We start from the raw sequence: 57,349 nt of genomic DNA on the forward strand, positions 1-57,349 counted from the left end.
GTGCCCGTCCACATCCCGGACGGCCGTCGCCCGCTCAGGTGGCCATTCGCGCGTCCCCTCCCGTACGGTCGGCAGGCGGCGTACGATCGCTCGTCGGGGACGCAGCGGGCGACTCGGGGACGCGTGGTGGGCTGTCTCGCCTCCGAGCCTAAGTGTGGGGATGCTCTGATGTCGCGACGTCTGGTCAGTCTGACCCTCGACACCCTGGAAGACCTGCCCCGGCCGTGCCGGGAGTGCGTCTACTGGGAGTTGGACCCGGTCTCCGCCGAGCGGGCCTGTGCCAACGGCGATCCGGGGCTGGAGAAGGAGGCCTGGGTCTCCCAGACCCTGCTGGAGTGGGGTTCCTGCGGCAAGTTGGCGTACGTCGACGGGATGCCCGCCGGTTTCGTGATGTTCGCGCCACCGGCCTACGTACCCCGGTCGATGGCGTTCCCGACCTCGCCGGTCTCGGCGGACGCGGCGCTGCTGATGACCGCCAGCGTGGTGCCGGCGTTCGCCGGCGGCGGGTTGGGCCGGATGCTGGTGCAGGGCGTCGCCCGGGACCTGACCAAGCGGGGCATCAAGGCCATTGAGGCGTTCGGCGACGCGAAGTTCGGCGACGAGCCGGACGACTCCGTCCGGGCCTGTGTGGCACCGACCGACTTCTTCCTCTCGGTGGGCTTCAAGACGGTGCGTCCGCATCCGCGCTACCCACGCCTGCGACTTGAGCTGCGCACCGCGCTGAGCTGGAAGTCCGACGTCGAGTACGCGCTGGAGAAGCTGCTCGGCTCGATGAGCCCGGAGAGCCTGCTCCGCCCGGTCCGTCCCGCCCCGGCGACCCGCTCCAGCGCCGGCTGAGCCGGCGGTTGCTCAGCGGCGGACCGCGCCGGCGGCCACCACCGCCCGTAGCTCGCTCACGTCGATCGAGCCGGTCGGCACGTCCCGCTCCACCGGGAAGAACATCCGCTGCACGGCGGCCACGATCGCCTCGACGAGCCGGTCCCGGAACCGTGGGTCGACCAGCCGGGACCGGTCCTGCGGGGAGGTCAGGTAGCCCACCTCGACCCGGACGGCGGGCATCCTGGTCAGCCGCAGCAGGTCCCAGGTCTTGGCATGGGTGCGACAGTCCCGCAGCCCGGTCCGTGCCACGATCTCCCGTTGCACCAGCCCGGCGAGTCGTTCACCGGTGGCCGAGGTGACGCCGTTGTCGGTGCCGTAGTGGTAGGTGGCCACCCCGTCGGCGGCCGGATTGGGGTGGCCGTCGGTGTGCAGCGAGATGAAGACGTCCGCGCCGAGCGAGTTGGCCAGCTCCGCCCGGTCGGTGTCCGGCAGGCAGCTGCGGGACGCGGGACCTCGGGTCAGCTGCACCCGTACCCCGGCCGCGGCGAGCCGGCCCTCCAGTCGGCTGGCCAGGTCGTGCACCAGGTCCGCCTCGGTCCAGCGCAGGTCGCCGTCGGGCACCACGACCCCCGGGTCGACGCCGCCGTGCCCCGGATCGATGACCACGGTCCGGCCGACCAGCGTCGGGCCGGACTGCCGGATCGCGTCGGACTCGCGGAGCCACTGGGGGCGTCCGCCGACCACCTTGCGGCCGAGCCGCCGCAGCGCGCCCATCGTGTACGGGCCGCAGGAGCCGTCGGGCTTCAGCCCCACCTCGCGTTGGAACTGCGCCACCGCCCGTGAGGTGCGGACCCCGTAGATGGCATCGGCGCGACCGGTGTCGTACCCCATCTCCAGCAGCCGCTCCTGCAACGACCGGACGTCCTCGCCGGTGAGGGGCTCGGGCACCGCGTGGTAGAGGGTGCGGGCGCCGAGCCGCCAGCGGGCGGCGTCCAGCGCCCGCCAGGTCTCCGCGCCGACCCGGCCGTCGGCGCTGAGCCCCCGGGACTGCTGGAAGGCCCGCACGGCGCGTTCGGTGGCGCTGTCGAACTCGTCGCCCGGGGCGGCCGGCAGCAGGTCCAGGCCGGTCAGGACGGCGCGGATCTCGGCCACTGCCGGTCCGCGGTCACCAGGTCGGATCGGACGCACGCAGGACCCCCTCGGAGGTTGGCTGCCGGGCACCGTCGCTGACGGCCACGCTGCGCGTCCGGTCGGAGCGGCGCTTACGGAGCGTACCGTGGCAGGACCGCGCAGGGTCGACGTTCGCGCAGGTCGACCGTGGTGACGACGGAACCCCGCACCCGGTGGGGGCGCGGGGTTCCGGTGGTACGGGGGTGGTTACAGCGCGGACTCGATCAGCCGGACCAGTTCGCCCTTCGGCTTGGCCCCGGCGATCGACTGCACCGGCTCGCCATTCTTGAAGATGGTGAGGGTCGGCACCGACATGATCCGGTAGGCGCGGGCCGTCTCCGGGTTCTCGTCGATGTTGAGCTTGACGATGGTGACCTGGCCGGCCATCTCGCCCGCGATCTCCTCCAGCAGCGGCGACACCTTGCGGCACGGCCCGCACCACTCGGCCCAGAAGTCCACCAGGACCGGCTTGTCGGACTTCAGCACGTCGGCGGTGAAGCTGGCGTCGGTGACGACCTTCGTTGCTCCCACTATGACCCTCCTGCTCGGTTGTTGGCGTTGCGGTCGTTCAGCTCAGGGTCGCGATGAACCGCTCGGCGTCGAGGGCGGCGGCACAGCCCGTGCCGGCGGCGGTGATCGCCTGCCGGTAGGTGTGGTCGACCACGTCACCGGCGGCGAAGACGCCCGGCACGCTGGTCCGGGTGCTCGGCGCCTGCACCTTCACGTAACCCTCGTCGTCCAGCTCGACCTGGTCGCGGAAGAGTTCACTGCGCGGGTCGTGGCCGATCGCCACGAAGACGCCGGTCACGTCGAGTACCTTGACGTCGCCGGTGTGCACGTGGCGGATCCGGACGCCGGTCACCTTGCCGTCGTCGCCGAGCACCTCCTCGACGGTGCTGTTCCACTCGACCCTGATCTTGTCGTTGCCCAGCGCGCGGTCGGCCATGATCTTGCTGGCCCGGAACGAGTCGCGCCGGTGGATGATGGTGACCGACTCGGCGAACCGGGTCAGGAAGCTGGCCTCCTCCATCGCGGAGTCCCCGCCGCCGACCACCACGATGTGCTGGTTGCGGAAGAAGAACCCGTCACAGGTGGCGCAGGACGACACGCCGTGCCCCAGGTACTCCTGCTCACCCGGCACGCCCAGCGGACGCCAGGCCGAGCCGGTGGAGAGGATGACGGCCTTCGCCCGGTAGGCGGTCTGCCCGACCCACACCGTGCTCACCGCGGCGGAACCGGTGTCGCCGGTGTCCTTCAGCTCCACCCGGGTGACGTCGTCGGTCAGGAACTCCGCGCCGAACCGCTCGGCCTGCTTGCGCATGTTGTCCATCAGCTCGGGGCCGAGGATGCCGTCGGCGAAACCGGGGAAGTTCTCCACCTCGGTCGTGGTCATCAGCGCACCGCCGGACTGGACACCCTCGATCACGAGTGGCTTGAGGTTGGCACGCGCGGCGTAGACCGCCGCCGTGTACCCGGCCGGCCCGGAGCCGATGATGATCAGGTTGCGGACCTCGTCCACTGCCGTCTCCCGATGTGTGTGTACGACATCGGCGGCGTACCGACGTCGATCCGAGCGCCGACGGCTGAGGACGTCGGCGGCTGACTTGCAGAACGTCATCGTACGAACCGGAGATTCCCGGACCGCTCGTCCGGTGGGTCACGTCACGCGATGCGGGACGAGCGGTGACCGCGCCCTCACCCTACCCGCGACCGGTACCGGGTGTCCGCGCCGGATCCCGGCACCCCGCACTCCGCGCCGCTCACCCACGCCCACCGGTCGCCGCCGGGGTCGGCGAACCGGACCACCAGCGCCGGCTCGCCGTTGAACGTGGCGTAGTCGACGACCTCGACGGTGACCGGCCCGCGCCCGTGCTCCGTCGAGATCTCGGCGAGGCAGGTGTCGAGTGCCGCCCGTGCGGTCAGCCGGTCCAGCCCGCCGGGCGTCGACCGGCGCTTGTCCTCCGGACGCTCCGGGGCGGTGGGGCCGGCCTGGGTGGTGCTACCGGGCTGGACGGCCGAAGGGGTGCCGAGCCCGGACAGCGGCTCGACCGAGGCGCCACCCAGCGTCGCCGGGGACCAGTCGACGCCGCTGCGCTGGGGCTCACCGGTGAACCGGAAACCGCGTCCCGCGCTCTCCGCGTTGTTTTGTGCCGGCCCAGCCATCGTCGAGGCGGGCGACTCCTGGCCGGTGGTGCCGTCGACCAGCTGGGCCACGCCGAATCCCACCGCGGCCAGGGTCGCCGCGGCGAGGCCGACCGGCCCGGCGAGCCGGGTCCAGCGCCGCCGCCGGCCGGGACCGGACGGATCGGTCCGCCCGTCACCGGCCCGGGTGCCCGGGGTACGCCGACCGCCCGGCTGCGCCGGCACCGGCTGGCCGGGCCGGGCCGGTCCGGTCCGTTCTGGCCGGTCGCCAACCTCGGCGGCACCGGACCGTTCGGTTTCCGCTGCCCCGGCGACCTCGGTGGCTTCCATGGCTCCGGCTGCTCCGCCGGCTCCGGCTGCTTCGGTGGCTTCGGTGGCTTCGGTGGGGGCCGCGGGCTCGGTGGGGGCCGGGCCGGCGCCGGCGAGCGCCGCGGCGAGCCGCTCCACCACGCCCGGTGGCATCTCCGGCACGGTGGCGCCCCAGCCCGTCAGGTCGTCGTGCACCCGGGCCACGGCAGGGGCGAGCACGGCGTACGCCTGCGCCCAGGCCGGGTCCTCGGTCAGCAGTCGGGCGACGACGAGCTGCTCCGGGGTGCCGTCCAGCGCCCCGCCCACATAGTCGGCGAGCAGGTCGTGGTCGACCGCACCGTGCTTCCGGCCCGTCACGTCTCCTCCTGGATGGCGCCCCGCCGGGTCTGCCCCGACCCCGGTCGGACGCCGTTGGCCGGCTGCCGGTTCCCGGGTGTGACGTCGGAAACGTCCCGACCCGTCCGGGAAGAGCCGTCAGCGGTGCCGCCCGCCCCGGCCGGACCGGTGCCGGCGGGACGGGACGTCGGCGTGTCGTCGCCGGTCCGTAGGTGCCCGAGCACTCCGGCCAGGCGGGCACGGCCCCGGGCGCAACGGCTCTTCACCGTCCCTTCGGCCACGCCGAGAATCCGGGCGACCTCGGCCACCGGGTAGCCCTGCACGTCCACCAGGATCAGCGCGGCCCGCTGCTCGACCGGCAGCCCGGCCAGGGCCTGGCGGACCACCAGGGCGGTGTCGTGGTCGGTGGCCGGGGCGGCCGGCTCGACGCCGACGACCCGACCGGAATCGTCGGTGCGGTTGCCGTCGGGCAGCGGGAGGGTGGGATGCGCCTGCCGGCGACGGATCCGGTCCAGGCAGGCGTTGACCACGATCCGGTGCAGCCAGGTGGTGACGGCGGAGTCGCCCCGGAACCGGCCGGCGGCGCGGTGGGCGGAGAGCAGCGCGTCCTGGAGGGCGTCCGCCGCCTCCTCCCGGTCCCCGGTGGTCCGCAGGGCCACCGCCCAGAGCCGGTCGCGGTGGCGGTGGAACAGCTCGGTGAAGGCGTCCCGGTCACCGGCCACATGGGCGCGGAGCAGGTCCAGGTCGGCGGTGTCGGTGTGGGACAGCACGACCGACCCCGACGCGACGGTCGCCGGGTCGGGCGGGTGCCCACCGGGGCCGACCATCAGCACGTCCGACGGCGGTGACGGGGTGACGGCCGGTGGATCACGATCCCTGGACCGAGATCTCCTGGACACCCACCTTGAAGCCCCGCTCGGTGGACGGCAGCTCGGTGATCCAGAAGAGCAGGTACTGGTACTGCTGCTCCGGATTGAAGCCGTCGAAGGCCATCTTGGTGCCGTCGTGCTGTTCGAACGGCTGGCCGATCCGCGTCTTGAAGCCCTTGACCAGGTCCTTGTCACCCTGGGAGGTGGACGGGAAGTCGCCGGTGCCGGTGAACAGCGCGGCGGAGACGCCGGAGTCCGACAGGGTGGCGGTGAGCGACTTGACGGTGTGCGGGGCGCCGAGGTCGATCCAGACCCCCATGCCCTTCTTGTAGTTGCTGAAGTTCGCCGAGTAGTAGGTGTCGGTCTCCCAACCCTTGTTCTCGTCGCCGTCCATCATCTTCTCGGCGTCGCCCAGCTCGTTGCGCTGGCGGCTGTCCGGGTCGATGATCCGGATGTCCTGGATGGTCAGCTTGCGCACGGCGGGCGCCGGGGTGGTGTCGACCGGGGCGCTGGTGGAGGGGCGGGCCACCGGCTCGGTCACCGGGGTGTCCTCGCCGCCCAGCGTGTTGATGCCGATGAGCAGGCCGACCAGGGCGACCACCAGCAGACCGGCGATGCCGATCGCGACCTTCCGACCACCCGCGGCGGCCAGCGGCGAGCGGTCCTCCACCCCGTCGGCGGTGAACCGGATGGTGCCGGTCTGGTCGAGGAAGTGGTCCTCGGCGGGGATGTCGAGGCGGCTCAGCTCGGCCGAGAGCACGTCCGACGACGGCGGGGCGATCTCGGCGTCGAGCAGGTCCATGGTCAGGTCGTCGAGGTACGCCGGCACGCCGGCCCGGACCTGCCGGGGGGCGGCGATGGCGCCGCTGGCGTCGCGCACGGCGTCCGGGATGGCGGCCCGGCCGTGGCCGGCGGTCGCGCCGCGCAGCGGGGCCTCGGCGTGCGGCCAGTGCCCGGTGAGGGCGTGGTAGAGGATGCCGCCCACCGCGCGGATGTCGGCTTCCTGGCTGTCGTCACCGTCGGTACGGGCGTCGGCCAGCACCACCCGGCCGTCGTCGCTGATCATCACGGTGCCGGGATGCACGTTGCCGTGGACCATCCCGGTGGCGTGCACGGCGGCGATGGCGCTGGCGACCGCGTTGCCGATGGCGGTGGCCCGGGCCGGATCCAGCGGCCCGTCGGCGACCAGTTCGCGCAGGGACCGGCCGTCGACCCACTCCCGGACGACGTACGCCCGGACGTCCTCGTCGATGGCGTCGTAGACGCCGACCAGGTTGGGGTGGATGACCCGGCTGGCGGCCACCGCGGCCTGGAGCATCTCGGTGGCGGAGTCGCCGCCGGGGTAGCGGAGCACGACCGCCACGGGCCGGCGCAGGATGACGTCGACCCCCCGCCAGACCAGGCGTCCGGCACTGTCGTTGTTGATGTGCTCGACCAGCTCGTACCGCTCGGCGAGGATCTCACCGGCTGTGGGAGCACCGAAGGTCATGATGGGAGGAGCAGTTTCCTCCGCCTCCTGACCCTCGCCGACCTGGGTCACCCGTCCTCCCTCGGTGATCGTGTCGATCGATGGACCCGCGCTGCTGGGCATGTGGCTTCCCGCTCCGCCGTCGATGGAACCGGTCGGCGGCGTCGACGCGGGGCGTCGGCCACCTGCCGTGTCCGTCGAAAGCGACCTTACCCGGACGGCCCGTCATCCCGACATGTCATCTTCCCGCCGCGCTCGACGGGCTGTCGCATTTGAGGGACCACGTCCGTTTACGATCGCTCTCGTCCGCCTTGCCGGCACCGGTACCCGCCAATCTAGACGCTGGTCGCAAACCGTCTACTCCCGGGCCGACCCACCGGTGACAACCCGGTGGCAGCAGGTCAGGTTCCCGCCGAACGGCCGTACATGCTCAGCCGTACGGTTGGTTATCCACAGGCCTTTACGGCGACTGACCGGGGGCTCACCACGTTATCCACAGGCGTGTCCCCAGGCTGGTGATCCTCGTTCACCCTGCGTGTCCCCTGTCCGGGACGGCCCGGCGGGCGGCAGGCCGGGAAGGGCGGGCGGCGGGCTGCTGGCGGAAAGTCAGCGGGCGGAGAACAGCGGGTCAGCGGCCGAGGCGGCGGCGGACCATGGCGACCACCTCGGTGATCTCGCCGATCCGCAGCACCATCGCCAGGCCCAGGTACGTCCCGCCGATCACCACCCCGCCTCCGACCAGCCGTACCGCCGCCGCCGTCCAGCTCAGGTTGCCCGGATCGCCCGGGAGCAGGCCGACCACCAACAGGCCGACCAGCGCCGCGCCGAGCGCCGCCACCAGCACCTTGCCCATGGTCCGCATGATCCGGCCCAGCCCGATCCGGCCGACCCGGGGCCGCAGCAGCAGCGCCGAGAGCACCGCCGCCGCCACGTACGAGACGGCGTTGCCGAGCATCATGCCGGCCGCCGCGAAGGTGGCCGAGAAGGCGACGAAGACCCCGATCTGCACGGCCACCCGCAGGATCACCACCGGGATGTTCACCAGCGCCGGGGTGCGGGTGTCCGGCAGGGCGTAGAAGGCGAAGGTGAACAGCTGGCTGATCGCGAACGGCACCAGGCCCAGCGCGGCCACCAGCAGCACCAGCGAGGTGGCCAGCGCGTTGTCGCCGGTGAACGCGCCGTACCGGAAGACCACCACGGAGACCGGGCCGGCCAGCACCGCGTAGCAGACCGCGATCGGGGCGAGTACCGCCGTCACCATCCGGGTGCCCCGGGACAGGTCGGCGGTGACGTCGGCGAACCGGCCCTCGGCGGCGGCGGCGCTCATCCGGGGCATCAGCGCCGTGATGATCGAGACGGCGATGATCCCGTGCGCCATCATCAGCAGCAGGAAGACGTTGTTGTAGATCAGCAGACCGGCGTTGTCCTCGTCGCCACCGGCGGCCCGGGTGAGCAGGTTGACCACCACGAACAGGCCGAGCTGGTTGACCGCGACGTAGCAGAACATCCAGCCGCCGAGCCGGGCCAGCTCGCGCAGACCCAGCTCCCGGAAGTCGAGCCGCAGCTTCCACCGGAAGCCCACCTTGCGCAGCGCCGGCAGCAGCCCGGCGGCCTGCACCGCCACGCCGAGCAGGGTGCCCCCGCCGACCAGCAGGATCCGGTCCCAGCCGATGTCCCCCGGCCCCAGCGCCTGCGCGCCGTACACCACGATGTAGAGGCCGAAGGTGCCGATGACGACCAGGTTGTTGAGGATCGGCGCCCACATCGGGGCGGCGAAGTGCCCCCGGGTGTTCAGCACCGCCGCGATCAACGCGCTGACACCGGTGAAGAACAGCATCGGCAGCATCAGGTACGACAGGTTGGTGACCAGGTCCGTGTAGTCCCGGTTCTTGCCACCGGCGTAGAGCGTGGTGAGGGTCGAGGCCAGCAGCAGGGCGATCACCACGGTGGCGGCGAGGGCCAGCACCGCGAGGGTCAGCAGCCGCTGGGCGTACGCCTCGCCCCGGTCCGGGTCGGCCTTGCTCCGGCGGACCAGCACCGGGATCAGCACGCTGGTCAGCACGCCGCCGAGCAGGAACTCGTAGACCTGGTTGGGCAGGAACTGGGCGGTGGTGAACGCGTCGCCGACCGCGCTGCCCAGCGCGGCCCCGATCATCAGGTTGCGGACGAAGCCGGTACCCCGGCTGACCAGGCTGCCGACCGCCATCACCGCGCTGTTCGCCGCGGCGCTGGTCTCGGCGACCACCTCCTGCGGCGGCTCGGTCGCCGCCACCCCCGGCTGGTTCAACGGCTCGGCGGAGATGAACGTCGCCCCGTCGTACGGCCGGGGCCCGTCGCCACCCTGCGCGGCGTTCGCGCTGCGGTAGAGCCCGCCGCTCATCTCCAGCCTCCCAGGGATCCGTCGGAGCCGGCACCGGTCCGCACGCCCATGACCATAGTCAACCCGCACCCGACACCCACGCCCGGCGGATCGGTTCCGGTCCCCGCCCGATAGGCTGGCGATCCCATGTCCGAAGCCTCCGCACCCCACACCGCCGAGCGCCGTGAGCTGACCACCGCGCAGCGCAACGCCGTCGCCGAGCTGCTCCGCGTCTCCCCGGTCGCCGACGAGCTGGGCCGCCGGTTCGCCCGTGCCGGCCACGAGCTGCACCTGGTGGGCGGTTCGGTACGCGACGCACTGCTCGGTCGGCTCGGCGACGACCTCGACTTCTGCACCGACGCCCGACCCGACCAGACGCTGCGGATCGTCAAGGGCTGGGCCGAGTCGATCTGGGAGACCGGGCGGGAGTTCGGCACCATCGGGTGCCAGCGCGACGGCCTCCGGCTGGAGGTCACCACCTTCCGTGCCGAGGCGTACGACCAGGTCAGCCGTAACCCGGTCGTCGAGTACGGCGAGAACCTCACCGACGACCTGCGGCGGCGCGACTTCACCGTCAACGCGATGGCGGTCAGCCTCCCCGATCACCGGTTCACCGACCCGCACGGCGGGCTGGACGACCTGGCCGCGAAGATCATCCGTACCCCCGGCACCCCGGCCGAGTCGTTCGGTGACGACCCGCTGCGAATGCTGCGGGCCGCCCGGTTCGCCGCCCAACTCTGCTTCGCCGTCCACCCCGACGTGCGGACGGCGATGACGGCGATGGCCGCCGACCTGGACCGGATCACCGCCGAGCGGATCCGCGACGAGTTCACCAAGCTGCTCTGCGGCACCGACCCGGTGACCGGGCTGCGGCTGCTGGTCGACACCGGGCTGGCCGACCGGTTCCTGCCCGAGCTGACCGGTCTCAAGCTGACCATCGACGAGCACGCCCAGCACAAGGACGTCTACGAGCACACCCTGACCGTGGTGAGCAACGCGGTGTCGTACGAGACCGACGGCGCTGACTTCGTGCTGCGGATGGCCGCGCTCATGCACGACGTGGGCAAGCCGGCGACCAAGGCGGTCGGGCCGGACGGCCGGGTCAGCTTCCACCACCACGAGGTGGTCGGCGCCCGGCTGACCAAGGCCCGGATGAAGGCGATGCGCTACCCCAAGGACGTCACCGCCCAGGTCACCAAGCTGGTCGGCCTGCACCTGCGGTTCTACGGCTACGGCCGGGGCGAGTGGACCGACTCGGCCGTCCGCCGGTACGTCACCGACGCCGGTGACCTGGTGGACCGGCTGCACAAGCTGACCCGTTCCGACTGCACCACCCGCAACCGGCGCAAGGCGGCCCAGCTCGCCGCCGACTACGACGCGCTGGAGGAACGGATCACCCGGATCGCCGCCGAGGAGGACCTGGCCCGGGTCCGGCCCGACCTGGACGGTAACGCGATCATGGAGTTGCTCGGCGTGCCGCCGGGGCCGGTGGTCGGCCGGGCCTGGCAGCACCTCAAGGAGCTGCGCCTGGAACGCGGCCCGCTCGACCGCGACGAGGCCGAGGCGGAGCTGCTCCGCTGGGCCGGGGAGCAGGGCCTGCGCTGAGCCGGACGACAGCGGGGCCGCCCGGCGTGCCGGACGGCCCCGCTTCGTCGTACGGTCAGCGGGTCTCGACCGCGCTGCCCTCGACCGGCGGCTTGCCGTTGGCCGGCGAACCGGCCGACGCCGCGCCCAGCTTGGCCAGCAGGGCCGACAGGTCGATGCCGGTGAGGTCGGAGCCGAGCTGGAGGCCCTGCGCCACGTTGCCGGCCACCGACTTGGTCAGCGAGGACGCCCCGTCGGTGGAGATCACCGTCAGCTTGTCGATCGCACCGATCGGGGCACTGGCCGCCTCGACCACCTGCGGCAACATCTTGACCAGCAGGTCGAGCACGGCCGCCTCGCCGTACGCGGCGAACGCCTCGGCCTTGCGGGCCATCGCGTCGGCCTCGGCCTGACCGCGGGCCAGGATGGCGGTGGCCTCGGCCTGGCCCTCCCGCTCGACCGCCTCGGCGATCGCGGACCGGCGACGCTGCTCGGCCTCGCCCTCCTTGGCACCCTCGATCGCGTTCGCCTCGGCCAGCGCCGCCCGGCGGGCCCGCTCGCCCTCACCGGTGAGCCGGGCCTGCTCGGCGGCGGCCTGGGCGGCGGCGATGGTGGCCTGCCGCTGCGCGTCGGCGTTCAGCACCGCCGCGTTGCGGGCCGCCTCCGCCTCCTGCTCCACCTTGTACCGGGCCGCGTCGGCCGGCTTGCGCACCTCGGTGTCGAGCTGACGCTGCTTGAGTTCGGCGTTGCGCTCGGCGACCTTCTGCTGCTCGGAGAGGATCGCCTGGTCCCGCTCGGCCTGGGCGAGCGGCCCGGCCGCCGCCGACTTGGCCTTCGCCGCGTCGATCTCGGCCTGGATGCCGGCCTGCTTCAGCGACAGGTTCCGGTTCGCCTCGGCGATCGCCTCCTCGGCCAGCAGCCGCTCCTGCTCGGCCTGCTGCCGGGCGCGGGCCTCGGCGATGGCCGCGTCCTTGAGCACCCGGGCCGCCTCCGGCCGACCGAGGTCCTGCAGGTACGACCCCTCGGCCAGGATGTCCTGGAGCTGGAAGGTGTCCAGCACCAGACCCTGGTTGGTCATCGAGTGCTCGGCCTCCTCGGCGACCGCGTTGGCGAACGCGGCCCGGTCCCGGATGACCTCCTCGACGGTGAGCCGACCGACGATCGAGCGCAGCGCGCCGGCCAGCACCTCCCGGGTGAAGTTGTCGATCTCGTCCTGCTGGTGCAGGAAGCGCTGGGCGGCGGCCCGGATGGCGTCCTCGGTGCCGCCGACCTTGACGATGGCGACGCCGTGCAGGTCGGCCCGGATGCCCTGCTTGCTGACCGCGCCCCGGATGCCGACGTCGATGCGGCGGCTGGACAGGTCGAGCGACTGGAGCTTCTGCACCACCGGCAGCACGAAGACCGACGCGCCGAGGACGACCTTCTGGCCGGAGTTGTCGGTGGACCGGCCGCCGTCGGCGGTCTGCGTGGTCCGTCCCTTGCGGCCGGTGACGATGAACGCCTCGTTCGGCCCGGCCACCTTGATCCGGGAGAGCACGAACAACACGAGGACGAGGGCGAGGACGACCGCGCCGACGATGGCGATGAGGAGAGGCATGGTGGTTCCGTCTCTGCGAGAAGAGGGTCAGTAGGTCTCGACGTGCACGCTGGTCTCGCTCAGCGACTGCACCACGAAGATCTGCGCGCCGAGCGGGATGGGCCGGTCGGCGCGGGCGTTGAGTTTCACCGGCTGGCCGGCGACGCGTACCCGCACCTCGCCGTAACCGTCGGTCGGGATCGGAGTGACCACCAGGCCGAGCGCGCCGACCAGGTCGTCCCGGGTGGGGGTGGCGTCGGTCCGCATGTTCCGCGCCGCCCGGCTCAGTCGCCCGGCCAGCCAGGCGGTGGGCACGGCGGCGAGCGCGCCGCCACCGACGGCCGCCGCGATCATCCCCGGGGTACCCCCACCGAGCAGTTCGTTGACGATGGCCGCGCCGAAGCCGAACGCGCCGAGGAAGCCGGCGACCGCCTCGACGGAGACCGGACCGTCGATGTCAGGATGACCGAAATGCAGGATTTCGCCGCCGAGCAGGGCCAGCGCCAGCACACCGACGCCCACGCCACCGATGATCAGAAAGATGAGCGTCCCCGTGGCCACGACCTGCACGGTAGCGACCGGACGCAACGTCCCGCGTGATCATTCCGGCGCGACGGCACCGTCCGTTCGGCCCATCGGCCCGCCCCGGCGGCCCGGCGGGTCGACACCGCACCCACCGCACCTTCCCCGGTGCAGTGCGAAAACCGATACTTTTGTACACGCAATTTCTGGCGGGCGGGAATCGGTTGCCCCGCATAATAGGTAGACCCTTGCCCTGGTGGGGGGTGAATACATAACATATTGATAACGCCGAATTGCTGATTACGAGGTGAAGATCCAGGAAACTCTGACCTTGACGCGCACCTCTCCTCTCCAGGGGGCGCCAGCAGGGGCGTTCTCGCGAGCGAGGAGGGTTCATGAAGGAATTCAGAATCAGTCGACGGGACGGCCTGGTCGCGCTGGGCGCAGGACTGGGTGCGGCACTGCTCGGTGCCGGTCCGGCCAGCCGGGCAGCAGCCGGGGCGCGCGAGGGTGCCGCCCGGGTCGGCGCGGCCCCGGTCAGTTACAGCATTACGATCCTGAACAATTCGGCGCTGGACGACATGAACGCCATCCTCTTCCAGGAGATGCCCGTCCTCCCGAGCGACGCGGTCACGCTCGCCTGGATGTCGAAGATGTGCCACCCGTCGACGACCGTCGAATACCAGTGGAGCATCGACTACAACTTCGTCTGGGGTCAGGTCGGGACACTCGTCCCCGGAACGCAGTTCGTGGCCGGTCAGACCCTCTCCGCAGACCTGACCCAGAACAACCTGGTCACCCTCTCCTACGTCGGCGGCGGTTTTGAATTCGGGCCGACCAGCTCCTCCGGGAAGAATGGCAGCCTGATAATCAAGGAGGACGGCACGGTCCCGGGGGCGGGGGACCAGGACCAGGGAAGTGTGGGCATCGGCATGTCGGGGGCCGGCACCTTCGTCGTGCCGACCCTGACGAACGCCGGAGTCGAGTTCGACCCGAAGCCCACCTACTGGGTCGCCTTCGGCAGCTTCGAGAGCAGCGAGGTGATGGACGTCTCCGAGCTCACCACGCCCGCACAGGTGTTGTACCCCGCCGGCATGACCAGCGCGAAGGCCGTCTTCGACGGCAAGGGATGGACCATCTCCTACAGCAGCTAGCGCAGCCTCCGGCCCGCCGCCCGACCGGCCCGCCGCCTTCGGTGCCGGTCGGAGCGGGAAGAATGGCCGGCATGCGTTGGACCGTGCTCGACTCGCCGATCGGGGAGTTCTCCGTCGCCACCGACGACGCAGCGGTCTGCGGCGCGCACTTCGGCCGGGTCACGTCGGCGGCCGACCGGCCCGGCGACGCGCTGGCCGGTCGGGCGGTCGCCGAGCTGCGGGCGTACTTCGCCGGTGAGCTGACCGGGTTCACCGTGCCGGTAGCTGCCCCGCGCGGCTCCGAATTCGAGCGCGCCGTGTGGCAGGAGATGACCCGGATCCCGTACGGGGAGACGCTCACCTACGGCGAGGTGGCCCGGCGGGTCGGCGACCCCGGCGCGGCACGGGCGGTCGGGGTGGCCTGCAACCGCAACCCGGTCCCGGTGATCGTGCCCTGCCACCGGATCGTCGGCGCGGGCGGCAAGCTGGTCGGCTTCGGTGGCGGGCTGCCCCGCAAGGTGACCCTGCTGGAGCTGGAGGCGGGGGTGGCCCTGCGCCGCGCCTGGTCCTGATCGTTTCCGGGTCAGCCCCGCCCATGCCCTCGCCCTTGGGCCGATGTAGCGGTGTCGGCGGTGAGCGGTTACCGCAGTATCGGCCCAAGGGAGTTGACCATGGAGGTGCGGCGGCCGGTGGGTCAGGAGAGTGGGGCGAGGCGACCTGCGCGGAGGTCCGTGACGAAGGCGGCCCAGCCGGCGGCGGGGTAGAGCAGAAGCGGTCCGCCACGGTCCTTGCTGTCGCGTACGGCGAAGCGACCACTGCTGTCCAGCACCGGCCCGGCCTCGACACAGTTACCGTCGCCGTTGCCGCTGCGGGTGCTGACATGCCAGGCCACCGGGAGCCCGGCGTTGGTGAGGGGGTTGACCGTCGCCATGCGCTCACTCCAGACGTGCTTCCAGATCGAAGAGAACCCGCTGCACGGCACCGTTGCGCAGCGCCGCCCGGCGTAGCCGATTGTAGCGCTGGTGCAGCGAATCGGCTTTCTCCCCTTCGACCACGACTGTTCCGACAACCGTGGAGATGCAGCCGGCAGGTGGATAGGGCCGGCGCATCCGAAAGACGTCGAAGGCGCCGTTCGGGCTGGCGTGGGCTCCTGCGGTGAACGGCAGGATCATGATCTCGACGTTCGGCCAGCCGGCCATCTCGCGGAGATGGGCGAGTTGGGCGCGCATTGTCTCGGGCCCGCCGACCATCCGGCGCAGCGCACCTTCATTGATGATGACCGAGAGTCGGATCGGATCTGGTTGGCTCAACCGCTGTTGACGGGTCATGCGCAGATCAACGAAGCGGTGAAGCTGATCGTCCGCGAGATCCTCGTCGGCCGCCCGGATGACGGTCTCGGCATATGTCCTGGTCTGGAGCAGGCCGGGGATGACTGAATCCTGGAAGGAGTCGATCGCGGTGGCTCGACTCTCCAGCCAGATCCAATCGATCAAGGACGCGGCGACGTTGGCGGCGAGTCCATCCCACCAACCCTTCTGCCACACGTCCTGCGCCATCGTCTTGAGGTCGTCACGTCTCTTCGGGTCGTCGATCCCGCATACGTCGAGGTAGGTCAACACCTCTGGCACTCGGGCCGGCAGCATGCCTGATTCGATCCGGCTGACAGTGCTGGCGTTTCGGTTGAGGCATTCGCCCACATCCCGCAGCGTCAGCCGGGACTTCTCCCGCATCTCGCGGAGCTGCTGACCGAGCCATTGAGCGCGGAGCGTGGACGCATGTTCGTTTGGCATGTCTTCTCCCCCACCTCCCTCCGACCTTGTAAAGCATCTCGAAAACATTCCACCGATGCAAGCTTGCACAGCGATCCGCCATGCTGCATGCTGCGTGTGGCTGCGATTACTGAAGGTGATCGACGGTCGAGACGAGGACGGACCGGGATGGGACGGCTTGGCGGCATGCCCACCCCGGTCCGGGAACGAGCCGAACGGGAGGCGCAACGCGATGGTCGGCGTCCCGGGGAACGACTCCCCGACTGTCTACCACGTCGTACCCGCACGAAGCGGGTGCCGACGCGCTTCGCGGTGCGTACCCCCTCGGTTTCCTGGGCCGGTGACGCGCTGACCTGATGGCGCACCACCGGCCCCGAGCCGGGCGGACGTGCGGAACCCCGCCGCGAATCCCCCTCGCGGTGGTGACCCCGGGACCGCGCGTCCGCCCCTTGGCGAAGGGATGCCAGTGGGCCTGTACGAAACCCGGGCGCGGGTGGAGAGCCGCGCCGCACACGAGATCATCGCCGCGCACGTCGCCGATCCCGAGAGCCAGCAGTGCCGGGTCTGCCTGACCGTCGTACCGTGTCCGTCGGCCAACGCGGCAGCGAACCGCCTGGTGGAGTTGGGTCTGCCGGTGCTCGACCCGGTCCCGCCGCAGCGGCGTTCCGCGCTGCGGCGCTGGCTCGCCCCACACCGGCGGGGGCGAACCGGGCCGGCACCGCTACTCAGTCGGGCCTGGCGGTGGCGACTCGGGTCGGCGGTGGGCTGATGCGGCTCAGCTTCGATCCGGAGGAGCCGCCGGCCGATCCGCCGGCCGAGTGCGTGTCACCGACCATCTGGCGGTTGAGTCACCGGCTGCACCGCTGTCATCTTCTCGCGGACGACGGCGGGTGCACCTGTGGTGAACCGTTCCCCTGTCGGTCGCGGCGGCTCGTGGAGCGCGGTTTCCTGGCGGCGCTCGGGTTGGGCGTCGGGGCGGCGAGCCGACAGGACCTGCTCGACCGGCTCACCGCCGAGAACAGCTTGAACGCACAGCCCGTCCGCCCTGATCCGAGCGATTCTCGCCACCATCGTCCTGGACTACCCGGTAAGGAGGAGACGTGACGCCGAGCGTGGTTGACCAACCCACGGACGAGTTATACAAATCTGGTATGGCCTTCACCCTGAACCTGAAGCCCGAGGTCGAGCAGCGACTCAAGGAGCTCGCCGAGGCGGAGCACCGGTCGATGCACAAGACGGTCGAGGTGGCGGTGCAGGCCTACCTGGACCGGCACGACCGGGACGAGTGGACCCGCCAGGCCGCCCGCCGGGTATTCGAGGAGGACGCGGAGTTCTTCGAGATGCTGGGGGACAGATGACCCACCCCTGGCCGGACGCCGAGGACCTGCTGACCCTGCTCGCCGAGCACACCGGCCCCCGGAGTCAGGTACGCGACGCCGGGATCCTGGTGGCGGCGACCGTCCGACCGCACGCGCGGTTGATCGGGCAGCCCGCCTACCCGACCGCCCTGGACAAGGCGGCGGCGCTGCTGCACGGGTTGATGATCTGGCGTCCCCTCGACCTGTGGAACGCCGGGCTCGCCTGGGCCGCGGTGCGTATCCTGCTGTCCCGTTCCGGCCTGCGTCTCACCATGCCGGCCAAGGACCGGATGGCGTTGACCGAGGCGTTGACCAGTGGCGAGGTCGACTCGGTCGAGGAGTTGGCGCTGCGGCTGTCGCCGTACCTGGAGATGGCGGACTGAACGCGCGAGGGCCGGGTCCGTGCGGACCCGGCCCTCGGCGGTGCGGTGCCGGTGCGTCAGCGCTCGACGTCGCCGGTGATGAAGCCCTCGACGGCGGCGTGCGCGTCGTGGTCGGCGTACTGCACCGGCGGGGACTTCATGAAGTAGGAGGAGGCCGAGAGGATCGGGCCGCCGATCTTGCGGTCCAGGGCGATCTTGGCGGCCCGGACCGCGTCGATGATGACGCCGGCCGAGTTCGGCGAGTCCCACACCTCGAGCTTCAGCTCGGCGTTGAGCGGGGTGTCACCGAAGGAACGGCCCTCCAGGCGGATGTACGCCCACTTGCGGTCGTCCAGCCACGGCACGTGGTCCGACGGGCCGATGTGCACGTCGCTCTTGACCATCTCGTGCGGGATCTGGGAGGTCACCGACTGGGTCTTCGAGATCTTCTTCGAGACCAGCCGGTTGCGCTCCAACATGTTCATGAAGTCCATGTTGCCGCCGAAGTTGAGCTGGTAGGTGCGCAGCAGCTCGACGCCGCGGTCCTCGAACAGCTTCGCCAGCGCGCGGTGCACGATGGTGGCACCGACCTGGCTCTTGATGTCGTCGCCGACGATCGGCAGCCCGGCGTCGGTGAACTTCTGCGCCCACTGGGGGTCGGAGGCGATGAAGACCGGCAGCGCGTTGACGAAGGCGCAGCCGGCGTCGATCGCAGCCTGGGCGTAGAACTTCGCCGCCTGCTCGGAGCCGACCGGCAGGTAGCAGACGACCACGTCGACCTGCGCGTCGCGCAGCGCCTTGACCACGTCGACCGACTCGGCGTCGGACTCCTCGATGATCTCGCGGTAGTACTGGCCCAGGCCGTCGAAGGTCGGGCCGCGCTGGACGGTGATGCCGGTGGGCGCCACGTCGCAGAGCTTGATGGTGTTGTTCTCACTGGCGACGATCGCCTCGGCGAGGTCCATGCCGACCTTCTTGGCGTCCACGTCGAACGCCGCGACAAAGTCCACGTCCGATACGTGGTAGTCGCCGAAGGTGACGTGCATGAGACCCGGGACGCGGTCGTTCGGGTCGGCGTTGCGGTAGTACTCCACGCCCTGCACGAGGGACGAGGCGCAGTTACCCACACCGACGATGGCGACGCGGACGGAGCCCATAGCGTCTGCCTCCTTCTTCTTCATCACGGCCGCTCATTCCTGGACGCTCCAGGCGGAGGCGGGCTGTTGTTGTCTCGTGGACCGTCGGTCGTTCCGGATCGCGGGACGACCGGGGCACGGCCGGAGCGCTCGTTGGCGATGAGCTCCTCCAGCCAGCGGACCTCACGCTCGCAGGCGTCGAGCCCGTGGCGTTGCAGTTCCAGGGTGTACGCGTCGAGACGCTCGGCTGCCCGGCCCAGCACGTCCCGAAGTCCTTCGCGACGCTCCTCGATCGTGCGCCGGCGACCCTCCAGGATGCGCAGGCGGGTCGCCTGGTCGGTGCGGGCGAAGAACGCGAAGTGCACGCCGAAGCCCGTGTCGTCGTAGGTCTCGGGTCCGGCCTGCGCGATCAGCTGGGCGAAGCGTTCCTTACCCTCCGCGGTGATCTTGTAGACCACCCGCCCGCGGCGGCTGGTCAGCGCGGGCACCTCCTCGGCGGTGGCCGGTGTCCCGGCGGCTTCGGTGATCCAGCCCGCCGCCTGCAACCTGCGCAGGGTCGGGTAGAGCGAGCCGTAGCTGATCGCCGCCCGGATGGCGCCGAGCTTGGCGGTGAGCTCCTTGCGGAGTTCGTAGCCGTGCATCGGGGCCTCCTGGAGGAGGCCGAGGATGGCGAGTTCCAGCACGGGCCACCCTTTCCTTACCCTCGGGGCGGGTCGTTAACCGCCTCGATGTATCGGACCGATACATCGCACGCTAGTACCTCACCTGCCATCCGGGCAAACCCCCGTTTCGCGGCAACCCGTTCACGGATCGTGACGGTGGTCGCCCCGCCCGGTCGGAGCGCGTACCCTTTGCCGCATGCGTACGTCTCGCCAGGTGGTCGACTACTCGCTCCAGAAGCGGGCAGTCCTGCGTGAGCTGCTCGCCGGGCGGATCGGCACGCACGACGTCTGCGACGCTTCGCCGTACCTGAAGAGCGCGGCCCGTTTCCACGGGGAACCGACAGACCAGCGGTGTCCGATCTGCCGGAGCGAGAACCTGATCCACGTCCACTACATTTACGGGGACGAACTCCGGCAGTCCGCCGGTCAGGCCCGGGCACTGGCCGAACTGTCCGTGCTGGCGATGACGTTGGGTGAGTTCCAGGTCTTCGTGGTCGAGGTGTGCCTCGGCTGTGACTGGAACCATCTCGTCGAGCAGTTCCTGCTCGGCCGGGACGGGCTGGTCGAGGGCGGCCCGGAGCAGGGGGCGGCGGACGCCGCCACCGCTGCCACCCAGGGACGAAGGCGAGAGGCGCAACGGTGAAGCCTGCTGATCCGGTCGAACCCGGTGTCGTACGACACAGACACCGCGACCGGCGGCTCGTTGACCCGAATGACCCGATTGATGCAGAAATTTCAGTGCGCCACCGGGCTCTCCCCGGCTTCAGTGCGCGTGTGTCAACTCACGGCAACCCGGTGGTGGCGCCCCCGCGTCCCACCGCGACCGGCAGGGTGTGAGGAATGAACTCGTACGGCGATCCCAGTTCCCCGCGTGCGCGGGCCCAGGTACCGGGTTCGAACGGCGGCCCCGGACCGGGGGCGGACGACGCGTACCCCCGGCACTCCGGTGCGGCCCCGGCCGGCCGGGCGTCGGTCGGCGGTGCCGCGCCCAGCGGGCGGGCCTCGGCGGCGGTGCCCCCGCCGCGCGCGACGGGCGGTGCGGCCGGCTCGGCCTCGGTCGGCCGGGCCGGCTCGGGTCGCGCCTCGGTGCCGGTCTCCCCGGCCGGGCCGGGCCGGGCCTCCGTGCCGGTCTCCCCGGCGTCGTCGGCGTCGGGGTGGGGCGGCGGTGGCCGGGCCTCGGTGCCGGTCTCCCCGGCGGGCGGACCGGCCGGTCGGGCCAGTGTCGGGACGGCTTCCGCCGGCCGGGCCAGCGTCGGCGCGGCGTCGGTCGGCTCCGCTGGCCGGGCCTCGGTGGCCCGGGCCGGCGTGGCGCAGGTCGGCGGGCCGGGTGGGCCGGGCGGCCCGAACGGGCCGGGTCGTGGCTACGGCGGCGGTGCCGGCGGCGGGCGTGGACGCGGGCCGGGTGACCCGGACGCGCTGGCGCGGGCCAAGCGGCGTAAGCGGATCAACCTGCTGATCGCCGGCTTCGCGGTCTTCATCATGCTCGCCGGTCTCGGCGTGGTCGGCTTCACCTACTACTCCACCACCGTGGTGCTGCCCAACCAGATCAAGCTGCCGCTCGCCACCACCATCTACGCCAGCGACAACAAGACGGTCATCGCCAAGGTCGGCGAGCAGAACCGCACCTTCGTCTCGATCAACCAGATCCCGCAGCACATGCGGGACGCGGTGGCGGCGGCGGAGGACAAGAACTTCTACGAGCACGCCGGTGTCGACTACAAGGGCATCGCCCGCGCCGCCTGGAACAACCTCTCCAACGGCGACAAGCAGGGTGCCTCGACGATCACCCAGCAGTACGCCCGCAACGCCTACGAGAACCTCCAGGACGACTCGTACGCGCGGAAGGTCAAGGAGGCGATCGTCGCCTCCAAGCTCAATGATCAGTTCACCAAGGAACAGATCATGGAGCACTACCTCAACACCATCTACTTCGGTCGCAACGCGTACGGCATCGAGGCGGCGGCGCAGACGTACTTCGGCAAGTCGGTCTCGAAGGTCGACGTGGCCGAGGCCGCCGTGCTCGCCGCGCTGATCAAGCAGCCGGAGCCGAGCAGCACCCACAAGGGTTTCGACCCGGCGCTCAACCCGACGGACGCCAAGGACCGGTGGGACTACGTCATCAAGAACATGATCGAGATGCACTGGGTCGACGCCCCCGGCCGACCGGCGCATCCGACGGAGTACCCGACCAAGACCCTGCAGACTCCCAAGGAGTCCCGCTCCGGCGTCAAGTTCGGGGTCAACACCCCGATCGGCAACGTGATCAACTACGTGTCGGCGGAGATGCGGGAGAAGAAGCTCTGCACCGACAACGACGCCGAGGTGACCGAGCGCAAGCCGCGCTGTTCGGCGATGCTCCGCGAGGGTGGTTACCGGATCCGGACCACCATCGACAACAAGGTGCAGAAGGCCGTCACCAGCGCCGCCCAGCGCAGCACCAAGGGTTCCGAGCTGGACGGCGCCCGCAAGAACCTGATGGCCGCAGTGGTCTCCATCGACCCGCGCAACGGCCGGGTGCTCGGCTACTACGGCGGGGACGACGGCACCGGCACCGACTACGCCGGCACGAATACCGACACGAACGGCAACGTCACCGGCGGTCACTCGCCCGGCTCCAGTTTCAAGATCTACACGTTGGCGGCGGCGCTGGAGGCCGGCAAGTCCGTCGAGTCGCGTTGGAAGGGGCGGGCCTTCACCCCGGAGGGCGTGAAGTTCCGGGTCAGCAACGCCGGCACCGACAATCCCAGCTGTGGTGACTCCTGCACGCTGCGGGAGTCCACGTTGAAGTCGCTGAACGTGCCGTTCTACCACGTCAGCCTGGACATCGGCCCCGACAAGATCGTCGACATGGCGGCCAAGGCCGGCGTCGGCATGATGTGGCAGACCAACGTGAGCCCGCCCAAGGGGCACGACCTGACCAAGGAGAAGGCCGCCGACCTGGCGCCCGATCCCTTCTACCACGTGGTCGCCTACGGTCAGTACCCGATCACCGTGCTGGACCACGCCAACGGCATCGCCACCTTCGCCAACAAGGGCATCTACAACAAGGCGCACTTCCTGATCTCCGCCGAGAAGCAGAACAAGGAGACCGGCAAGTGGGAGAAGCTCGGTGGCGAGCAGCTCAAGCCGCAGAAGCGGATCAACCCGGACGTGGTCGCCGACGTGACCGACGTGCTGAAAGACTACCCGGGCCGGATCAACCACACCCTGGCCGACGGCCGGAAGGCGACCGCCAAGACCGGCACCTGGGAGCTCAAGGAGGGCACCACCCAGAACGGTGACGCCTGGACCATCGGCTACACCCCGCAGCTCGCCACCGCCGTCTGGGTGGGCAACAAGGGCAAACGGGAAGCGATCAGGCTGAACAACGGCGACAACATCAGCGGTGCCACCATGCCCGGCGAGATCTGGGAACGGGTGATGAACGGCGCGCTCAAGGGCGAGGACAAGCTGGACTTCCCGCCGGCAGCGAAGGTCGGCGACCCGGAGTCCGGCAACGGCACCCCGCCCCCGCCCCCGCCCCCGCCGCCGAACCAGAACGGGCAGAACTGCGCCCCCGCCGACCTGCTCTGCCAACTCGGTGGCGGCAACCAGGGTGGAAACCAGGGCGGCAACCAGGGTGGAAACCAAGGCGGCAACCAGGGTGGAAACCAAGGCGGCAACCAGGGTGGCAACCAGGGCGGCAATCCGCCGCTCCCGCCCAACCAGAATCTCCCCGGCCAGAACGGGGGGAACGGCGGCGGCATCCTGCCCACCCCACGCACCCGGGAGTGACCCGAACTCGGCGCTGACGACCGTCGATACCGCTGCCGGCCACCGCGAATCCGCGGTGGCCGGCAGCGGCGTTTCCCGGTCGACCCGGTGGCCGGACTGCCGCTGTCGTCGCGCGGGGGCATTCGACCGGAACATGCTCCTCGTCCACGAGCCATTCATAGGGCAGGATGCATTCTCATGAGCAACCAGCCGACGGCCGGCATCGACGACGCCGGGACCAGTGACCACCCGTCCCGATCGGACGGCTTCGTCCGGGGCGCCGCCGAGGCGATCGGCGGGCCGCTCGGCGACCACGCCGTCGCCCTGGACCGGCCCGCCGGTCGGGAGAGCCGGTTCTGGACGGCGGCCCGGATCGTGCTGGCGCTGGCCTGTCTGACCCTGGCCCTGCACTGGGTGCAGAAGGCGCCCTGCCAGAACGGCGCCTGGCAGAACAACATCCAGTACACCCGGATGTGCTACACCGACGTGCTGGCCCTCTACTACGCCGAGGGCCTGCACGAGGGCAAGGTCCCCTACCGGGACCACCCGGTCGAGTACCCGGTGCTCACCGGCTACATGATGGGTGCGCTCGGTCTGCCGGTGCACGCTCTCGGCGTCGACGACCCGACGATCAACCAGGGGCGGTGGTTCTACAACGCCAACGCGTTGGCCCTCAGCGCGCTCGCGGTCGCCACCGCCGCGGTCATCCTCTCCCTGCGTCGCCGACGACCCTGGGACGCGGCACTCTTCGCCCTGGCCCCGGCACTGTTCCTCACCGCCACCGTCAACTGGGACTTCCTCGCCATCGGGCTGGCCGCGCTCGGGCTGGCCGCCTGGGCGAAACGACAACCCGTCCTGGCCGGGGTCCTGCTCGGCCTGGGTGGCGCGGCGAAGATGTGGCCACTGTTCCTGTTCGGCCCGATCCTGATCCTCGCGTTGCGCGCGGGCCGGCTGCGGGCCGCGTTGACCGCCACCGCGACCGGCGCGGTCGCGCTGGTCGCGGTGAACCTGCCCACCGCGATCCGCTACCCCGACAACTGGGGGCGGTTCTTCGAACTGAACACCACCCGACCCATCGACTGGGGCACGCTCTGGTACATCGGGCGGTATCTCGACGGCAAGGTGAACACCGGCGGCCCCGGCGACCAGGGTCCGTTCCAGTGGCTGAACGCCAACATCCCGACCCTCAACAACCTGTCGTACGCCCTGTTCGGGCTGGCCTGCGTCGGCGTGGCCGTACTGGCCCTGCGGGCACCCCGCCGGCCCCGGCTGGCCCAGCTCGCCTTCCTGGTGGTGGCGGCCTTCCTGATCTTCAGCAAGGTCTGGTCCCAGCAGTTCGTGCTCTGGCTGCTGCCGCTGGCGGTGCTCGCCCGACCGCGGTGGGGCGCCTTCCTCGCCTGGCAGCTCGCCGAGGTGTGCTACTTCGCCGCGTTCTACGGCGAGCTGCTCGGCTCGGCCACCAGCCGCCCGGTCTTCCCCGAGGGGGTCTTCGTGCTCGCCTCGTCGCTGCGGCTCGGCACGGTGGTGGTGCTCTGTGTCCTGATCGTCAAGGACATCCTGCACCCGGAGCGCGACGCGGTCCGGCAGACCTACGCCGACGACCCCGACGGCGGCGTCCTGGACGGTTCCCCCGACGCCCCCTGGCTGGCCAGACTCCGCCGCAAAGCCCCCACCCCCGAACCCGAACCAACCCCCACCCCCGCCTGACCCCACCCCACCCCACCCCCACCGACCCGCCAACTCCCCACCCCCACCACCCCGGACGCGCAAGTCCAGGACGGCACTTCGCCCGTCAGGCGGGCGGGGGAGCCCAGCCGGCGCAGGGATCAAGCCTGACCGCCCGGAGCCGGCTGGGCTCCCCCGCCCGCCCCCACCGCAACCGGCTCAGAGACGGAACACCACGGCATTGCCGACCTGCTGGCGGGTGATGCCCAACTGGTCGACCGGGGCGTCCACGGTCACCTCCCACGGGGTGCCGACGATCTGGTCCCGCAGCACCACCACGTCGCGTACGCCGAGGGTGCGCAGGTAGTCGACGCTGGTCTGGTCGGGGAAGGCCGCCGTCACCCGGCGTACGTCGTCGAGCTGTTTCGGGGTGAACCCGCTGCCGCCGTTGACCACCTGCTGGAAGCGGCTGGTCGACCAGAGCATCACCGGCTGGTCCTGGTTCTGGCCGCTGGGCAGCACCAGCAGCGGACCGTCCACCGTCCGCATCGCCACCGGTTGTTCCGGCACCACCGGATGCGGTGTGTCGTTCAGCCCCTCCACCACGACCAGCAGCAGCGGCAGCAGGGTGGCCAGCCGCAACCACGGTGACGGCCGGGCGGGCACCCGCCCGCCGGTGAGTTCGCGTACCCGCTGGGCGAAGGCGGTCACCGTACCGGCCGCCAGCAGGCCGAGCAGCAGCGTCGTCCAGAGCATCATCCGGCCCGGCGTGCGCAGCCCGCTGAAACCCGGCAGGTGCTCGAAGAGCGGCGCGTAGGTGAAGGTGCCACCGAAGAACTCGGTGCCCATCGCCAGCACCATGGTGACCAGTACCCCGGCGAGCAGCAGCAGCCGGTGGCGCAGCCGCCACACCGAGAAGAACAGCCCGCCGGCCGCCAGCGCGTACAGCACGAAGCCCGGCAGCAGGGTCATCTCCGGATGCCAGGGCAGCGTCGCCCGTGCCCCCTCGTGCAGCCCGCCCCAGATCCACGACTCGGCGGGCGCGGTGAAGAAGCCACTGGCCGGCGGCGAGTAGACGCCGATGTCGCCGAGCGTCCGTTCCGCGTTCGGGTGCAGCTCGGCCACCTTGAAGTACGGCACCGCCAGCAGCGCGCCGACGCCGGCGAAGAGCAGCCCGCCGACCAGGTCGGCGACGAACAGCCGGCGACCGAAGGGCCGACGCCCGCGCCGTCGTCGCCAGAACCACACCGCCGCCGAGACCAGCAGGGTCACCGCGAGGACGTAGGCGAACACCAGGCCGATGCCGAAGCCCAGGCTGAGCTGCCAGGCGGCCACCACCCACCCGGCGTACGCCCAGCCGACCCGGCGGCGTTCCGGACGGTACCCGTGCCGCAGTGACCAGCCGTGCCCCCGGGCCAGCATGGCCAGCGCCAGCGGAATGCCGCCGTTGGAGACGATGTGCAGGTGACCGGCCTGGGCGAGCAGCCACGGCGCGTAGGTGTAGCTGACCCCGGCGACCGCCGCACCGATCCGCCCCGAGCCCAACTGCCGGGCCAGCACGTACGCCCCGAAGGTGGCCATCGCGTGCGCCAGCACGAACATGATGTTGTAGCGGAGCACGGCGGCGTCCGGTCCGGTGCCGAGCAGGCCGGCCGGCGCGTACCCGAGCAGCATGTCGGAGAAGGCGAAGCTCCAGGGTTCCGGGAAGAACGTGTTGGACTGGAACAGCTGCCCCGGGTTCGTCCGCAGGGCATGCCCCGACCAGGCCATCTGCCAGGCCTGGAGACTCGGATCCCAGTAGTCCTGGGGGAGGGTGTAGAGCGGGTAGCGCAGGGTCGGCCAGGTCATCCCCACGGCGAGGGCGAGCGAGGCGAGGACGGCGAGCGTCCACTCGTGCACCAGGAACCGACCGGTGGCGCGGGCCGCCCGCCGGGGACGACCGGGTACCGGCTCCGGCTCCGGCGCGAACGACGTCCACGGGTCGGCCTCGGCGACGGTGTCCTTCCGGTCCGGCCCGCTACCGTCACCACCGGTCGCAGCCGCCTCGGCGGTCGTGGCGACCTTGGTCTCGTCGGTCCTGGCCTTGTCCGCCGTGGTCCCGTCGAGCTTGGCGTCGGCGACCTCGGGTTTGTCCGCCCTGTCCGGCTCGGCGCTGCGGGGGGCGTCCCCTGCTGCGGTCCGATCCTGCGGCGGCCCCGCCGCGCCCGACGGGCCGGGGGTGGCCCCGTCGGTCTGCCGTGGCGGCTGGCCGCCGCCGGTCGCGTTGGTGGTCATCGGCGCTCAGGCCCCCGTGCCGAGCTGCTCGCGGAGGAAGGCGATGTCCGCCCCCTGACCGGCCGGTCCGCCGGGGGTCTCCACGATGACCGGGGCGTCGGCCGCCCGGATCACCGCCACCAGCAGCTCCGGGTCGATGACCCCGCTGTCGAAGTTGTCGTGCCGGTCCTGTCCGGAGTTGAACCCGCCCTTGGAGTTGTTCGCGTGCACCAGGTCGATCCGGCCGGTGACCGCCTTCACCCGGTCGACCAGGTCGAGCAGCTCCTCACCGCCGGCGTACGCGTGGCAGGTGTCGAGGCAGAAGCCCACCTCGTAGTCGCCGAGCGCGTCCCAGAGCCGGGCCAGCGCGTCGAGCCGGCGGGCGCAGGCGTTGTCGCCGCCGGCCGTGTTCTCGATCAGGACCGGGACGGGGAAGCCGCCGGAGTCGGCCGCGTACGCGAAGGTCTTGCGCCAGTTGTCGAAGCCGACCGCGAGGTCGTCACCGGCGTTGACGTGACCGCCGTGCACGATCAGCCCCCGGGCGTCGAGCTGGGCCGCCGCGGTGGCGTGGCCGAGCAGCAGCTTGCGGCTGGGGATGCGGATCCGGTTGTTCAGGGTGGCCACGTTGATGACGTACGGGGCGTGGACGTAGAGGTCGACGTCGGCGGCGCGCAACCGGTCGGCGTCCTCCCGGGGTTTCGGGGCCTTCCAGCCCTGCGGGTCGGAGAGGAAGAACTGCACCGCCTCGGCGGCGCGGCTGGTTGCCTCTGCCAGCGGGTCGGCCTGGTCGACGTGGGCTCCGATACGCATGCAGGCGAGCCTACGTCCCGCCACCGACTCCGACAGGCGACGGTCAGGGGCAAGTCGGCTCCGGTGACCACGCGGCGGGCCGGCACACCCGTTGGTCGTCGGGGCGGCCGGTCGCCGAACCCGCGTCACCCGTCGGGACCGGCGGTCGTTGAGCCGGGTGGGACCACCGGGGCAGCTGCACCGCCGGCACGGGGGATCTCGGACGAATAGTTTGAATTCGGCTATCTCGTGACGACTACCGTTGTATCGTCGGATAACAACAGGATGAAGCTCCGCGGGGTGTCCTCGATCCAACCTCATCGGTGTGGTCGTTCCTCCCCAGGTCCCACCCAAGGAATGCGGACGGGACGCCCCGCGGCCCCGTGCACAGGGGTCGCCGCCGGCCTTCGGGCGCTGCGGCGGCCCCTGTCGCCCTTCCCCGGCCCGCCGGGGCGGCCTGCGCGGGAGTGATCGTCACGACCGGGTATCCTGGTCCGGTTGTCCGCGTCCGGTCGGGTTCCCCCGACACCGGGCGGGCACGACGCACGACCTCCTGCCACGGAAGGACCGTGGCCGCCTAGCCCACAGGAGGTGAGCACGTCTTGCGTCATTACGAAGTCATGGTGATCCTCGACTCCAGCCTTGAGGAACGCACCGTCGCACCCTCGCTCGACACGTACCTGAACGTGATCCGGACCGCGGGTGGCTCGGTCGAGAAGACCGACGTGTGGGGCCGCCGGCGCCTCGCGTACGAGATCAACAAGAAGGCCGAGGGCATCTACGCCGTCATCGACCTTCAGGCGACGCCGGAGGCGGTGGCCGAACTCGACCGCCAGCTGCGGCTCAACGAGTCCGTGCTGCGCACCAAGGTCATCCGTCCGGAGATGCGCTAAGCATTCAACCCCGGTTCGCCCGGATCAGCCTCGTCGATGCTGTCAGAGGGTTCTGAGAGCCTGTACGACGCAACGATGAGTGTGCGAGGAGATGGTCATGGCAGGAGACACCACCATCACGGTCATCGGCAATCTGACCGATGACCCCGAGTTGCGGTTCACCCCGTCCGGTGCGGCGGTCGCCAAGTTCCGGGTCGCTTCGACGCCCCGGTTCATGGACAAGACCACCAACGAATGGAAGGACGGCGAGCCGCTCTTCCTGGCCTGCACCGTGTGGCGGCAGGCGGCGGAGCACGTCGCCGAGTCGCTCCAGCGCGGCGCCCGCGTGATCGTCTCGGGTCGGCTGCGCCAGCGGTCGTACGAGACCCGCGAGGGCGAGAAGCGCACCGTCATCGAGCTCGAGGTCGACGAGATCGGCCCGTCGCTGCGCTACGCCACGGCGAAGGTGCAGAAGATGTCGCGCTCCGGTGGCGGCGGCGGTGGCTTCGGCTCCGGTGGCGGTGGCAACCAGGGCGGCGGCGGAGGCAACTTCGACGACCCCTGGGCCTCTGCTGCGCCGGCCCCCTCCTCGCGCGGTGGTTCGGGCGCCAATTTTGATGAGGAGCCACCGTTCTAATGGCGCCGAGCGCCCGCGATCGCAAACCAGGAGCACGTGCAATGGCCAAGGCTGCGGCACTTCGCAAACCAAAGAAGAAGGTGAACCCGCTCGACAAGGACGGGATCACCTACATCGATTACAAGGACACCGCGCTGCTGCGCAAGTTCATCTCCGACCGCGGCAAGATCCGCGCTCGGCGGGTGACCGGCGTCACCTCGCAGCAGCAGCGGCAGATCGCCCGTGCGGTCAAGAACGCCCGTGAGATGGCGCTCCTGCCGTACACCGCCACGGCCCGCTGAGAGGAGGCACCGACATGAAGATCATCCTGACCCAGGAAGTTTCCGGTCTCGGTGCCCCCGGCGACATCGTCGAGGTCAAGAACGGCTACGGCCGTAACTACCTGCTGCCGCAGGGCTTCGCGATCAGCTGGACCAAGGGTGCGGAGAAGCAGGTCACCGTCATCAAGCGGGCGCGTTCCGCCCGTGAGATCCGGGACCTGGGCCACGCCACCGAGGTCAAGGACCAGCTTGAGGGCCTGAAGGTCAGCCTGAAGGTCCGCGCCGGTGACGGTGGCCGGCTCTTCGGCTCGGTCACCCCGGCCGAGGTCGTCGACGCCGTCAAGGCGGCCGGTGGCCCGGTCCTCGACCGTCGTCGGCTGGAGATGCCCGGTCACATCAAGTCGACCGGCTCCTACCCGGTGCGGGTCAAGCTGCACCCCGAGGTGTCCGCCAAGTTCGACCTCAACGTCGTCCAGGGCTGACCCCGCAGCACGGCATCACGGAAGGCCCGCACCGGACCGGTGCGGGCCTTCCGTGTCACCACGTCGAGCAGGTCAGCCGATCGGCTGACCGGTGACCGCACTGATCATCACGGTGGAGAGACCACCGCCGACCACCGCCGCCGCCACCGCCACCGTCGCCGGCCGCCAGGTCGTTCCGACCCGACGTAGCAGCACCGCCACCACCAGACTGCTCAGCAGCGCCAACCCGAACCGGGGCGCACCCGCGACCAGCGAACCGAAGGCGTGCGCCCGGGGCGGTTCGCAGCCGCCCCCGCTGATGTCCGTGACACAACCGGCCGGGGGCTGGCCGTCCAGGGTCAGCAGCCACAGGAACACCAGCACCGCCGGCACCAGGTAGCAGGCGGCGGTGTAGACCAGCGGGCGCAGCGGACCACCCGGATCCGGATCCAGCAGGTCGTCCTCCAGGCGGCGGTTCCACGACCCGCCACCCACCGAGCCGAGCCGGTCCCGCAACGAGGACGCCGCGACCGCCTGGCCGGACACCGGCTCGGCCCGACGCCGGGGGGTCGCCCGTGGCCGCGGCGCGGTGTACCCCACCACCGGGGACCGGGGCGCCGAGGCCGGCGGATCCATCCAGCGGGGATCGTCCCCCGCCAGCCGGGTGCCCGACCAGAACCCCTCCGGCTGCGTACCCCAGGGCCAGCCCTCACCGGTCACCGGCTGCGCCGACCGGGGCGGCACCGACCGCTCCCACCGGCCGGCGTCGTCCCGGTCCCGCTGGTCGAGAAGGTCCCGGTCCCACCGCCCGGTGTCGTCGCGTTGCGGTCGGACGACGCCCCCGGTGTCGTCGCGTTCGGGTCGGACGACGCCCCCGGTGGCCCACCGGTCCGCCTCGTCCCGGCCCGGGGACACCGGACCCCACCGGCCGACGTCCGTCCGGTCCCACTGCGCGGTGTCGGTGAACCGGTCCCACTGGCCGGTGCTGTCGCCCTGCTCCCACCGCGACGCCCCACCGCGGCGGTCCCACCGGTCGTCGACGGCCGGACCCTGCCAGGTGTGCAGGCCGGAGGCGTCCCAGGGGTCCACCGCCGGCCGGTACTCGGGCTCCGGCTCGGCGAGCCGGCTCCACGGGTCACTCGCCGGACGACGCTCCGGATCGGTCAGCGGCCGTGCCCAGGAGGCGTCGGCGTTGCGTCGCCGCCGCCGCGGCGGCGGCTCGGGCGCGGCCTCCACCGGCAGGTCGGAGTCGTCGCCCCCGGACCAGACCACCTCCGGACGACGGGTCGGGGACCGGCGCGGGCGGGTCGGCGGAGCCGCCCCGGAGACCGGCTCGTCCTCGCCGGAGTCCGCCCGCCGGCTGCCGACGTACCCCTGCTCCTGGGGGCGGTCGAAGGTCCATTCCCGGGTGTGGTCGGACCCGGGGGCCGGATCCACCGCCCGGGACTCCCACCGTTCGCTCTCCCGCCGCCGCCGGGCCGCGCGGCGGCCCAGCCCGGAGACCGGCCGGGCATCGTCCTCGTCGTCGTCCGGAGCGGCGTGCCGCCCCCGGCCGTCGGCGTGCGCGATCCCGGACTCGACCGCCCAGCGGGGCAGGTAGGCGTCGACGGGTTCCCGCTGGCCGCGCTCGACCGCCCGTCGGCGGCTCGGCGTACGGTAGCGGTCCGTCGAGGTGGATGAATCTGACGGAACCGGGTCGCCGAGGTCGTCCCACGGGGCGATCGGCTGACGCTCGCGCGGGCTGCCCTCCCCGCGCTCCCAGTCCCGGTAACTCACGGCCGGAGCGTGACCCTTCTCAACCGAAAGTGCAATCCGCTGTCCAGGTGTAGCCGTTTCGCAGAGATAGTACGGGAAGACCGACCCAACAGCCTTACCGGAAATTTTTCGTCCACAGGGTGTGGATAGTGAAGGTGCAGGTCAGTCCCTTGATCCGCAGAATTCCCGCCGAGTTTTCCACAGGCTGTGCACACGCTGCGCACATGGTTGTCCACCCGCGTCCACAGGTTGTCCCGAGGCTCGTCCACCGCGCCGGTTGAGGGGCTGAGCTCGAGGTCCGTATCGTGGGGCACCGACCGGTCGCGTGATGGCCCCCGATCGACCCGGCCGGTCAGGTCGGGAGGTGTCGCACCACCGCCGTACCGCCGTAACCAGCTCGATGTCGTGGAGGGGGAACCGTGTCGGTCACCGACGACATGCGGGCGGAGCCCCGGACCGCGGGGCAGTCCGCCCCGCCGCCCCGCGACGGCCAGTTCGACAAGACGCCACCCCAGGACGTCGCCGCCGAACAGTGCGTCCTCGGCGGCATGCTGCTCTCCAAGGACGCCATCGCCGACGTCGTCGAGATCCTCAAGTCCACCGACTTCTACCGCCCCGTCCACGCCACCATCTTCGACGCCATCCTCGACATCTACGGTCGCGGCGAACCGGCCGACGGGATCACGGTCGCGGCGGCGCTGGCCGACTCCGGCGACCTCGCCCGGGTGGGCGGCGCCCCCTACCTGCACACCTGCATGGCGGCCGTGCCGACCGCGGCGAACGCCTCCTACTACGCCCGGATCGTGGGCGAACGCGCGGTGCTGCGCCGGCTGGTCGAGGCGGGCACCCGGATCGTGCAGCTCGGCTACGGCACCGCAGCCGGCGGCAGCCGGGACGTCGACGACGTGGTCGACCTGGCCCAGCAGGCGGTCTACGAGATCACCGAACGGCGGGTCAGCGAGGACTTCGCGGTGCTCGCCGACATGCTCCAGCCGACCCTGGACGAGATCGAGGCGGTCGGCGCGCAGGGCGGCGTGATGACCGGGGTGCCGACCGGCTTCACCGACCTGGACCGGCTGCTCAACGGCCTGCACCCCGGGCAGCTCATCATCGTGGCCGGGCGACCCGGCCTCGGCAAGGCGCTCGCGCTGGACACCCCGCTACCCACCCCGGACGGCTGGACCACGATGGGCGAGGTCCAGGTCGGCGACCGGCTGCTCGCCGCGGACGGTACGCCGACCACGGTCACCGCCGCCTTCGCGGTGCTGGTCGGTCGACCCTGCTACGAGGTCGAGTTCTCCGACGGCAGTGTGATCGTCGCCGACGCCGAGCACCTGTGGCAGACCACCCACCCGGCGGCCCCGGCCCGGGTCCTGGCCGCGGTCGGCCCGACCGGCGGGGACGGGTGTCCGGCCCCCGCCGTGGTCCCGGCCCGACGCGAGAGCGTGCTCACCACCGCGGAGATCGCCGCGACGCTGCGTACCGGCCCGGACGCGCACCCCAACCACGCGGTCGCCAGCTGCGCCCCGCTGCGCCTGCCCCCCCGGGACCTGCCGGTCCCGCCCTACGCCCTCGGCCGCCGGCTCGGCGACGAGGGCCGACCCGCCGGTTCGCTCCCGCGTGCGCTCCACCCGGTCGGGTACCCGCAGGAGCACATCCCCGGGGACTACCTGCGGGGTTCCGAGGCGCAGCGGCGGTCGCTCCTCGCCGGTCTGCTGGACGCCGCCGGCACGGTCACCCCGACCGGCGGTGTCCGGTACTCCTGCGCCTCCCGGCGACTGGCGGAGAACGTCCGGGAACTCGTGGTGAGCCTCGGCCACCACTGCACGGTCACCGCGCGGCCGGTGCCCGGTCGTACCGAACGGTCGGCGACGACGTACACGATCGACTTCGTCACCGCGGACGCCGTGTTCCGGCGGGCGGACCGGGCCGCCGCGCACGCCGCCCACCGCCGGCCCGGTGCCGACGTGCGGGCCGGCGTCCGGTACGTGGTGGACGTCCGACCGGTGGCCAGCGTGCCGGTGCGGTGCGTGACGGTGGACAATCCCGAGCACCTCTACCTGGCCGGTCGGTCGATGATCCCGACCCACAACAGCACGGCCAGCATGGACTTCGCCCGCAACGCCGCCATCCGGGCCAACCAGGCCGCCGCCATCTTCTCGCTGGAGATGAGCAAGGTCGAGATCGTCATGCGACTGCTCTCGGCCGAGGCGCGGGTTCCGCTGCACGTGCTGCGCAGCGGTCAACTCTCCGACGACGACTGGACCAAGCTGGCCCGCTGCATGGGCGAGATCAGCGAGGCGCCGCTGTTCGTGGACGACACCCCGAGCATGAACCTGATGGAGATCCGGGCGAAGGCCCGGCGGCTCAAGCAGAAGCACGACCTCAAGATGATCGTGGTCGACTACCTCCAGCTGATGACCTCCCCGAAGCGCACCGAGAGCCGTCAGCAGGAGGTCGCGGACCTGTCCCGGGGCCTGAAGCTGCTGGCCAAGGAGGTCGAGTGCCCGGTGATCGCGGTCAGCCAGCTGAACCGTGGTCCCGAGCAACGCACCGACAAGCGACCCCAACTGTCTGATTTGCGGGAATCTGGCTGTCTGACGGCGGAGACCCGACTGATCCGGGCCGACACCAATGCGGAAGTCACCATGGGCGAGCTGCTCAAGGCCGGGACCAGGGAAATCCCGGTCTGGGCGCTCGACGAGAATCTGCGGTACTCGCCCCGGACCATGACCCATGTCTTCCCCAGTGGCCGGCGCGAGGTGTTCCGGCTGACTCTCGCGTCGGGAAAGCAGATCGACGCGACGGCGAACCACCCCTTCCTCACCTTCGCCGGCTGGGTGCCCCTCGGTGAGCTGGCGGTCGGAGCGCGGCTGGCCACGCCGAGGCACCTGCCTCCGCCGCTGGCGACCCGGTCGTGGGTGGAGGCGGAGGTGGTACTGCTCGCGCACCTCCTCGGTGACGGTTCGTTCGTCAGACGCCAGCCGATCCGGTACGCCAGCAGGGACGAGGAGAACCTGGTGGCCGTGGCCGAGGCCGCAAAGCACTTCGGGATCAGCGCCGTACGGGACGAGTATGAGGCCGCCCGGGTCACGACGCTCCGGCTGCCCGCACCGTACCGACTGGCCCGTGGACGGCGTAATCCGGTCGCGGAATGGCTCGACGGGCTGGGGCTGTTCGGGTTGCGTTCGCACGAGAAGTTCATTCCGCAGGCGATCTTCAGCCTGCCCAAGGAGCAGATCACGCTTTTCCTGCGCCACCTGTGGTCGACCGACGGCTCGATCCATGTCAACAAGTCGGGTAGGGGCGGGCGTGTCTACTTCTCCTCCACCAGTCGCCGAATGCTTGAGGACATCTCCCGCCTCCTCCTGCGGTACGGCATCACCGCACGCCTCAAAGTCGTTCCGGTAGCTGACCACCGTCCGCAGTACACCCTCGACATCTCCGGTCGGGACGACCAATTACGATTCCTGCGGGAGATCGGGGTGCACGGGGAGCGCGCGGCTGCATGCGAAGCGCTGCTCGCCGTGTTGGAGACGGTCGTGGGCAACACCAACGTCGACACGGTGCCGACCGAGGTGTGGAGCCAGGTTCGGGAAGTCCTGGTGGAGCGGGGCATGAGCCACCGCGAGTTCGCCCGGGCAATGGGTACCCAATTCTGCGGCAGCGCGCTGTGGAAGCGCGCACCGAGCCGATCCCGACTGGCGAGGATCGCCTCGGTGCTCGACGCCGCCGACCTCGAACTGCACGCCACCAACGACATCTTCTGGGACGAGATCACGTCGATCGAGTCGCTCGGCGAGCAGGACGTCTTCGACGCGACGGTGCTCGGCACCCACAATTTCGTCGCCAACGGGATCGCCACCCACAACTCGATCGAGCAGGACGCGGACGTCGTCATCCTGTTGCACCGCGACGACTATTACGACAAGGAGTCGCCGCGCGCCGGGGAGGCGGATTTCATTGTTGCCAAGCATCGAAATGGACCCACCGATTCGATTACGGTGGCGGCCCAGTTGCACCTGTCCCGCTTCGTCGACATGGCGATCGTCTGACCCGATGCCCGGGTCGGTGACCCAGCGCCGGTGACTCACCCGAGCAGCGGGAACCAGCCGGCGGCCTCGCCCAGCGCCACCCGGTCCCGGTCGGTCAGCGGCTCCCGACCGGTGGCCTTGAGCAGGTACGTCAGGTCGTCCCAGTCGGCGGGTCGGACGGCGTCGTCACTGAGCAGGCCGTTCATGGTGGCGACCGCGACCTGGACGGCCGACGGACCGGGCGGCGGCGCGTCGGGCAGGTGGGGCACCAGATCGAGGTGGTGCACGATGGCCTCGGTGGTCAGCGTGGCCAGGAAGTCGGACACCCGCAGCACGTGTCCCTGGGTGGTGACGCAGCCCTGCGGGTCGGCGACGCCCGCCGCGTGTACGGCGGCCGGTGCGGTGTCCGCCCAGATCCGGACCACGCCAGAGGGCCGGTCGAAGGCGGCGGCCGAGCGGCGGACGTACCACGCGTGCCGGGTGGTCTCGGCGACCGACCCGGCCGGCGGGAACGATCGCCAGTAACTGACGTCGTCGGTGTCGGGTGGACCGTCGGCGGGGCTGGCCAGCGTGACCAGGGCGCGTTGGGCATCGCCGAGCAGGTGGAAGAGCAGATCGGCGACGAGCCAGCCGCGACACCGGGTGGGCTGTTGCAGGGCGTCGTCGTCGAGACCGGCGACCACCGTGGTGATGCCGTCGTAGGCCTGTGCCAACGCGGTGTGCTGCCCGACGAACGTCATGCCGTGCAGCGTCGCACGCGTGCCGCCGCACGGCACGGCGGTCGCCGGACCCGACGGTGCTGCGGCGCGGGCCGTGTCGAGGGGACCGGGCCGGACGGGGGAACCGCCCGGCCCGGTCGTCGACCGGGTCGCTCAGCCGAACATCTCGTCGAGGAAGCCCTTGTGCTTCTTGCGCTTGTAGTGACCGTGGTAGCCGTGGTGCTGCTGCGGGTGACCGTAGCCGCTGTGGCCGCCGTACGCCGGCTGTGGCGGGTAACCCGGCGGGGGCGGGGGCGGCGGCACGGCGCCGTAGCCCGGCTGGTGACTCGGGGCGGGTGGCGGCGGAGGCGGCGGTGGGTACCCGCCGGGCGTCTGGACGTGCTGTTGACCAGGGACGGACCCCGGCTGACCGGGCGCGGGGGTGCCGCGCTGCTGGTTCCAGTTCGCCTCGGCCTCGAACAGTTTCTCGAGTTCGCCGCGGTCCAGGAAGATCCCCCGGCACTCGCCGCACTGGTCGATGACGACTCCGCTGCGCTCGTACTGGCGCATGTCTCCGCGACACTTGGGACAGGTGAGCTGCATCGCTCGACGGTACCCGGTCGGCGCGGCATTCAGGCGGCGGCGATCAGCGCCGCGGTCACCTCGTCGTCGTCGACCTCGTGGAAGTCGTCGTAGTGGGCGCTGACCGCGCCGAAGTCGGCGGGGCGCCGGGCGCAGACCACCTCGTCCGCCTCGGTGGTGAGCATCTCGTACGCCTCCTGCGCCCCGACCGGCGCCGCGACGACGACCCGGCGGGCGCCGAGCCGGCGGGCGACCCGTACGGCGACCCGTGCGGTCGCGCCGGTGGCCAGGCCGTCGTCGACGATCAGGGCGGTCCGTCCGGTCAGGTCGAGCGCCGGCCTCCCGGCGCGGTAACAGGCCTCCCGGCGATCCAGTTCGGCCTGCTCACGGCGTTGCACGTCGGCACCGTCGGCGGGGTCGAGTCGAGCGGTCACCGGGTCGTTGAGGACCCGGACACCGCCGGGGCCGAGCGCGCCGAAGGCCACCTCGGGGGCCCAGGGGAGGCCGAGCTTGCGGACCACCAGCACGTCGAGCGGTGCGCCCAGCCGGTCGGCGACCACCCGGGCCACCGGGACGCCGCCGCGGACCAGGCCGAGCACGACGACGTCGGGTCGGCCGGCCAGCGCGGTGAGCCGTTCGGCGAGTTGCCGGCCGGCGTCGGCGCGATCGCGGTAGCTGCTCATGCTCTCAGGTCTACGCCGTGTGGGCGGGGTGTGCCGGGGACTCGGCGGAACCGGTGCCCGCTGGGTGGTCAGGGCGGGCACCCAGGTCAGCAGGGCGAGCGGGTAGAGCAGGTAGCCGAAGCGGGTGGTGGGCATCAGCATGATCGCGGCGAGCAGGCCGTACCCGCAGATCAGCGCGGCGGTGGCGGCCCGGTGCGGCGGGCGGCGGAGGAGCCGGACGGCGATCAGACCGCCGACGGCGACGAGCAACCCGGCGGCGACGAACCGGCCACCGGGCAGGTCGGTGGCGATCAGGTGGCCGGGGAACGGGGACTGGGCGGGGCTGGTGACCTGGCCGTGGCCGAGCGGGAACCGGAACACGTTCTCCACCAGCGCGTCCCGGTCCACCAGTAGGGCGGGGAGCAGGGCGAGGGCGGGCAGGCCGAGCGCCCCGGCGGCGACCCGCAGCCCGGCCCGGCGGGTCGTCCCCCAGAAGATCAGGACCAGCGCGACCGGCCAGGCGAAGAGTTTCAGGGCGCCGGCCAGCCCGACCGCCACCCCGGCCGGGCCGGGTCGGCCGCCGGCGGCGAGGGCCAACGCCAGCAGGCAGAGCGCGAGGACGGGCAGGTCGTCGCCGCCGGTGGCGAGGGTGAGCGCACAGATCGGCAACACGGTGGCCGCCTGCACACCGCGCAGCACCGCCGGCGCCTCGGCCCATCCGCCCACCGGCCGGGCGGACCGGCGCAGGGCGATCACCGCCCAGGCCAGGGCGGCGGCGGTGACCAGCGCGAACCAGACGCGGGAGTCCGTCCACCAGGCGTCGACGGCGGCCCGGGGCAGCCCGAACAGCGCCATGCCCGGCTGGTACGGGGTGTAGCCGAGCAGCCGCTCGTCGGCGGGTAGTGCGGCGATGGCGTCCGGCCCCAGGTAGGGGGTGCCGTGGGCGGCGAGCCGGCTGCCGGCCTGTTCGACCACCACCACCTCCTCCTGTGCCCGGTCGGTCCGCCCGGCCGCCCGCTGCCCGGCCTGGACGGCCAGGGGGAGCAGGGCGGTGCCGGCCCAGGCGAGACCGGTGACCGTCGCGCGGGCGGCGGTGCCGGCCAGCCCGGGGTGCCGGCGTCGGATGACGAACTGGGCGGCGACCAGGAGGGCGGCGGCGAGGTAGCCGACGGCGGCGACGCTCCCCCAGGCCCGGTGCGGTGCGAGGGTGGAGGTGCCGGCGGTGACCGTGGCGAAGGCGGCGGAGACCGCGTAGAGGCCGAGGTCGAGAGCGAGCCCACCGGCGGCGGTGTCGACCGCCCGCCAGCTGCGGGCGGCTCGGTCGGCGGCGGTCACGCCGGCAAGTGTGGCAGACCCGTCGGACGGTTGCGGGCGGGCTGCCGGCGGCCGGGGGTGCTCAGCCGGATGACGGCGCCGGTGTCGTGCAGCGGGGCGGCGAGGGTGCCGGGTCGGCCGCCCGAGCCGCGCTGGAGGGCGGCCAGGAGCGCCCCGGCCGGCAGCGGGCGGGCGAAGAGGTGTCCCTGACCGGCGGCGCAGCCCAGGGACCACAGGGACCGGCGCTGCGGTTCGCTCTCCACGCCCTCCGCGACGACTGTCAGGTCGAGGCTGCGGCCGAGGTCGAGGGTGGAGCGGATGACCGCCGCCGCTTCCGCCGAGCCCTCCATCGCGGTGACGAAGCTGCGGTCGATCTTCAGCTCGTGGACCGGGATGCGGGAGAGCAGGGAGAGCGAGGAGTAGCCGGTGCCGAAGTCGTCGAGGGCGAGCCGGACGCCGGAGTCCCGCAGCCGGCTGAGCACCCGGTCGACCACGTCGAGCTGACTGAGGGTGAGGGTTTCGGTCAGCTCCAGGACGAGCCGGTCGGGGGGGAAGTCGTGGGCCTGGAGCCGGGCCAGCACCGCGCCGGGGAAGCGGGCGTCGAGCAGGCTGCGGGGGGAGACGTTCACCGAGACGGGCAGGTCGAAGCCGGCGGTCCGCCAGCTGACCGCGGCCACGAGTGCCTGGTCGAGGATGGCCTCGGCGAACGCGGGGAGCATGCCGGAGCGTTCCACCGCCTCGATGAAGCGCAGCGGATCGATCGTCCCGTGCCGGGGGTGGTGCCAGCGGGCCAGCGCCTCGGCCCCGGTCACCTGGCCGCTGCCGAGGTCGACGATCGGCTGGAAGTTGACGGTGAACTCGTGGTCGGCCACCGCCCGGGGCAGCTCCCCGCCGAGGGTGAGCCGGCGTAGGTCGGCGGTGTCCCGGGTCAGCGCGTAGGTGACGATCCGCTGGCCGGCCCGCTTCGCCTGGTACATGGCGACGTCGGCGCGGCGCAGCAGCTCCGGCATGCCGCCGCTGGCGGGGGCCGCCGCGATGCCGCCGCTGGCCTCCACGCTGATCCGCATGCCGTCCACGTCGAGCGGCTCGTGCAGGGCACCGAGCAGGATCTCGGCCCGGTGGGCGGCGACGGCGGGCGCGGGCAGGGCGCGCAGCAGCACGGCGAACTCGTCGCCGCCGAGCCGGGCCACCAGGTCCTCGTCGTGGGCGGCGGCGCGCAGCCGGTCGGCGACCTGGATCAGCACCTGGTCACCGGCGGCGTGGCCGAGGGTGTCGTTGACCTCCTTGAAGTGGTTCAGGTCGATCAGGACGAGCGCGGTGACCCCCTCGGCGTGCCGGGCGTTGAGCTGCTCGGTGCCCCGGTCCAGCAGTTGCCGACGGTTGGCCAGGCCGGTGAGCGCGTCGTGGCTGGCGGCGTGGGCGTGTTCGTCGGCCACCCGGGCCAGTTCGGCGTACGCCTGGGCGTTGCGGACGGCGGTGCACAGGGCCGAGGCGAAGGTGCGCAGGGTGTACTGCTCGCGTTCGTTGAGCCGTACCGGGCCACGGAACCGTAGGCGCAGCATGCCGACGTCGGCGGTCCGGTCGTGGCCTTCGAGGCGGGCGGGCAGTACGGTGCCCGCGATCTCGCTGGGTGGGCCGGTGGGGCCGTCGTAGGTGATGGTGCCGCTGGCGCCGCGGACGGTGCGACCGGCGTCGCGCAGCTCGATCTCGACCTCGTCGGCGGAGAAGAGTTCGGTGGCCTGGGTGACCGCGGTGGTGAGGACCTTGTCCAGGTCGACCACGTTGAGCGCGTCGGTGGTGCGGGCGAGGCGCTGCCAGGCCTGCTGCTCGGTCCGGGACTTGGCCTGCTGGGAGTAGAACAGGTGGAGGCTGAGCACCAGGGGCGGCACGGCCAGCAGGAGCCGGGGGTCGGCGTGGAGGATGACCAGGGTGACGGCGATGAGGACGAACCGGGCCAGCGCGCTGGTCAGGCGGAGCCCGAGGTCGTCGGCGAAGAGTCTGCGCAGTGGGGTGCCGGTGGCCATCGCGATGACCGGTAGGGTCAGCGCCTCGTCGAGGACCACCGCGACGACGTAGGCGAGCCCGATCATGCCGATGACGTGTTGGAGGTCGGTGTCCTGCGGCGACCAGCCGAGGGTGTGCAGGGCGAGGCCCCCGCCCGCCGCCAGCAGCATGCTCTTGGCGATGCCGAAGGCGGTCTTCACCGGCGAGCGTTTCATCGAGAGCAGGGCGACCGCGACGCCGGTGCCGGTGGTCAGCACGACCAGGGGTGCCGGGGCGACGGCCAGGCCGAGGACGATCGCCGTTTCGCTCCAGGACACCGCGTGGACGGTGGCCCGGATGCGGATCTGCCAGTTGATCCGGACCCCGAGCGCGGCCATGAAGGCCAGGGCGATGGATCGGGTGAGGTCGTCACCGGTGAGGTCGAGGTGGACCAGGTGGTAGAGGGCGACGACCGCCGCCGTGGCGGCCACCACGCAGACGAGGCCGACGTGCAGCGTCAGCTGCCGCTCGGCCTCCGTCTTGCCGTCGTCCGGTCGTGCCATCGTGTCCTCGACAACCACTCGGCGTCGCTGAGTAGGGGCCAAGGCTACGTGTGGTCACGCCGTCGCCACAATCGTCTACAGCCACTCGTGTGCGGACATCGCGTTCGACCTCCCCTGATCGTCGCGCCGACCCTTGCGGTCGGGATCTGACAGGGGACAGCCTAAGGGCGGTTAGGCCGATTTTGGAGGTATAAATGTAACTATGAGCGATAGATGAGAATTGAGTGGAGCTTGGTGACTTTCTGTTTCCACGGGGAAACGGACTGCTGAGTGCTCCCGACGGTTCTCGTTAACGCTAGATAATGGTGCAGCGACCGGCTTTGCGACATCGGGCGAGGGGTACCGGTTCCGGTTCCTTCGAGGTGACCGGCGTGGGAGTGCGACGGATCACCCGATTGTGGAACGCAGGGTAGTCGTGTCGGAGCGGTGGTGCCACCATCCGCCGACGTGGCCGCCCGTGATTCGCGGTCACGGCGCGACGTAGGGTTTCTCGGCGGTGACGTTCCCGTGTCCGGTCCCCGATGTCATGGCGTTTCCCGCTCTCCGTGGCATCGGAGAACCTATTAGTGGCGACCGATGAAATCGACGATGAACGATCGATCAAGAATCGTTCCGCACCGCGTCGACCCTTTTGCTCCCCATCGCCCGGTGCGATCCCCCCGAACCGGACGCACGCCCGGGCCGGACCCGACCGTTAGGCTGGCGAGCGTGACCGATCCCGCGCAGCTCAGCCACGTCGACGCCGCGGGTGCGGCCCGGATGGTCGACGTCTCCGCCAAGCCGGTGTCCGGGCGGGTAGCCGTGGCCGCCGGGCGGCTGCGTACCACCGCCGAGGTGGTGGAGCTGCTGCGCCGCGACGGGCTGCCCAAGGGTGACGCGCTGGCCGTCGGCCGGATCGCCGGCATCATGGGTGCCAAGCGCACCCCCGACCTGATCCCGCTCTGCCACCCGATCGCCCTGCACGGCGTCACCGTCGACCTGCGGCTCACCGACGACACCGTGGAGATCACCGCCACCGCGCGTACCGCCGACCGCACCGGGGTGGAGATGGAGGCGCTGACCGCCGTCGCCGTCGCCGGGCTGGCCCTGGTCGACATGGTGAAGGCGGTCGACCCGGCCGCCAGCGTGGACGCGGTCCGGGTGCTGCGTAAGACCGGCGGCAAGACCGGCGAGTGGGTCCGCCCGCAGGACCGGCCGTGATCCGGGCCCGGGTCGTCGTGGCGTCCAACCGGGCGGCCGCCGGGGTGTACGCCGACACCAGCGGCCCGCTGCTCGTCGCCGGCCTGCGGGAGCTGGGCTGCCAGGTGGACGAGCCGGTGGTGGTGCCCGACGGCGAGCCGGTCGCCGAGGCGCTGCGCGCCGCCCACGCCGACGGGATCGACGTGGTGCTGACCAGCGGCGGCACCGGGATCACCCCCACCGACCGGACCCCGGAGGTGACCCGGGCGCTGCTCGACCACGAGATCCCCGGCATCGCCGAGGCGATCCGCGCGTACAGCCGGGACAAGGTGCCCACCTCGGCACTGTCCCGGGGGCTGGCCGGAGTGCTGGGCCGGATGCTGGTGGTCAACCTGCCCGGCTCGCGCGGCGGCGCGAAGGACGGGTTGGCCGTGCTCGGCCCGATCCTCGGCCACGCGGTGGACCAGCTGCGCGGCGGTGACCATTGACCGCGGGTGGAGGCGGCGGCGATAGGCTCGCGGGGGTGAACGCGGAGCACCGCGTCCCGTCCGAACGGAGGCCGACCCGGTGAGCACGGAAACCGTCACCGCGCCGCCGCCGGCCGGCTGGGAGGAGGCCCGCTCCCGGGTGTACGCGGTCGGCCTGGCCGCCGCCCTGCCCACGGTCGGCCGGGCCCTGGCCGACGCCGACGGCTACACCCTGGCCGAGCCGTTGACCACCCGTACCGACCTGCCCGCCTTCCCCACCTCCAGCGTGGACGGCTGGGCGGTGCGCGGGGCCGGTCCGTGGGACGTCCTCGGGCGGGTGCTCGCCGGGCACACCCCGGCCGGGCTGACCGCCGACGGCACCACCGTCGAGATCGCCACCGGCGCGATGGTCCCCGCCGGGACGACCGCCATCCTGCGGATCGAGGAATCGGCGCGTACCCCGGACGGGCGGGTGACCGGCACGCCCCGCCCCAACCCGGAGTGGCGTGAGCCGGGTGAGGAGGCGGTGGCCGGCGAGGAGCTGCTGCCGGCCGGTACCCCGGTCGACCCGGCGTTGATCGGGCTGGCCGCGTCCTGCGGGCACGACCAGCTCCGGGTCCGCCGCCAGCCGCGCGCCGCGCTGCTGGTCTTCGGCGACGAGCTGCTCACCGCCGGCCCACCCGGGTCGGGCCGGGTCCGCGACGCGCTCGGCCCCGCCGTGCCGTCCTGGCTGCGCCGCTACGGCTGCCAGGTGCGGCCCTCCGACGTGGTCGGCCCGGTGGCGGACACCCTGCCCGCCCACGTGGCCGCCCTGCGCGGGGCGCTGGCCGGGGCCGACCTGGTCTGCACCACCGGCGGCACCATGCACGGTCCGGTCGATCACCTGCACCCCGCGTTGGAGGCGCTCGGCGCCGACCACGTGGTCAACACGGTCGCCGTCCGGCCCGGCTTCCCGATGCTGCTGGCCCGGCTGGTCGACGCCGACGGGCGGGTGCGGTTCGTCGCCGGGCTGCCCGGTAACCCGCAGTCCGCGATCGTCGCGCTGGTGTCGCTGGTCGCGCCGCTGCTCGCCGGCCTGCAGGGTCGGGCGCTGCCGGCGCTGCCACAGGCCACCCTCGCCGGGCCGGTGCCCGGTCGGGGGGACTACACGCACCTGGCTCTGGTCCGGCTGGACCGGGCCGCCGGCACCGCGCACCCGGTCCGGCACGTCGGGTCGGCGATGCTGCGCGGACTGGCCGGCGCGGACGGGTTCGCGGTGATCCGGCCGGGCACCTCCGGCGAGGCGGGAGCCCGGGTGCCGGTGGTGCCGCTGCCGTTGCTGCCCGGGGAGCGTACGTGGTGAGCGCCGGACCGACGACGGAGCTGCTCACCGTCACCGACCAACCGCTGGACCTGGCCGCGCACGAGGCCGCGGTCGCCGACCGCCGGGCCGGCGCGGTGGTCTCCTTCCAGGGCGTGGTCCGCGACCACGACCACGGTCGGCCGGTCACCCTGCTGGAGTACGAGGGGCACCCGAGCGCCGTCGAGACGCTGCGCGCGGTGGCCGCCGAGATCGCCGCCGACCCCGAGGTCTACGCGGTGGCGGTGTCGCACCGGATCGGCCGGCTCGACATCGGCGACGTGGCGCTGGTGGCGGCGGTCAGCACGGCGCACCGGGCGGCGGCCTTCGCGGCCTGCGCCCGGCTGGTCGACGAGGTGAAGGCGCGACTGCCGATCTGGAAGCGGCAGGTCTTCGCCGACGGCACCGAGGAGTGGGTCAACTGCCCCTGACCGGGGCACGCCGGCGGCCGGCAGCGAGGTCAGTGGCCGCCGACCGGGTGGCAGCGGCGAGGTCAGTGGCGGCCGACCGGGTGACGGTGGCGAAGGGTCAGCGGCGGCCGGCGGCGATGCGGGCCGGCCGGTCGGCGTAGAAGGCGGGCTCGGCACCGGGCCGCCAGGGCAGGGCGGCGACCAGGACGATCAGCGCCAGCGCGAGCGAGTTCTCCATCAGCGCGCCGAACAGGCCGTTCTGGTAGTGGGACACCTCGGGCAGCTTGTGCTCGTACGGCCAGATCGGCGAGATCAGGAAGAGCAGGTACAACCCGAGGGCCGCCACCCCGTGCCGCAGCCCGGTCAGCGTCGGGTACCAGATCGGCGGGCGCAGTCCGCTCACCCCGGGCGGCCCCCCGTACGACTGCTGGCCGGTACGCACCGACAGCCCCCGGCTCGCCTCGCGGCGGCGTACGGCGGCGTCGGCGAGCACGATGATCGCCGGGATGACCCAGACCAGGTGGTGCGACCAGGAGATCGGGCTGATCACGTTGGCGGTCAGCCCGACCAGGGTGAACGCGGTCAACTCGTCGCCGTCGGCGCGGGCGTTGGCGGCCCGGGACAGCCCGAGGGCCAGGATCAGCACCGAGAAGGCCAGCCAGAGCAGGCCGGGCGTCTCGATCGAGTCGTAGAGCCGGGCCAGCAGACCGGCCAGCGACTGGTTGGGCGTCATGTCGGCGGCGCCGACCCGCTCGGTCTGCCACAGCACTCCGCCGAAGTAGGCCCGCGACTCGGTGCCGACCAGCGCGAAGCTGCCCAGGGTGACGCCGATGGTGGTGCCGACGGCGGTGGCGGCGACCCGCCACTGCCGGGTGATCAGCAGGTAGGCGATGAACAGCGCCGGGGTGAGCTTGACGGCGGTGGCCAGGCCGATGCCCACGCCCGCCCAGGACCCGCTGTAGAGCAGCCGCAGGAGCGGGCCGTCGGTGTCGCGCCCGTGGCTGCCCCGCCGGGAACGCCAGCGCAGGCCCACCAGGTCGGCCATGATCAACGCGAACAGGAGCAGGTTGACCTGCCCGTACCCCAGGGTCTCCCGGACCGGTTCGATGGCCGTGGCCATCGGGGTGGCGATGGCCACGGTGAACCAGAGCGGCCAGCCGAGCCGGTCGACGATCGGCCGCAGCAGCGCGGCGAGGACCACCGCCAGCGCGGCGATGCTGCCGGCCGCGTTGATCCACCCGGCCACCTCGATCGGTAGCCGGGCCATCGGCAGCATGGCCAGCGCGGCGAAGGGCGGGTAGGTGAAGCCCAGGGTGGTGGTGGGCGCGATGAACTCGTACAACTCGTGCCCGCTCGCCCACCACACCACCGCGCCGTGGTAGATCTTCATGTCGAAGAAGTTGTACGGCCGCCCGAAAGCACCGATGGCGAGCCATGCGGCATAGGCGACGGCGGCCACGATGCCGGTCCGTACGACTGTCCTACGATCGATCCCACTCGTTGCGCGACGGACTGGGGCGAGGCGGTCCGCACGTCTACCGACGGTCGTCGGCATGGCGTGGCCACCCCCGTACCAAGGTCGTCCTACCCGTCCAGGTCCGGTAGGGAGCCTAGAACGGCGCCTCACGTTGCTGCCTCCCGCGTTATCCGACCGTGTCCGATCCCACACCAGTTTTTGACATTTCCACCGCGTTAACGGGTGTCGGGCGGTTCAGGTAATTCGTGGCCTTGCGGGGGGTGGCGACCGAATCGACGCAGGTCAGCCGGGGAGCCGGCGGGCGGCGGCGGCCGACCGGACGGCGATCCGGGCCTCCCGCCGGGCGGTACGCACCGCGCGACCGACCGAACGTCGAGAGTGGCCGATGCGGTGCCCGGCCCGCCAGCGCAGGCCCGGCTTCCCCTCGGTGTCGGCGGCGGCGAGCAGCAGACCACCGAAGAGTCCGAGATTCTTCAGGAAGTGGACCTGGTTGTTGTTCCGCTTCGCCGGGTCGTCGTCGTCCCAGAACGGGTGACCGGCGGCGGTGGTGGGCACCAGCGTGCCGGCGAGCACCAGCGCGGCGGGTCGGGTGAACTTCCCGGTGGCCAGCATCAGGCCGGCGGCGAACTGCACGGCGGCGTTGGCGCGGATCAACGTCTCGGTGTCGGTGGGCAGCTGCGGCGCGGCCCGCTGGATCAGCGGGGCGACCCGGTCGGTGACCGGCCTGGCCGCCGGGACGAGCCGCTGGGGGTGTTGGAAGTTGCGGGCGCCGCTGACCACGAAGATGCCGCTCAACATGACACGGGCGAGGGAGCGCACGGGTTTCATGGCTCAGTCATACCCCGTCGGCACCCCGGCTATCCGGGCAACGGCTGATCCGGAGCGTCCGGTTGCCGCTGGTCCGGACCGGTCCGCGTCGTCGATCCCCACCCGGTCGGGTCGCGGATCCGGGCCGGCGGACGCGGCCGGCACGCCACGCCGAACAGCGCGACCGTCGCGGATGGACCGGCCCCGACCGGTAACGTCGCGCGGATGACGACCCTGCGGTTGCGTCCCGAGGACCCGGCCGACGCCGGCCCGGTCCGCCGGGTGCTGGCTGCCGCCTTCGCCCGCCCCGACGGCACCACCCCCGGTGAGGTCACCCTGGTGGACGAGCTGCGCGGCAGCGCGGCGTGGCTGCCGGAGCTGGCGATGGTCGCCGAGTACGGCGGCGAGGTGGTGGGGTACGCGCTGCTCACCCGGGTCCGGGTCGAGGCCGACCGGGAACGCGTGGCCGCGCTGGTGCTCGGCCCGGTGGCGGTGGCGCCGCACCGGCAGCGGGTCGGGCACGGGACGGCGGTGGTGCAGGCCGCCCTGGAGGCCGCCACCGAGCTGGGCGAACGGCTGGTGGTGGTGCTCGGCGACCCGGCGTACTACCGGCGTTTCGGCTTCAGCCGGGCGGACCGGATGGGGCTGGTCAGCCCCTGGTCGGGGCTGGGGGAACCCTGGCAGGCGTTGGTGCTGCCGCCCGAGGTCAGCCACGCGCCGCCGCCACCGCGCGGCGAGGTGGTCTTCCCGCCGCCCTGGTCCCGGGTCTGACCCCGACCTCTCCGCTGGCCCCCGGGCCGGATATCGGCCCGGCGATCGTCGGCAGGGGGGCGGCGCGTGCCCGCCCGGTGTTCGTCGACGGGGCGCGCGGCCGCCCGACGTCCGTGGCCGGGGGCGCGCGGCCGCCCGGCGGGTCAGGCCGGTTGGGTACGCAGGTAGCGGCCGAAGTGCGGGACGGTGAAGGCGACCGTGCCGCGTTCCCCGGAGTAGATCAGCCCCTTCTTGATCAGCGCGTCCCGCGCCGGGGAGAGGCTGGCCGGCTTGCGCCCCAGCGCGCGGGCGATCTCGGCGGTCGACACCGCGGCGTCCATGTCGTCCCGCCCACCGCCGTCGACCTCCCCCGCCACCGGGGAGAGGACCGCCATCGTCCGCATGTACTCGCGTTCGGCCGGGGTGGCCCGCTCGAACCGGGATCCGAAGAAGCCGACCGCCAGCTCCGCCTCCGCCTCGGGCGCGGCGACCCGGACGTCCGCGTCCGTGATCGGTGACCGGGGAGCATGGTCCCAGGTCGCCTTCCCGTACGCCTGGACGAAGTACGGGTAGCCGCCGGAGGCCTCGTAGAGCAGGTCGAGGGCCTTCTGCTCGTACTCCACCTGCTCCCGTTCGGCCGGTGCGCAGAGCGCCCGGTCGGCGGCGATCCGGTCCAGCCGGTCGATCCGCAGATAGCGGAACAACCGTTCGGAGTACGACTTGGCGGCGCTGAGCACCGCCGGCAGATGCGGCAGGCCCGCGCCGACCACGATCAGCGGGGCACCGAGCTGGGACAGCTCGTGACAGGCGGCGCAGAGCGCCGAGACGTCCTCCGCGCCGAGGTCCTGCATCTCGTCGATGAACACGGCGACCCCGGTGCCCACCTCCCCGGCTATCGCCGCCGCGTCGGTGAGCAGCTCCACCAGGTCGATCTCGATGTCACCCGAGTCGGCCCGCCCGCTGCTGGCCGGTACGTCGATGCCGGGCTGCCAGCGGTCCCGCAGCCGGGGGGCCGCGCCGGCCCGCCCGGTGGCCGGCACACCGCGTTGCCCGAACGCCTTGAGCACGCCGAGGAAGGCGTCGATCCGGTCCGGTGCGCGGTGCCGGGGGGCCAGTTCGCGGACCGCCATGTGCAGCGCGGCGGCGATCGGCCGGCGCAGGGACTGGTCCGGCCGGGCCTCGATCTTGCCGGTGCCCCAGAGCTGGTTGATCGCCTGGGAACGCAACGTGTTCAACAGGACGGTCTTGCCGACACCCCGCAGGCCGGTGAGCATCAGGCTGCGTTCGGGGCGACCCCGGGCGATCCGTTGCAGCACCACGTCGAAGACGTCCAGCTCCCGCCCCCGCCCGGCGAGTTCGGGCGGGCGCTGACCGGCACCCGGGGCGTACGGGTTGCGGACCGGATCCACGCCTCGCACAGTATCGGGCGGTCTAGCCGTGGGCCTAGACATGCGTAGACGGCGCTACCGGCGTGTCTGCGACCCGGGACCGCTGCCGCTGTCGTAGTGGGTGGTGGCCCCTGTGGGGCGGTGGCCTCTGCCGGGCGGTGGCCCCTGTCGGGTCGTGCACCGACCGGTGTCGGCCCGGACAGGCTGCCCGATGGTCCGGCCCGGGTCTGGTCCGGCTCTGCTGCCCCGCCGGTCTCGATGCGAATCTGTGGCTGTCTAGCATCCACGCTAGACAGCCACAGATTCTCCTGTTCAGCTCCGTTTGCGCAGGCAGAGCACGTAGTCGAAGAGGTCCACCGAGTTGTCGTGCACGTAGTTGGCGTTCGACCCGGGTGCCAGCGACCGGCACCGCTCCCCGTTGGTGGAGGCGGGAATCCGGAGCAGCACCTCGTAGGTGTCCGGACCGCACGGCACCTTGCGCAGGTCGGCGCTGCTGGCCGTACCGTCGTTGACCACACAGTCGCCCTTGGTGATCTGGTCGGCCCGGGTCGGGGTCGGCTCGATCGTCGTCGGTTCGCCGGTCGGTTCCGTCGGCCCCTCCGTCGGCCCCGCGGTCGGCCCCTCCGTCGGTCCGCTCTCGGTCGGGGCGCTGGACGTGCTCGCCACCGGCGCCGGGTCGGCGTCGTCATCCGACGCCAGGACGAACCAACCGGCCACCCCCAGGCACGGGCAGAGCAGCAGGAACACCACCAGGCCGATGATCAGCGCGATCCGGCCACCCCGGCCCTTCGCCGGCGGCCCGCTCGGTGGCGGGAAGCCCGGCGCGGGCTGCCCCGGGAAGCCGGGCGGGGGTGCGGCCTGTCCCGGATATCCGGATGACGGTGCGGCGGCCTGCCCCGGGAAGCCGGGCGACGACGATGGCGGGGACGACTGGTGCGGGAAGCCGGACGGCGGCGGGGACGCCGCTGCGCCGAACGTCCCGGCGGGCGGGGCGCCGAACGCTCCTGCTGCCGGTGCGGCGGTCGGCCCGGCGGGCGGGAACGGCCCCGGGGGCGGGTAGCCGGCTCCCGAGGGAGCCGCCGGCTGGCCGGTCGGGGGCAGGTAGGTGTCCGGCGGCGGGTAGCCGGCCCCGGAGGAGGGCGGTGGCGGGTAGCCGGCCCCGGCCCCGGCACCGGACGCCGGGGGCCGGGGGTCGACCTCGGCGGCCGGTAGCTGGGTGGTCGGTGGGTACCCGGCACCCGACGTGGGCATCCGGGTGGTCGCCGGCTGCCCGGCACCGGAGACCGGCAGCCGGGTGGTCGGCGGCTCCGGTGGGGTCGAGATCGGTGCCGTCGGCGGTTCGGCGGCAAAGGGCGCGGTGGGCGGCTCGGCGGCGATTGGTGCGGTCGGCGCGGTGGGCGGCTCGGCGGTGATGGGTGCCGTCGGCGGTTCGACGTCGATGGGTGCGGTCGGCGGTTCCGGTGGGGTCGGGATCGGTGCCGTCGCTGCTTCGGCGGCGATGCGGGAGGTGGGTGGTTCGGCGGCGAAGGGTGCGGTCGGTGGTTCGGCCGGACCGGCCCAGATCGGGGCGGTCGGAGGTTCCGGCGTCGTAGCCGAGAAGGGTGCGGTCGGCGGTTCGGGCGGGTGGGCCGAGAAGGGAGCGGTCGGAGGTTCCGGCGTCGTAGCCGAGAAGGGTGTCGTCGCTGGTTCCGGCGACGACACGGCCATCGACGCGGTCGGCGACTCATCCGTACCCGCAATGGGGGTCGTGGGCGGCTCGGCCGTCTCCCGCGACACCGACGCGGTCGGTGGCTCCGCCTCCGCCGACCGGATCGGGGCCGTCACCGCCTCGGCCGAGGCGGATCCGGGGCCGGTCGTCGCCTCGGCCGGGCCGGTGGCCACGGGTTCGGTCGGGCGGTCGTCCGTGGCACCGGGAATCGGTGCGGTGGCCGGTTCGTCGGCCGGGTGTGGGGGAGACGAGATCGGAGCGGTCGGCGTCTCGTCGGCCGTGGTCGGGGAACCCGGCGGAATGACGGCGGTCTCCGGCTCGCCCGGAATGACGGCGGTCTCCGGCTCGTCGACGGGGTGCGACGGCGGCGAGGAGATCGGAGCGGTCGGGAGTTCGTCCTGCTCACGGGCGAGGGGAGCGGTCGGTGGCTCGTCCGGCTCGGGGGAGATCGGAGCGGTCGGGGGTTCCGGATCCGACGGGATGCCCTCGGTGGGCGGCTCCGACCCGGAGGGGACGACAGGCATCGTCGGCGGCTCCGGGTCGAGCGGGGCGGTGGGCGGCTCCGGGTCGGAGGGCGTCAGGGGCGCGGTCGGCGGCTCCGGGTCGGGAACCGGAGGCCGGGGTTCCCCGTCGGGGCGGCCGGAGGCGGATGGGCCGAAGGTTGACATTTCTCCCCCAGGGGTGGGCTCAGCGCTGCTTCAGACAGAGGACGAAGTCGAGGGTGTCCAGCTCGCTGTCGAAGAAGTACCAGTTGGTGTAGCCCTCCACCTTGCCGCACTTCGCCTCGGCGTCCCTTTCACCACTGGTCGCCCCGTCGAAACGGCGTAGTACCTCGTACGTCTTCGGGACACACTCGGTGATGATCAACTTCGGCTTGCCGGCGACCACGCCCTCGTTGCGGACACACTGGCCCGCCTTGACGAAACGCGGATCGGCCGACGAGGCGAGGGCGGGGGTGGTGGCTGCCGGACCGGTGGTCGCCGTATCGGGCTCGACCGGCGAGGTCGGCAGCACGGCATCGGTGGGGGTCGGCGACCCGTCACCGCTGTCGCGCAGGTACCACAGGGTGCCACCACCGACGACCAGTACCGCGAGCACGACCAGCACCGCGACCAGTGCCCCACGCCCGCGCCCCGACGTCGGGTCGCCCGGGTACGCCCCGGGCGTACCCGGCGCGTAGGGCTCCGTCGGCCCGTACCCCTCCGGCGCGGCCGTGGGGGGCTGGTCCACCGGTCGGTACGGGTCCGGCGGGTACCGGTCGGCCGGGTGGGCCACCGGACCGCTCTGCTGCCGGGGCGGTACGCCCGGCGGGGCGGGCTCGTCCGGGCCGGTTGGTCCCCACCGGTCGTCCGGGCGTCGCCCACCCCACGGTTCCGGAGAACCGCCCGGTGGTCCGTAGTTCGCCATGCCCGTCCTCCCGCGTGCCGAGATGCCGACCATCCGGGAAGGACGCCGTCGACGTGGTCACCGTAGCGTGGTCCCGCGATGACCTCACCTTCCTCGGCCGCGACACCCGCTCGACCCGCCCTGATCTGGACCGCACTGATCCTGGTCTACGTACTGTGGGGTTCCACGTACCTCGGTATCCGGGTCGTGGTGGAGTCGCTGCCCTCGCTCGGCTCTGCCGCGGCCCGCTTCGGCACCGCCGCGCTGGTGCTGGCGGTCGTCCTGCGGCTCCGGCGGGGGCCGGGCGCGCTGCGGGTCGACCGTCGACAGCTCGGCTCCGCCGCGCTGGTCGGGGTGCTGCTGCTCGCCGGGGGCAACGGCCTGGTGGTGCTCGCCGAGTCCGGCCCGCCCGGGGTGGCGGTGCCGTCGGGGATCGCCGCGCTGCTGGTGGCCACCGTCCCGCTCCTGGTGGTCCTGCTGCGTACGGTCTCCGGGGACCGGCCGCCGGGGTGGACCTTCGCCGGGGTGACGCTGGGCTTCCTCGGGCTGGTGCTGCTGGTGCTGCCCCGGGGCGGCTCCGGGGCGGTGCCGGTGGTCGGGGCGCTCACCGTGGTCGCGGCGGCCACCTGCTGGTCGGTGGGGTCGTTCCTGTCCAACCGGCTGCGGATGCCCGCCGACCCGTTCGTCGCCACCGTCTACGAGATGCTCGCCGGGGCGGTGGTGCTCGTCGTGCTGGCCCTGGCCCGCGGCGAACTGCGTGGCTTCTCCCCGGGGCAGGTGACGACCCGTTCCTGGCTCGCCCTGGCGTACCTGACGGTGGCCGGTTCGCTGGTGGCCTTCACCGCGTACGTCTGGTTGCTGGCCCACGCCCCCATCTCGCTGGCCTCCACCTACGCCTACGTGAATCCGGTGGTGGCGGTGGCTCTCGGCGCGCTGCTGGTGGCCGAGCCGATCACCGGCCAGGTGTTGTTCGGCGGGGCGGTGATCGTGGCCGGCGTCGCGCTGGTGGTGACCACCGAGCGCCCCCGGCGCACGGCCGGTCGCGGGGCGGTCACCGTGCCGTCGCGCCGGTGACGTCGGGGGTCGTGCCGGTCGGCCCGGAGACCCCGTCGTGATGTCCGCCACCCTGGCGACGGCAGCCTCGACGCCTGCCGGCCCGGTGGTCGCGCTGGCGACGCTCGGTGCCCTGGTCGGCCTCGCTGCGCCCCGGATCGCCCGCGCCTTCCCGCCTTCCACCCCGCCCATCCCCACCGAGCCCGTGCCCACCGCGCCGGCCGAGCACGTCCCCGCCGCGCCGGCCGAGCCCGTCCCCGCCGCGCCCGCCGAGCCAGTGCCCACCCTGCCGGCCGAGCCAGTGCCCACCCCGCCCGTGCCCGTCGAGTCGCCTTCGAGCCCGCCTGCCGCCGTCGGGTCGCTCCGTGTCGCGCCGATCGGGGTCGCGGCTGTGGGGACGGTGGTCTTCGGCGGGTTGGCCGCCGTGCGGGGGGCCGAACCGGCCCTGCCGGCGTTCCTCCTGGTGGCAGCCGTGGGCCTGGTGCTGGCGGTGGTGGACGTGACCAGTCTGCGGCTACCCGACCCGCTGGTCGGCGCGGCGGCCCTCGGCGGCGGTGTCGCCCTGACCGGTGCGGCCGTCGCCGCCGGTGCCCCGGGCCGCCTGCTCCTCGCGCTGGTGGGAGCCGTGCTCTCCGGCCTGCTGTACGTGGTGCTGGCGCTGCTGCCCCGGTCCCGGCTCGGCTTCGGGGACGTGAAGCTGGCGGCGGCGCTCGGCCTGCCGCTGGGTTGGCTGGGCTGGCCCACCCTCTGGCTCGGCCTGCTCCTGCCGCACCTGCTCAACGGGGTGCTGGTGCTGGCGCTGCTGGCCACCGGGCGGGTACGCCGGGACACCGCGCTGCCCTTCGGCCCCGCCCTGCTCACCGGGGCCTGGCTCGCCGTCCTCCTCGCCTGACCCCCACCCCGCCGCCGGACCCTCCCTCCGGCCCGGCTCTGCCGCGCCCGAGGGAGGCAAGGTGGATCTTGGAGGATTTCGGCCCTCCCGGGGGCCGTTTCCCACCAAGATCTACCAGCGGGCCATCCCGACGCGGGGGTGTCAGATCAGGCGGAGCTGGCGGTCCTTCGGCCGGCGCGGCTCGGCCTCGCCGAACCGTTCGAACAGCCCCGGGTCGACCACGTCCAGGAACGGCGACGGCCGGCAGTCGCGTTCGGTGCCGTGGCGCACCCGGCGGGCGGCGTGGCTGACGTAGAGCCGGTCCTGGGCGCGGGTCAGCCCGACGAAGAACAGCCGCCGCTCCTCGGCGATCGCGTCGTCGTCGGGCGTCGAGCCGGGCCAGCGCAGCGGCAGCAGAGCGTCCTCGACGCCGACCAGGAAGACCACCGGGAACTCCAGCCCCTTCGCGGCGTGCAGGGTGAGCAGGGTGACCGCCTCGGCGCGCGGGTCCAGCGCGTCCACCTCGGCCCCGGTGGCGAGCTGGCCGAGGAACAGCTCCAGGTCGTCGCCGCAGCGCCGGGCCAGCGGGGTGAGCAGGTCGACGGCGGTCCGGACGTCCTCGGGGCGGACCGTGCCGGCGGCGTCCAGGGTGGGGGCGGCGAACCGTTCGGCGAGCACCTGACCGGCGAGCCTGACCCGGGCGGGCAGCCCACCGGTGAGGCCGTCGGCGTGCCGCAGTTCCCGGGCGATCGCGAGCACGCCGGGCCGGTCCCGGAGCCGGTCGTGCGACCGCTTCTGCACCGGGATGTTGGCCCGGGCCAGGGCGTCCACGATCGGGGCGGCCTGGGCGTCGGTGCGGTAGAGCACCGCGATGTCGGAGAAGGACAGGGTGGTGGACCGGCCGTCGATGCGCCCCGAGTCCAGCGACCGGTGGGAGAGCCCGCCGACCAGGTCGTCGACGGTGCGTACCACGAAGTCGGCCTCGTCGGCGACGGACGCCGCCGGGTAGCGGCCGACCAGCGGGGCCTCCGGGTCGAGCCGGGCCGGGTCGAGCCGGCGGCCCCGGACCAGCGACGACGGCGCGATGGCCTGGACGGCGGCGGCGAGGATCGGCGCGGACGAGCGGTAGTTGCGGTTGAGCCGGACCAGCCGGGCGTCGGTGAAGTCCTCGGAGAAGCGCAGGAAGTAGCCGACGTCGGCACCCCGGAACGAGTAGATCGCCTGGTCCGGGTCGCCGATGGCGCAGAGGTTGCCGTCGGCGGGGCTGAGCAGCCGCAGCAGGTCGTACTGGACGGGGTCGACGTCCTGGTACTCGTCGACGAAGATCCACCGCCAGCGTTCCCGGTACTCCCGGACCAGCTTCTTGTCGCTCTGGAGCAACGCGACCGGCAGGGTGAGCAGCTCGTCCAGGTCGACCAGATCCTGCTTGCGCAGCAGCGCCGTGTAGCGGGCCGGGTCGTCGCCGGCCTCCGACCGGGCCGCCGCCCGCTCGGCGTCGTCGGCGATCCGGAAACCCTCCGGCAGGCCGGCCGCCCCGGCGTTCTCCCGCAGGATGCTCAGCCCGAGCGAGTGGAAGGTGCCGACGGTGACGTCCTCGGCGACCGGGCCGAGCAGCCCGTCGAGCCGGTGCCGCAGCTCCTCGGCGGCCCGCCGGGTGAAGGTGATCGCCAGGCACTGTTCGGGGAAGACGTTCAGCTCGGCACAGAGGTAGGCGATCCGGTGGGTCAGCGTCCGGGTCTTGCCGGTGCCCGGCCCGGCCACGATCAACAGCGGGCCGCCCGGCGCGGAGGCGGCCACCCGCTGCATCGCGTCCAACCGGTCCAGCAGACCGGTGCCGACCTCCTCCATCCCGGCGAGCATCGGCTCGAACGGCTCATGCGGTGAGGGGGTCGAGGCGATCGGTGGTGGCGGTGGGGTCGGCGCGGGCTTCGGCTTCGGTTCGGCCTTCGCCGCCGCCGGTCGCCGGGTCTTCGGTTTCGCCGCCGGCTCCGTCGGCCTGCGCTGCGCCGGCACCGGTACGTCGAACAGCGTCTCCTGCCCCGAGCCGGCGGCCCCGCCCAGCTCGGCCGGGTCGAAGAGGGTGATCACGCCGTACTCGCCGTCGTAGCCGGGCACCCGGCGCACGTCGCCCCGGCGCAGTCGGCCGATGCCCTCGGCGAGCAGCTCCCCGCCGACCCGGCCGATCTCGTCGACCGAGGTACGGGTGAGGATCTCCAGCTCCGGGCCGAGCGCGGCGACCAGCTCGTTGAGCTTCCCCTCGACCTTCTTGGACCGGGGCCCCACCTTGTTGATCTCACCGAGGATCTCGGCCAGCGGCACCAGGTGGGTCACCTCGCGGGCGTGCTCCGGGCGGTGCCCGTCCGGCCGGTCGGCCAGCTCCTCGACCCGGCTGAGCACCCCCACGGTCAGCGGCTTGCCGCACTCCGGGCAGCGTCCGCCGGCCGCCCGGGTCCGCTCCGGCGACCAGTTGACGCCGCAGAGCCGGTGCCCGTCGGCGTGGTACTTGCCCTCCTCGGGGAAGAACTCGATCGTCCCGGCCAGCCCGTCCCCGGTCCGCAGCGCGTCCCGGATGGCGAAGTAGTCGCGGGCCGACGAGAAGACGGTGGCCTCCCGGGCCAGGGCCGGCGGGGAGTGGGCGTCCGAGTTGGAGACCAGCCGG

At 72.3% G+C, this 57,349-nt stretch carries 48 protein-coding genes and 1 pseudogene (1 of these 49 cut by a window edge); 22 read left to right on the plus strand and 27 right to left on the minus strand.

Features of this window, described 5'->3' with window-relative positions; translation table 11 throughout:
- Nucleotides 1–168: 168 nt before the first annotated feature.
- Nucleotides 169–837 carry a GNAT family N-acetyltransferase gene (locus GA0070623_RS18450; protein WP_067310713.1) on the plus strand — a complete coding sequence of 223 codons (669 nt, stop codon included), beginning with the start codon at nt 169–171 and terminating at the stop codon, nt 835–837.
- Nucleotides 838–849: 12 nt separating this feature from the next.
- On the opposite strand, the gene GA0070623_RS18455 is transcribed toward GA0070623_RS18450, so the two are convergent.
- The 7 genes from GA0070623_RS18455 to murJ form a co-directional block, all read right to left on the minus strand.
- Nucleotides 850–2,007, minus strand: a complete 1,158-nt coding sequence (locus tag GA0070623_RS18455) for an N-acetylmuramoyl-L-alanine amidase (RefSeq protein ID WP_067310716.1) — start codon at nt 2,005–2,007, stop codon at nt 850–852.
- A gap of 189 nt (nt 2,008–2,196) precedes the next feature.
- Nucleotides 2,197–2,520: a thioredoxin gene (trxA, locus tag GA0070623_RS18460; protein ID WP_067310719.1), complete on the minus strand. Its 324-nt coding sequence runs from the start codon at nt 2,518–2,520 to the stop codon at nt 2,197–2,199.
- Between the two features lie 37 nt (nt 2,521–2,557).
- A complete protein-coding gene (trxB, locus tag GA0070623_RS18465; RefSeq protein WP_067310722.1) occupies nt 2,558–3,508 on the minus strand; it encodes a thioredoxin-disulfide reductase in 951 nt (316 codons plus the stop codon).
- 176 nt (nt 3,509–3,684) lie between these two features.
- Nucleotides 3,685–4,797: a hypothetical protein gene (locus tag GA0070623_RS18470; RefSeq protein ID WP_067310725.1), complete on the minus strand. Its 1,113-nt coding sequence runs from the start codon at nt 4,795–4,797 to the stop codon at nt 3,685–3,687.
- Complete coding sequence (sigM, locus tag GA0070623_RS18475; RefSeq protein ID WP_084261412.1) at nt 4,794–5,603, minus strand: RNA polymerase sigma factor SigM; 810 nt, start codon at nt 5,601–5,603, stop codon at nt 4,794–4,796. Before sigM ends, GA0070623_RS18470 begins: the two co-directional genes overlap by 4 nt.
- 40 nt (nt 5,604–5,643) lie before the next feature.
- Nucleotides 5,644–7,236: a protein kinase family protein gene (locus tag GA0070623_RS18480; RefSeq protein WP_067310728.1), complete on the minus strand. Its 1,593-nt coding sequence runs from the start codon at nt 7,234–7,236 to the stop codon at nt 5,644–5,646.
- Between the two features lie 505 nt (nt 7,237–7,741).
- Nucleotides 7,742–9,493: a murein biosynthesis integral membrane protein MurJ gene (gene murJ / locus GA0070623_RS18485; RefSeq protein WP_067310731.1), complete on the minus strand. Its 1,752-nt coding sequence runs from the start codon at nt 9,491–9,493 to the stop codon at nt 7,742–7,744.
- Between the two features lie 126 nt (nt 9,494–9,619).
- Between murJ and GA0070623_RS18490 the strand changes: the two genes are divergently transcribed.
- Complete coding sequence (locus GA0070623_RS18490) at nt 9,620–11,077, plus strand: CCA tRNA nucleotidyltransferase (RefSeq protein ID WP_067310734.1); 1,458 nt, start codon at nt 9,620–9,622, stop codon at nt 11,075–11,077.
- A 55-nt stretch (nt 11,078–11,132) separates the two neighbouring features.
- Here GA0070623_RS18490 and GA0070623_RS18495 read toward each other — a convergent pair whose 3' ends face one another.
- Nucleotides 11,133–12,653, minus strand: a complete 1,521-nt coding sequence (locus tag GA0070623_RS18495; protein WP_067310737.1) for a flotillin family protein — start codon at nt 12,651–12,653, stop codon at nt 11,133–11,135.
- 27 nt (nt 12,654–12,680) lie between these two features.
- Entirely contained in the window at nt 12,681–13,202 is a 522-nt protein-coding gene (locus tag GA0070623_RS18500; RefSeq protein WP_231932460.1) for a hypothetical protein, read from the minus strand.
- A gap of 347 nt (nt 13,203–13,549) precedes the next feature.
- Here GA0070623_RS18500 and GA0070623_RS18505 point away from each other — a divergent pair, with 347 nt between their 5' ends.
- Nucleotides 13,550–14,308, plus strand: a complete 759-nt coding sequence (locus GA0070623_RS18505; RefSeq protein WP_197699995.1) for a hypothetical protein — start codon at nt 13,550–13,552, stop codon at nt 14,306–14,308.
- Nucleotides 14,309–14,379: 71 nt separating this feature from the next.
- Nucleotides 14,380–14,859: a methylated-DNA--[protein]-cysteine S-methyltransferase gene (locus GA0070623_RS18510; protein ID WP_067310772.1), complete on the plus strand. Its 480-nt coding sequence runs from the start codon at nt 14,380–14,382 to the stop codon at nt 14,857–14,859.
- Between the two features lie 122 nt (nt 14,860–14,981).
- Here the strand turns inward: GA0070623_RS18510 and GA0070623_RS18515 are convergent, their stop codons facing one another.
- Nucleotides 14,982–15,218: a DUF397 domain-containing protein gene (locus GA0070623_RS18515; RefSeq protein ID WP_067310743.1), complete on the minus strand. Its 237-nt coding sequence runs from the start codon at nt 15,216–15,218 to the stop codon at nt 14,982–14,984.
- A gap of 4 nt (nt 15,219–15,222) precedes the next feature.
- Nucleotides 15,223–16,077: a helix-turn-helix domain-containing protein gene (locus GA0070623_RS18520; RefSeq protein ID WP_067310746.1), complete on the minus strand. Its 855-nt coding sequence runs from the start codon at nt 16,075–16,077 to the stop codon at nt 15,223–15,225.
- Between the two features lie 445 nt (nt 16,078–16,522).
- Here GA0070623_RS18520 and GA0070623_RS18525 point away from each other — a divergent pair, with 445 nt between their 5' ends.
- From GA0070623_RS18525 to GA0070623_RS18540, 3 genes are all read left to right on the plus strand, one after another.
- The gene (locus GA0070623_RS18525; protein ID WP_067310750.1) at nt 16,523–16,825 is read left to right on the plus strand and encodes a hypothetical protein; all 303 of its coding nucleotides are present in this window, start codon (nt 16,523–16,525) and stop codon (nt 16,823–16,825) included.
- 382 nt (nt 16,826–17,207) lie between these two features.
- Nucleotides 17,208–17,414, plus strand: a complete 207-nt coding sequence (locus GA0070623_RS18535; protein ID WP_067310753.1) for a ribbon-helix-helix protein, CopG family — start codon at nt 17,208–17,210, stop codon at nt 17,412–17,414.
- Nucleotides 17,411–17,797 carry a hypothetical protein gene (locus GA0070623_RS18540; RefSeq protein ID WP_067310757.1) on the plus strand — a complete coding sequence of 129 codons (387 nt, stop codon included), beginning with the start codon at nt 17,411–17,413 and terminating at the stop codon, nt 17,795–17,797. The genes GA0070623_RS18535 and GA0070623_RS18540 overlap by 4 nt, the downstream gene beginning before the upstream one ends.
- A gap of 56 nt (nt 17,798–17,853) precedes the next feature.
- On the opposite strand, the gene GA0070623_RS18545 is transcribed toward GA0070623_RS18540, so the two are convergent.
- Both GA0070623_RS18545 and GA0070623_RS18550 read right to left on the minus strand, forming a co-directional pair.
- A complete protein-coding gene (locus GA0070623_RS18545) occupies nt 17,854–18,933 on the minus strand; it encodes an inositol-3-phosphate synthase (protein ID WP_067310760.1) in 1,080 nt (359 codons plus the stop codon).
- A gap of 23 nt (nt 18,934–18,956) precedes the next feature.
- Nucleotides 18,957–19,595: a PadR family transcriptional regulator gene (locus GA0070623_RS18550; RefSeq protein WP_089004113.1), complete on the minus strand. Its 639-nt coding sequence runs from the start codon at nt 19,593–19,595 to the stop codon at nt 18,957–18,959.
- 175 nt (nt 19,596–19,770) lie between these two features.
- Between GA0070623_RS18550 and GA0070623_RS18555 the strand changes: the two genes are divergently transcribed.
- From GA0070623_RS18555 to GA0070623_RS18565, 3 genes are all read left to right on the plus strand, one after another.
- Complete coding sequence (locus tag GA0070623_RS18555) at nt 19,771–20,217, plus strand: DUF5318 domain-containing protein (RefSeq protein ID WP_067310766.1); 447 nt, start codon at nt 19,771–19,773, stop codon at nt 20,215–20,217.
- 197 nt (nt 20,218–20,414) lie between these two features.
- Entirely contained in the window at nt 20,415–23,348 is a 2,934-nt protein-coding gene (locus GA0070623_RS18560) for a transglycosylase domain-containing protein (protein WP_089004114.1), read from the plus strand.
- A 177-nt stretch (nt 23,349–23,525) separates the two neighbouring features.
- Complete coding sequence (locus tag GA0070623_RS18565; protein WP_067315592.1) at nt 23,526–25,034, plus strand: glycosyltransferase family 87 protein; 1,509 nt, start codon at nt 23,526–23,528, stop codon at nt 25,032–25,034.
- A 177-nt stretch (nt 25,035–25,211) separates the two neighbouring features.
- On the opposite strand, the gene GA0070623_RS18570 is transcribed toward GA0070623_RS18565, so the two are convergent.
- Both GA0070623_RS18570 and GA0070623_RS18575 read right to left on the minus strand, forming a co-directional pair.
- Nucleotides 25,212–27,266 (minus strand): hypothetical protein, encoded by a 2,055-nt coding sequence (locus GA0070623_RS18570; RefSeq protein ID WP_084261001.1) that lies wholly within the window; start codon nt 27,264–27,266, stop codon nt 25,212–25,214.
- 6 nt (nt 27,267–27,272) lie between these two features.
- Entirely contained in the window at nt 27,273–28,055 is a 783-nt protein-coding gene (locus GA0070623_RS18575) for a deoxyribonuclease IV (protein WP_067301250.1), read from the minus strand.
- 581 nt (nt 28,056–28,636) lie between these two features.
- Here GA0070623_RS18575 and rpsF point away from each other — a divergent pair.
- The 4 genes from rpsF to rplI all read left to right on the plus strand — a co-directional run bounded on the left by rpsF (nt 28,637) and on the right by rplI (nt 30,285).
- On the plus strand, nt 28,637–28,927 hold the full coding sequence (rpsF, locus tag GA0070623_RS18580) for a 30S ribosomal protein S6 (protein ID WP_067301247.1): 291 nt from the start codon (nt 28,637–28,639) through the stop codon (nt 28,925–28,927).
- Between the two features lie 79 nt (nt 28,928–29,006).
- On the plus strand, nt 29,007–29,543 hold the full coding sequence (locus tag GA0070623_RS18585) for a single-stranded DNA-binding protein (protein WP_172898421.1): 537 nt from the start codon (nt 29,007–29,009) through the stop codon (nt 29,541–29,543).
- A gap of 41 nt (nt 29,544–29,584) precedes the next feature.
- Complete coding sequence (gene rpsR, locus GA0070623_RS18590) at nt 29,585–29,824, plus strand: 30S ribosomal protein S18 (protein ID WP_007073789.1); 240 nt, start codon at nt 29,585–29,587, stop codon at nt 29,822–29,824.
- Between the two features lie 14 nt (nt 29,825–29,838).
- The gene (gene rplI / locus GA0070623_RS18595; protein WP_067301243.1) at nt 29,839–30,285 is read left to right on the plus strand and encodes a 50S ribosomal protein L9; all 447 of its coding nucleotides are present in this window, start codon (nt 29,839–29,841) and stop codon (nt 30,283–30,285) included.
- A 72-nt stretch (nt 30,286–30,357) separates the two neighbouring features.
- Here rplI and GA0070623_RS18600 read toward each other — a convergent pair whose 3' ends face one another.
- Nucleotides 30,358–32,040 carry a hypothetical protein gene (locus GA0070623_RS18600; RefSeq protein WP_089004115.1) on the minus strand — a complete coding sequence of 561 codons (1,683 nt, stop codon included), beginning with the start codon at nt 32,038–32,040 and terminating at the stop codon, nt 30,358–30,360.
- Nucleotides 32,041–32,567: 527 nt separating this feature from the next.
- Here GA0070623_RS18600 and GA0070623_RS18605 point away from each other — a divergent pair.
- Nucleotides 32,568–36,074, plus strand: coding sequence for a replicative DNA helicase (locus tag GA0070623_RS18605; RefSeq protein ID WP_331715224.1), 3,507 nt, complete (start codon nt 32,568–32,570; stop codon nt 36,072–36,074).
- Nucleotides 36,075–36,109: 35 nt separating this feature from the next.
- Here GA0070623_RS18605 and GA0070623_RS18610 read toward each other — a convergent pair whose 3' ends face one another.
- The 5 genes and pseudogenes from GA0070623_RS18610 to GA0070623_RS18630 form a co-directional block, all read right to left on the minus strand.
- Nucleotides 36,110–36,793 (minus strand): maleylpyruvate isomerase N-terminal domain-containing protein, encoded by a 684-nt coding sequence (locus GA0070623_RS18610; RefSeq protein ID WP_067301293.1) that lies wholly within the window; start codon nt 36,791–36,793, stop codon nt 36,110–36,112.
- A 132-nt stretch (nt 36,794–36,925) separates the two neighbouring features.
- Nucleotides 36,926–37,354, minus strand: a complete 429-nt coding sequence (locus GA0070623_RS18615) for a TFIIB-type zinc ribbon-containing protein (protein WP_067301234.1) — start codon at nt 37,352–37,354, stop codon at nt 36,926–36,928.
- A gap of 29 nt (nt 37,355–37,383) precedes the next feature.
- Complete coding sequence (locus GA0070623_RS18620) at nt 37,384–38,016, minus strand: phosphoribosyltransferase (protein WP_084261004.1); 633 nt, start codon at nt 38,014–38,016, stop codon at nt 37,384–37,386.
- A 3-nt stretch (nt 38,017–38,019) separates the two neighbouring features.
- Nucleotides 38,020–39,330 (minus strand): annotated as a pseudogene (locus GA0070623_RS18625) (glycosyltransferase 87 family protein); the annotation flags it as partial.
- Nucleotides 39,327–41,855, minus strand: coding sequence for a putative bifunctional diguanylate cyclase/phosphodiesterase (locus tag GA0070623_RS18630; RefSeq protein ID WP_067301231.1), 2,529 nt, complete (start codon nt 41,853–41,855; stop codon nt 39,327–39,329). The pseudogene GA0070623_RS18625 and the gene GA0070623_RS18630, both read right to left, overlap by 4 nt.
- 708 nt (nt 41,856–42,563) lie before the next feature.
- Here GA0070623_RS18630 and moaC point away from each other — a divergent pair.
- The 4 genes from moaC (at nt 42,564) to GA0070623_RS18650 (ending at nt 45,271) form a co-directional block, all read left to right on the plus strand.
- Nucleotides 42,564–43,055: a cyclic pyranopterin monophosphate synthase MoaC gene (gene moaC / locus GA0070623_RS18635; protein ID WP_067301227.1), complete on the plus strand. Its 492-nt coding sequence runs from the start codon at nt 42,564–42,566 to the stop codon at nt 43,053–43,055.
- Entirely contained in the window at nt 43,052–43,522 is a 471-nt protein-coding gene (locus GA0070623_RS18640; RefSeq protein WP_067301290.1) for a MogA/MoaB family molybdenum cofactor biosynthesis protein, read from the plus strand. Before moaC ends, GA0070623_RS18640 begins: the two co-directional genes overlap by 4 nt.
- A gap of 79 nt (nt 43,523–43,601) precedes the next feature.
- Nucleotides 43,602–44,843, plus strand: coding sequence for a molybdopterin molybdotransferase MoeA (locus tag GA0070623_RS18645; RefSeq protein WP_067301223.1), 1,242 nt, complete (start codon nt 43,602–43,604; stop codon nt 44,841–44,843).
- A complete protein-coding gene (locus tag GA0070623_RS18650) occupies nt 44,840–45,271 on the plus strand; it encodes a molybdenum cofactor biosynthesis protein MoaE (protein ID WP_067301287.1) in 432 nt (143 codons plus the stop codon). Before GA0070623_RS18645 ends, GA0070623_RS18650 begins: the two co-directional genes overlap by 4 nt.
- Nucleotides 45,272–45,368: 97 nt before the next feature.
- Here GA0070623_RS18650 and GA0070623_RS18655 read toward each other — a convergent pair whose 3' ends face one another.
- Nucleotides 45,369–46,805, minus strand: coding sequence for a glycosyltransferase 87 family protein (locus GA0070623_RS18655; protein WP_067301219.1), 1,437 nt, complete (start codon nt 46,803–46,805; stop codon nt 45,369–45,371).
- 204 nt (nt 46,806–47,009) lie between these two features.
- Nucleotides 47,010–47,555: a DoxX family protein gene (locus GA0070623_RS18660; RefSeq protein WP_067301216.1), complete on the minus strand. Its 546-nt coding sequence runs from the start codon at nt 47,553–47,555 to the stop codon at nt 47,010–47,012.
- A gap of 204 nt (nt 47,556–47,759) precedes the next feature.
- On the opposite strand from GA0070623_RS18660, the gene GA0070623_RS18665 reads away from it, so the two are divergent.
- Nucleotides 47,760–48,305 carry a GNAT family N-acetyltransferase gene (locus GA0070623_RS18665; protein WP_067301212.1) on the plus strand — a complete coding sequence of 182 codons (546 nt, stop codon included), beginning with the start codon at nt 47,760–47,762 and terminating at the stop codon, nt 48,303–48,305.
- A gap of 143 nt (nt 48,306–48,448) precedes the next feature.
- Here GA0070623_RS18665 and GA0070623_RS18670 read toward each other — a convergent pair whose 3' ends face one another.
- The 3 genes from GA0070623_RS18670 to GA0070623_RS18680 all read right to left on the minus strand — a co-directional run bounded on the left by GA0070623_RS18670 (nt 48,449) and on the right by GA0070623_RS18680 (nt 52,610).
- Nucleotides 48,449–49,693, minus strand: coding sequence for an ATP-binding protein (locus GA0070623_RS18670; protein WP_067301209.1), 1,245 nt, complete (start codon nt 49,691–49,693; stop codon nt 48,449–48,451).
- A gap of 291 nt (nt 49,694–49,984) precedes the next feature.
- The gene (locus tag GA0070623_RS31685) at nt 49,985–50,443 is read right to left on the minus strand and encodes an LppU/SCO3897 family protein (protein ID WP_084261003.1); all 459 of its coding nucleotides are present in this window, start codon (nt 50,441–50,443) and stop codon (nt 49,985–49,987) included.
- Nucleotides 50,444–52,067: 1,624 nt separating this feature from the next.
- On the minus strand, nt 52,068–52,610 hold the full coding sequence (locus tag GA0070623_RS18680) for an LppU/SCO3897 family protein (protein WP_231932462.1): 543 nt from the start codon (nt 52,608–52,610) through the stop codon (nt 52,068–52,070).
- A 255-nt stretch (nt 52,611–52,865) separates the two neighbouring features.
- On the opposite strand from GA0070623_RS18680, the gene GA0070623_RS18685 reads away from it, so the two are divergent.
- Nucleotides 52,866–53,840, plus strand: a complete 975-nt coding sequence (locus GA0070623_RS18685) for an EamA family transporter (RefSeq protein WP_172898422.1) — start codon at nt 52,866–52,868, stop codon at nt 53,838–53,840.
- A gap of 40 nt (nt 53,841–53,880) precedes the next feature.
- Complete coding sequence (locus GA0070623_RS18690; RefSeq protein WP_084261000.1) at nt 53,881–54,711, plus strand: prepilin peptidase; 831 nt, start codon at nt 53,881–53,883, stop codon at nt 54,709–54,711.
- Nucleotides 54,712–54,852: 141 nt separating this feature from the next.
- On the opposite strand, the gene GA0070623_RS18695 is transcribed toward GA0070623_RS18690, so the two are convergent.
- Nucleotides 54,853–57,349: the 3' portion of a UvrD-helicase domain-containing protein gene (locus GA0070623_RS18695; RefSeq protein WP_067301199.1), read on the minus strand. 698 nt of this gene lie beyond the right edge of the window; only the last 2,497 of its 3,195 coding nucleotides appear in the window; the start codon falls outside the window, past its right edge; the stop codon is at nt 54,853–54,855.

It is taken from the genome of Micromonospora rifamycinica (assembly GCF_900090265.1).
In the GTDB taxonomy this organism is placed as follows: domain Bacteria; phylum Actinomycetota; class Actinomycetes; order Mycobacteriales; family Micromonosporaceae; genus Micromonospora; species Micromonospora rifamycinica.

Bases quoted from the DNA above. Each gene is read 5' to 3' on its own strand.
- GA0070623_RS18450 (WP_067310713.1), top strand. From the start codon at position 169: ATGTCGCGACGTCTGGTCAGTCTGACCCTCGACACCCTGGAAGACCTG.
- sigM (WP_084261412.1), bottom strand. From the start codon at position 5,603: ATGGTCGGCCCCGGTGGGCACCCGCCCGACCCGGCGACCGTCGCGTCG.
- GA0070623_RS18480 (WP_067310728.1), bottom strand. From the start codon at position 7,236: ATGCCCAGCAGCGCGGGTCCATCGATCGACACGATCACCGAGGGAGGA.
- murJ (WP_067310731.1), bottom strand. From the start codon at position 9,493: ATGAGCGGCGGGCTCTACCGCAGCGCGAACGCCGCGCAGGGTGGCGAC.
- GA0070623_RS18490 (WP_067310734.1), top strand. From the start codon at position 9,620: ATGTCCGAAGCCTCCGCACCCCACACCGCCGAGCGCCGTGAGCTGACC.
- GA0070623_RS18495 (WP_067310737.1), bottom strand. From the start codon at position 12,653: ATGCCTCTCCTCATCGCCATCGTCGGCGCGGTCGTCCTCGCCCTCGTC.
- GA0070623_RS18505 (WP_197699995.1), top strand. From the start codon at position 13,550: ATGAAGGAATTCAGAATCAGTCGACGGGACGGCCTGGTCGCGCTGGGC.
- GA0070623_RS18510 (WP_067310772.1), top strand. From the start codon at position 14,380: ATGCGTTGGACCGTGCTCGACTCGCCGATCGGGGAGTTCTCCGTCGCC.
- GA0070623_RS18515 (WP_067310743.1), bottom strand. From the start codon at position 15,218: ATGGCGACGGTCAACCCCCTCACCAACGCCGGGCTCCCGGTGGCCTGG.
- GA0070623_RS18520 (WP_067310746.1), bottom strand. From the start codon at position 16,077: ATGCCAAACGAACATGCGTCCACGCTCCGCGCTCAATGGCTCGGTCAG.
- GA0070623_RS18535 (WP_067310753.1), top strand. From the start codon at position 17,208: ATGGCCTTCACCCTGAACCTGAAGCCCGAGGTCGAGCAGCGACTCAAG.
- GA0070623_RS18540 (WP_067310757.1), top strand. From the start codon at position 17,411: ATGACCCACCCCTGGCCGGACGCCGAGGACCTGCTGACCCTGCTCGCC.
- GA0070623_RS18545 (WP_067310760.1), bottom strand. From the start codon at position 18,933: ATGGGCTCCGTCCGCGTCGCCATCGTCGGTGTGGGTAACTGCGCCTCG.
- GA0070623_RS18555 (WP_067310766.1), top strand. From the start codon at position 19,771: ATGCGTACGTCTCGCCAGGTGGTCGACTACTCGCTCCAGAAGCGGGCA.
- GA0070623_RS18560 (WP_089004114.1), top strand. From the start codon at position 20,415: ATGAACTCGTACGGCGATCCCAGTTCCCCGCGTGCGCGGGCCCAGGTA.
- GA0070623_RS18565 (WP_067315592.1), top strand. From the start codon at position 23,526: ATGAGCAACCAGCCGACGGCCGGCATCGACGACGCCGGGACCAGTGAC.
- GA0070623_RS18570 (WP_084261001.1), bottom strand. From the start codon at position 27,266: ATGACCACCAACGCGACCGGCGGCGGCCAGCCGCCACGGCAGACCGAC.
- GA0070623_RS18575 (WP_067301250.1), bottom strand. From the start codon at position 28,055: ATGCGTATCGGAGCCCACGTCGACCAGGCCGACCCGCTGGCAGAGGCA.
- rpsR (WP_007073789.1), top strand. From the start codon at position 29,585: ATGGCCAAGGCTGCGGCACTTCGCAAACCAAAGAAGAAGGTGAACCCG.
- rplI (WP_067301243.1), top strand. From the start codon at position 29,839: ATGAAGATCATCCTGACCCAGGAAGTTTCCGGTCTCGGTGCCCCCGGC.
- GA0070623_RS18605 (WP_331715224.1), top strand. From the start codon at position 32,568: ATGCTGCTCTCCAAGGACGCCATCGCCGACGTCGTCGAGATCCTCAAG.
- GA0070623_RS18610 (WP_067301293.1), bottom strand. From the start codon at position 36,793: ATGACGTTCGTCGGGCAGCACACCGCGTTGGCACAGGCCTACGACGGC.
- GA0070623_RS18615 (WP_067301234.1), bottom strand. From the start codon at position 37,354: ATGCAGCTCACCTGTCCCAAGTGTCGCGGAGACATGCGCCAGTACGAG.
- GA0070623_RS18620 (WP_084261004.1), bottom strand. From the start codon at position 38,016: ATGAGCAGCTACCGCGATCGCGCCGACGCCGGCCGGCAACTCGCCGAA.
- GA0070623_RS18630 (WP_067301231.1), bottom strand. From the start codon at position 41,855: ATGGCACGACCGGACGACGGCAAGACGGAGGCCGAGCGGCAGCTGACG.
- GA0070623_RS18655 (WP_067301219.1), bottom strand. From the start codon at position 46,805: ATGCCGACGACCGTCGGTAGACGTGCGGACCGCCTCGCCCCAGTCCGT.
- GA0070623_RS18660 (WP_067301216.1), bottom strand. From the start codon at position 47,555: ATGAAACCCGTGCGCTCCCTCGCCCGTGTCATGTTGAGCGGCATCTTC.
- GA0070623_RS18665 (WP_067301212.1), top strand. From the start codon at position 47,760: ATGACGACCCTGCGGTTGCGTCCCGAGGACCCGGCCGACGCCGGCCCG.
- GA0070623_RS18685 (WP_172898422.1), top strand. From the start codon at position 52,866: ATGACCTCACCTTCCTCGGCCGCGACACCCGCTCGACCCGCCCTGATC.
- GA0070623_RS18690 (WP_084261000.1), top strand. From the start codon at position 53,881: ATGTCCGCCACCCTGGCGACGGCAGCCTCGACGCCTGCCGGCCCGGTG.